Below are 55,330 nucleotides of genomic sequence, written 5' to 3'. Positions count from 1 at the left end.
CAGCAGCGCCATCCATGGTCGCAGGGGAAAGGGAGGTATGCTCATGACGTTGGCTCCGCGCAGTGGCTCTTGATGGCCTGATTGGCGGAGCGGACGTTAAATCACTTTATTTGGTTAATGCAAATCATTATCAGTGCTGTTGGGTTTTTATTCTCATTGGGTTAATCTCGTCAGTCTTGGTGCGTTGCGTTCTTACCCCTCTGAGGGCTGACGTTTGTCCCTGCCACTCGCTACGCCAGGCCGTGATCCTGAAGGAATAGCATGATGTCCGATCCTCTTTCCGCTCGTGCTCCGAGCCCCTTGTACTTGAGCTGGCAAGTGCTGCGCGGCGAGCAGCCGCACCTGCGTGCCCGCGATGCCGCAGCGCAGTTGGGCGTCAGTGAGGCCGAGCTGACCGCCAGCCGTCTGGGCGTGGACGCTGTGCGCCTGCGTCCGGAGTGGGCGGCGCTATTACCGGCGCTCGGCGAGCTCGGGGATGTCATGGCCCTGACCCGCAACGAGTCCTGCGTGCACGAGCGCAAGGGCGTTTACCGCGATGTGACGGTGACCGCCAATGGCCAGATGGGCCTGGTGGTCTCGGCGGATATCGACCTGCGTCTGTTTCTCGGTGGCTGGGCCAGCGTGTTCGCTGTCGAGGAGCAGAGCCCGCGTGGGGTGATGCGTAGCTTCCAGGTTTTCGACTTTCAGGGTGTGGCGGTGCACAAGGTGTACCTCACCGAGCAGAGCGAGCTGGCGGCCTGGGAACCCTTGGTTGCACGCTTCCGTGACGCGCAGCAGAGCGCTGAGCTGGAGCTGAAACCCCAGCCGCAGCCGGCGGTGCAGCGTGCGGACGAACAGATCGATGCCAGCGCCCTGCGCGTTGGTTGGTCGACGCTCAAGGACACCCACCATTTCTTCGCCTTGCTGAAGACCCACGGTGCAACCCGCACCCAGGCGCTGCGCCTGGCAGGCAGCGAGTGGGCCGAGGCGCTGGCGCCCGGCGCCTTGCCTGGGCTGTTCGAGCGCGTTGCAACTGCCGAGGTGCCGATCATGGTGTTCGTTGGCAACCGGCACTGCATCCAGATCCACACCGGCCCGGTAAGCAACCTGCGCTGGATGGATACCTGGTTCAACGTACTGGATCCGCAGTTCAACCTGCACCTCAAGGCCAACGACATCCATGAGCTGTGGCGGGTGCGCAAGCCGAGCAGCGACGGTGTGATCACCAGTTGGGAAGCCTTCGATGTCCAGGGCGAGCTGATCCTGCAGCTGTTCGGTGCGCGCAAGCCTGGTGTGCCTGAACGCGAGGACTGGCGTCGCCTGGCAGAGGAAACTCCGGTTCTGCAAGCCTGAAAGCACGTGCAACCGCCTTGTCTGCGGCTACACTGCCAGCCCTGGCCACTGATGCCTTGTGGTGGCCCTGATACGAATCCCGTTTTTCTGGAGCCTGATCCATGACCCGCCCCATCGCCGTATTCGCCCTGTTCGCCAGCCTGCTGTCGCCGCTGGTGGCGAGTGCCGAAAACCTTCCCCAGCGTTGGGTCAGCGCCGGCGGCTCGCTCAGCGAGTGGGTCGTGGAACTGGGTGGTGAAGGCAAGCTGGTCGGCGTCGACACCACCAGCCTGCACCCGTCGTCCCTGCAGAAATTGCCGAGCGTGGGCTACCAGCGCCAGTTGGCCGCCGAGGGCATCCTTGCCCTGCGTCCCGAGGTGCTGCTCGGCACCGAGGAGATGGGCCCACCGCCCGTACTGGCGCAACTGGCGGCGGCAGGCGTGAAGGTCGAAGCCCTGTCGGCTGATGCCGATCTGCAGGTATTGCACGGCAATCTGCAGCGTATCGGTGCACTGCTGGGCGACGAGGCGCGTGCCGAAAGCGTATTCGCCGCATACCAGGCACGGCTGAGCGAGCAGGCCGACTGGGTCGCCAAGGCGCAGGCCGATACCCAGGCGCCGACCGTGTTGCTGCTGCTCGGTCACGCCGGCAGCAGTCCCATGGCGGGCGGGCAGGACACTGCCGCAGCCTGGGTCATCGAGCACGCTGGCGGCAAGAACCTGACTACCCACAATGGCTACAAGGCGCTGTCCACCGAGGCCTTGCTGGCGCTGGATCCCGAGGTGGTGATTTTCGCCGACCGCCGCCTGAGTGGCGACGAGGCCAGGCAGGCGTTGCTCAAGCAGAACCCGGCGCTGGCCTCGACCAAGGCCGGTCGGGCAGGGCACCTGGTGGCAATCGACCCGACCTTGCTGGTCGGCGGTCTCGGCCCGCGCATTCCCGCTGGCCTCGCCGAGCTTTCAGCGGCCTTCTATCCGGGCCGTACACCGCTCACCCCCGCGACCCCATGAGGCCGGTGATCAGCCCGCGCTCACTGTTTATCGCACTGGGCCTGCTGCTCGCGCTTGCGTTGTGGCTATCCCTGGCGCTGGGGCCCGTCAGCCTGGCGTTGGGCGACACGCTACGGGCCGCGTTACGCCTGGCGGGTTTGCCACTGGACAGTGAAGGTCTGCAGCAGGCCGAGCTGATTCTCGGCCAGATCCGCATGCCGCGCACGTTGCTGGGCCTTGCCGTTGGAGCGGTGCTGGCGCTGTGTGGTGTGGCGATGCAGGGGCTGTTTCGCAATCCGTTGGCTGATCCCGGCCTGATCGGGGTGTCCAGCGGTGCGGCGCTCGGCGCGGCTATCGCCATCGTCGGTGGCGCGGCGTTGGGCGGTATTCCCGAGCTGTTCGCGCCCTATCTGCTGTCGCTGTGCGCCTTTCTTGGCGGGCTGGTGGTCACCGCGCTGGTCTACCGCCTGGGTCGGCGCAATGGCCAGACCAGCGTGACCACCATGTTGCTCGCCGGGATCGCCCTCAATGCCCTGGCGTTCGCCTGCATCGGCCTGTTCACCTACCTGGCCGACGATGCCACCTTGCGCACCCTGACCTTCTGGAACCTCGGCAGCCTCAACGGTGCCAGCTACGCGCGGCTGTGGCCCCTGCTGCTGGTGACCCTCGCCGTGGCACTGTGGTTGCCGCGCCGAGCCCAGGCGCTGAATGCCTTGCTGCTGGGGGAGTCCGAGGCGCGCCATCTGGGCTTCGCGGTCGAGCGGCTGAAGCGCGAACTGGTGTTCTGCACGGCGCTGGGCGTCGGCGCGGCCGTGGCGGCGGCCGGGATGATCGGTTTCATCGGTCTGGTGGTGCCGCATCTGGTACGTCTGTTGGTCGGCCCTGATCACCGCGTGCTGCTACCAGCCTCGGCGTTGGCCGGTGCCAGCCTGTTGCTCCTGGCGGATCTGTTCGCCCGGCTGATTCTGTCGCCGGCCGAGCTGCCCATCGGCATCGTCACCGCATTGATCGGCGCACCGTTCTTTCTTTATCTGCTGCTGCGGGGGCGCACCTGATGCTCAGTGCACACGAGCTGTCGATCCTGCGCGGCGACAAGCAGGTGCTGGCCGATATCGATCTGCAGTTGCAGCCCGGCGAGGTGCTGGGTGTGCTCGGCCCGAACGGTGCCGGCAAGAGCACCCTGCTCGGTGCCCTGTGCGGCGAGTTGGCGGCAGCAGCGGGCGAGGTATCGCTTGGCAATCGTCCACTGAGTGAATGGCATGGCGTGGAACGCGCCCGGCGCCTGGCGGTGCTGCCACAGAGTTCGTCGCTGAGCTTCGGCTTTGCGGTTCGCGATGTGGTGGTCATGGGGCGCATGCCACACGACACCGGTCGGGATCGTGATGCGCAGATCGTCCGCGAGGCGCTGCAGGCCGCCGACGCCGAGCACCTGGCCGAACGCAGCTACCTGGAGTTGTCCGGCGGCGAGCGCCAGCGCGTGCATCTGGCGCGGGTGCTGGCGCAGTTGTGGCCGGGCGGCGCCGAGCAGACGCTGCTGCTCGACGAACCGACCTCCATGCTCGACCCCCTGCATCAACACACCACGCTGCAGGCCGTGCGCCGCTTTGCCGAACAAGGCGCGGCGGTGATGGTGATCCTCCATGACCTGAACCTGGCCGCGCGTTATTGCGACCGCCTGCTGTTACTCAACGACGGGCGAACCCATGCCATCGGCCTGCCCGCCGAAGTGCTGCGTGCCGAGCCGCTACAGGCCGTGTTCGGCCTCGAGGTGCTGGTGCAACGGCATCCAGAACGCGGGCATCCGCTTATCGTCGCCCGTTAAGGAGCCAGCATGCGTACCCTTCTGTTGTTTGCCGTGCTGGTGCTTTCCGCCTGTCAAGGTCAGCCTGTGCTGGCACCGCTGCCAGAGTGGCAAAGCCCGCAGGGGCGCGAGCATGCCGAGTTGGGGCAGATCCGGGATTTGCATAGTGGCGAGCGGCTGACACCCGAGCAATTGGTGGCACGCCTGGCTGTGATGCCCCATGTTCTGGTCGGTGAGCAGCACGACAACCCGGATCATCACGCGCTGCAGCTGTGGTTGTTGCGCGCTCTTGAGCAACGTCGTAAGCAGGGGGGCTTGCTGCTGGAGATGCTCGCGTCCGGCCAACAGCCGTTAGCCGATAACGTGGCGCAGCAGATGAGAGAAGGCCGACAGATCGATGATCTGCCCAAGGCGCTGGAGTGGAGCAATGGCTGGCCCTGGACGTTGTATGGGCCGATCGTGCGCCACGGGCTGGCTCAGGATCATGGGCTGAGAGCGGCGAATCTCGACCGCGCCGAGATCATGGCCATCTACCGTGAGCAGCCTGTTCTGCAGGGCCGTGCGTCGACCGCCGCAACGGTGCGTGAGCCGCTGCTGGCGCAGATTCGCGAGTCTCACTGCGACAAGCTGCCGGTCAGCCAGTTACCCGCGATGCTGGCGGTGCAGCAGCAACGTGACCGGCGCATGGCCGAACGCCTGCTGGCCGCGCCGCAGCCAGCGATGCTGTTCGCCGGCGCCTTCCACGTGCGGCGTGACCTGGGTGTGCCGCTGCACCTCAGCGATTTGGGCGCATCCGCTACCGCCCAGGTACTGATCCTCGCCGAGGTGGGCAAGCCGGTGACGGCAGAGCAGGCGGACTATGTGTGGTACACCGCCGCCCTGCCGGCCGAGGATCACTGCGCGCGATTTCAGTAGCCGCGAGCTCTTCGTAGGGTGGACATAAAGATCGCGCGATTGTCGCCGCGCCGTAACCCACCATCGGCGTCACAGCGGATATCGCCTGGTGGATTACGCGACGCGCCACGATGCTTGGCGTCGCTAACCCCCCTAACGTTCGTTGGCTAACCCGGATTTCAGAACCCTTCCAACACGATCTTGCCTTTTGCCTTGCCGCTTTCCAGCAGGGCGTGGGCGCGGCGCAGGTTGTCGGCGTTGATGGTGCCGAAGTGTTCGCCCAGGGTGGTTTTCAGGGTGCCGGCGTCGACCAGATCGGCTACGCGGTCGAGCAGGCGATGCTGTTCGATCATGTCGGCGGTTTCGAACAGCGAGCGGGTGAACATCAGTTCCCAGTGCAGGGAGATGCTCTTGCGCTTGAGTTTCATCACGTCCAGCGGTTGCAGCGGATCATCGATCAGCGCCAGGCGGCCTTGCGGGGCCAGTGCTTCGACCAGGGCGTCGTAGTGCAGGTCGGTCTGGGTCAGGCTGGCCACATGGCTGACCTGGGGGATGCCGATACGAACCAGTTCCTCGTTCAGTGGCTTGCTGTGGTCGATCACGTGATGAGCGCCCAGCTCGCGTACCCAGGCCTGGGTTTCTGGCCGTGAAGCAGTGCCGATCACGGTCAGCCCGGTGAGTTGGCGGGCCAGTTGCACCAGCATCGAGCCGACGCCACCCGCCGCGCCGACGATCAGCAGGCTCTGGCCCTGGTCGGCGGTGCCGTCGGCGACCTGCAGACGATCGAACAGCAGCTCCCAGGCGGTGATCGCAGTGAGCGGCATGGCCGCGGCTTCGGCGAAGGGCAGGCTGCGCGGTTTACGGCCGACGATGCGTTCATCGACCAGATGCAGCTCGCTGTTGGCACCCGCGCGATTGATGGCGCCGGCATAGGAAACCTCGTCGCCGACCTTGAACAGGGTTACGTCGCTGCCGACTGCCTTGACCACGCCGGCGGCGTCCCAGCCCAACACCTTGGGCTGACCTCCTTCCGGTGCCACGTTGCGGCGGATCTTGGTGTCCACCGGGTTCACGGAGATGGCCCTGACCTCGACGAGGAGATCCCGTGGCCCTGGCGTTGGTACATCCAGTTGCACGTCCTGCAAGGCTTGCGGGTCATCGATGGGTAGCGACTGGTGATAGGCGACGGCTTTCATGTGAGTGTCCTGTCTGGTGACTGAGATGAACGCAGCTTGCGCCAATCCATTGCCAGGAAAAACCGGATGAAGGTAGAGTCTCTTTCAATATTTTTTTGAAGATCGACGCCATGCTGCGTTTTGACGACCTGCAACTGTTCGTGCGTATCGCCCAGGAAGGCAGCCTGTCTGCCGCAGCGCGCCTGCTCGATATCTCGCCAGCGGTGGCCAGCGCCGGGCTCAAACGGCTGGAGCAGCAGTTGCAGGCGCGGCTATTCGCCCGCTCGACTCGCAGCCTGCGCCTGACCGGCGAGGGCGAAGCCTTTCTGGTGCATGCCCGGCAGGCATTGCAGAGCCTGGAGGCCGGGCGCCAGCAGTTGGCCGGGAGCAAATCCGCCATCAGCGGGCCGCTGCAGCTCTCGGTGCCGTCCGATTTCGGTCGCAATACCTTGCTGCCATGGCTCGATACGTTCATGCAGGCGCATCCGCAGGTACAACTGCGGTTGCTGCTTGGCGACCGGGTCACCGATCTGTTTCGCGAGCCCGTGGATATCGCCCTGCGCTACGGCGCGCCGGAAGACTCGAGCCTGGTGGCGCTGCCTGTGGCACCCGGCAATCGCCGGGTGCTGTGCGCGGCGCCGGCTTATCTGCAGCGGCATGGCGAGCCGCAGCAGATCAGTGATCTGCGCGAGCACAACTGCCTCATCTACATGCTCGGTGGCCGTGCCTACGAGCGTTGGCGCTTTCACGATGCCGACGGCGAGCACAGCCTGCAGGTCGCTGGCGACCGGCTCAGTGACGATGCCGACGTGGTGCGCCGCTGGGCGGTCGCAGGGGCGGGTGTGGTGTACAAGTCCTGGCTCGACGTGGCGGGTGATGTGCACGCCGGGCGCTTGAAGATCCTCTTGCCGCAGGTGCTGGGCGAGCCGACACCGCTCAATCTGATCTGCACCCATCGTGAGCAACTGAGCAAACCGGTGAATCTATTGCGCGAGTTCGTCCAGGCGCGCTGCGCCGAGTTGCTGGCGCAGGCTCCGTGGGGTCGCTAAGCTCTGCGGCAATCCACCGCAGCACCTGATACGCCACAAGCCCTAAAATCGCCGCCCATGAACCTGTCCCGCTCTGATCGCTCGTTGCTCGCCTGGGTGCTGTATTTCAGCGTCCTGTTCAGCGCGTTCGCCTGTGCCATCGGTCACGGACAGATGACCGGCCTGCAACTCAGCGGGATGGACGGCGGCTACTGCGCCCTCGATGCAAGTGGCAGCGGTGCCATGGACATGGGCGGCGTCGATTCCGGCATGCCGATGCCCTCGACGGGATCCGGTTGCCCGTTGTGTTCCACCTTCGTTGCCCTGGCGCTCGCTGCCTTTTTCGGCCTGCTTGGCCTGTTGCCACGCCTGCGCCCGGCAAACCCGCGCCCCAACGCCGAACCCGGCGGGGCCGTGCGCTATCTCTGGCCCTCGGCCAACCCTCGCGCTTCTCCGCTGATCGCCTGACCTCGTTTGGTTGTCGTTGCCTGCTGCGTGTTTTGGCGTTGTGGGCAATTCGCTTACGCACAAGATCGGGTTCCACATGAGAAACGCGACACCCTCGTTCTATAACCTGGCCTGGCGCTGGCATTTCTATGCCGGCCTGTTCGTCATTCCCTTCATGATCATGTTGTCGTTGACCGGCATCATCTACCTGTTCAAGCCACAGCTCGATCAACTGATGTACGCCGATCTGCTGCAAGTGGAGGCCAGCGGCCAATCACTGACAGCCGATGAAATGCTTGGCCGGGTACAGGCGGTCTACCCCCAGGGCAGCGTCAGCCAATACCTGCCGCCGGTGGATGCCGACCATAGCGCGCAGTTCATCGCCGCTGTTGGCGAGCGCACCCGCAATGTATTCGTCGACCCCTACAGCGGCGCCATCCTCGGTACCCAGGATGCCCACGACAATCTGCAGGCGCTGGCCCGTGCGCTGCACGCCGACCTGCTGATCGGCACGCCGGGTGATCGTCTGATCGAACTGGCTGCCGGCTGGGGTGTGGTGCTGGTGGTCTCCGGCCTGTATCTCTGGTGGCCTCGGGGCAACAACAAGGCTGGCGTGCTGTGGCCGCGGCTGTCAGCCCGTGGCCGGCTGTTCTGGCGCGACCTGCATGCCGTCACCGGTTTCTGGGGGGCCTTGTTGCTGCTGTTCATGCTGCTCACCGGCATGACCTGGACGGGGTTCTGGGGCAAGCAGTTCGCCGGAGCCTGGAATCACTTTCCCGCGGCCATGTGGGACGAGGTGCCGACCTCGGATCGCCAGGTCGGTGTACTCAACCAGAGCCACAGGCAGATCGTGCCCTGGGCGCTGGAAAACACACCGATGCCGGTGTCCGATCCCCACGCCGCGCACAACGGCGGTGCCAGGCCGGTCTCCACGGCGACACCGACGGTAAGCTTGCAGGCGGTGGTGGATATCGCCAGCGAGCGAGGCGTGCATCCGGGCTACAGCATCACCTTCCCGACCACCCCGGAGGGCGTCTACACCATCGCGGTGTTCGCCGATGATCCACGTAACGACGCCACGCTGCACATCGACCAGTACAGCGCCGCCGTACTGGCCGATGTACGCTGGCGCGATTACGGCCTGGCGGCCCGCACCGTGGAAAGTGGCGTGATGCTGCACATGGGCAAGCTCTACGGTCTGCCGCATCAGTTGTTCATCTTCGTCGTGTGCCTGCTGATTCTGCTCAGCTCGATCAGCGGCCTGATCATGTGGTGGCGCCGACGGCCCAGCGGCAGCCTCGGCGTGCCGCCGCTGCGCCATGACCTGCCGCGCTGGAAGGTCGGCGTGGCGATCATGATCGGCCTCGGCGTGCTGTTCCCACTCGTGGGTGCTTCCTTGCTGCTGATCTGGGCCCTGGATTTTCTGCTGCTGTCGCGTCTTGCGACACGCCGGCTGGCTTGACCTTTCGTTGCCATGCCCGCGGGTACGGCCTTGTATTCCATTCGATCCACGGAGAATCACCATGTCATTGAAGAAAATCGCGCTGACCACCGCGCTGCTCGCCGCCAGCCTGCTGGCCACTGCTCACGAGTACGACGCTGGCGAGCTGCATATCGACCATCCCTGGTCGCGGGAAATGCCGCCGGTGGCGCCAACCGCCGCGGCCTATTTCGTGGTGCACAACAAGGGTGACCAGGATGATCGCCTGTTGGCCATTGAGACACCGGTGGCTGGCAAGGCGGAGATTCACGAGCATGCCCATGTCGGCGGCATGATGAAGATGCAGCAGGTACCGAATGTGGTGATTCCCGCTGGCGGCGAAGTGAAATTCGCCCCCATGGGCTACCACGTGATGCTGTTCGACCTGAAGCAACAGGCCAGGGATGGGGATCGTTTCCCGCTGACCCTGACCTTCGAAAAGGCCGGGCAGGTGCAGGTCGAGGTGGCGGTGCAGAAGGATGAACCGGCCGCGGCCGAGCATCACCAGCACTGATCGCCGGGCGAGCGCCAGGGTCGCCCTGGCGCCTGCCAGCCGGTATCCTCGGCGTTTACCCAGCCGCGGAGTCGGGTCATGAACAGCTCACGTGATCCCTTCCCTCTGCCCGAGGATTTGCGGGTCTTTCTCACCGTCATGCGCAAGCAGGGCTTCGCCGCCGCGGCGGAGGAGCTCGGCGTGTCTCCCGCCTATGTCAGCAAGCGCATCCAGATACTGGAAGCGACCCTGAAAACCCGCCTGTTGCACCGCACCACACGGCGTGTCGCACTGACCGAGGATGGTGAGCGTACCCTGCGCTGGGCACTGCGCATTCTCGATGATATGGACGCCTTGTTCGACGAGTTGTCCGTCGCTCGGCAGACGCCCCGAGGGTTGCTGCGCATCAGCAGTAGCCTTGGCTTTGGCCGGACGCACCTGGCTCCGGCCATCGCCCGACTGGTGGAGCAGTACCCGGATCTCGACGTGCGCCTGGAGGTATTCGACCGTGTGGTGGATATCGTCGGTGAAGGCTTCGACCTGGAGATTCGCGTGGGCGACGACCTGCCGGGGCAATGCATCGGCCGACGCCTGGCCAGCAACAGCCGGGTGTTGTGCGCCTCGCCCGGGTATCTGCAGCGACGCGGCGTGCCTGCCAGCCTGGAGGCGTTGCAGGAGCATGATTGCCTGGTGATCAAGGAGCGCGACTATCCCTTCGGTATCTGGAATCTGCAGCGTGATGGCGAGACGCACAGCCTGCGCGTCAATGGCCCGCTGTCCTCCAACAGCGGGGAAATCGTCCTGGCCTGGGCATTGGCCGGGCGCGGCATCATGTTGCGCTCGCAGTGGGAGGTGCAACCGCTGCTGCAGAGCGGGGAACTGGTGCAGCTGTTACCCGAGTGCAGCCAGAGCGCCAATGTCTGGGCGGTGTATCCCACGCGCCTGGCCCATTCAGCCAAGTTGCGCGTCTGCGTGGAGTTTCTCGAGCATTACCTGTCGACGCTGCCGGCCTTTGGCCACGCTTCATGAATGGCCACACCACGTTTTGTGCCTTAGTCCCGCGTCCCGGGCAGCCGAGAATGGCGGCAGACCATCTCATAAGGAGACTCAACGATGTTTGCCTCGTTCGAACAGGGCCGCTGCCAGGTCAACGGCATCACCATCCATTACCGCAAGGGCGGCAGTGGCCATGGCTTGCTACTGCTGCACGGGCACCCGCAAACCCACGTGATGTGGCACAAGGTGGCCGACCGGCTGGCTGAGCACTTCACCGTGGTGGCCGCCGACCTGCGTGGTTATGGCGATAGCGACAAGCCGGAGGGTGACGCGCAGCATCTCGCCTATTCCAAGCGGCAGATGGCCCTGGACGGCCTCGAGCTGATGCGTGCGCTGGGTTTCGCCCGGTTCGACGTGCTGGCCCACGACCGAGGCGCGCGGGTCGCCCACCGCCTGGCGCTGGATCATCCCCAGGCGGTGAAGCATCTGATAACCCTGGATATCGCGCCGACCCTGGCGATGTACGCGCAAACCAGCGAGGCGTTCGCCAAGGCCTACTGGCATTGGTTCTTCCTGATTCGTCCGGCGCCATTGCCGGAAACCCTGATCGAAGCCGACCCACAGCTGTATCTACGCAGCGTTATGGGCGCGCGTAGCGCGGGCATGCGGCCTTTTACCGAGCAGGCCTTCGCCGAGTACCTGCGCTGCATGCAGTTGCCCGGAGCCGCCCATGGCGTCTGCGAGGACTACCGCGCCAGCGCCGGCATCGACCTGGAGCATGATCGCGCCGATCTGCAGGCCGGGCGCAGGCTGAGCATGCCGCTGTTGGCCCTGTGGGGTGCCGATGGCACCGTGGGGCATTGCTTCGATCCGCTGCGCGAGTGGCGCCAGGTGGCCGATGACGTGCGTGGCAAGGCCCTGCCGAGCGGCCATTACATCGCTGAAGAAGTCCCGCAGCTGTTGCTCGACGAGGTACTGGCGTTTCTCGGCCCCACCATGGCCGGATAAGCCAACGGGGTATCGTGTGTGGCCCGCCATCCCTGGCGGCCACTCTTAGGGTCGTCGCTGCGTGACCGGGAATGTTCCGTCTGCAGCTCCCTGGCAAGCGCTGGCGTCAGGCCAGCCAGGGGTTTTCCTGCAGATGGCGGCGCTCGAACTGGCGAATCTGTTCGGCGCGTCGCAGGGTGCTGCCGATGGCGTCCAGGCCGTGCAGCAGCGCCTCCTTGCGCAGCGGGTCGATGCTGAACGCCAGGCTGCGGCCGTCGCTGAGGCCGATTCTTTGCGCCGCCAGATCGACCTCGAGGCGGTTGTGCTCGGCCTGACCGACCCACTGGCCGAGCCGGCCCGCTTCGGCGTCGCTCAGGCTGATGGTGAGCACGCCGTTGCGCTGGCAGTTGTCGAAGAAGATTCCGGCGAAACTGCTGCCGATCAGTGCCCGAATACCCAACTGCTTCAAGCCCCAGACCGCGTGTTCACGGCTGGAGCCGCAACCGAAGTTGGGCCCCACCACCAGGAAGCGTGCGTCGCGCCAGGCGGGCTGGTTGAGGATGAATTCAGGGTTGAGCTGGCCGTCGGCGAGAAAGCGCAGGTCGAAGAACAGGCCGCGATCCAGACCATGGCGGTCGATGCCCTTGAGAAACTGCTTGGGCATGATCACATCGGTGTCGACGTTGGCGGCGAGAAAAGGGGCGGCTGTGCCGCTGACAGTGGTGAAGGGCTGCATGCTGGCCTCGCGAATCAGAGGGAACGAAGGTCGGTCAGGTGCCCGGCGATGGCTGCCGCGGCGACCATCGCCGGGCTCATCAGGTGGGTGCGCGCACCGGCGCCCTGACGGCCTTCGAAATTGCGGTTGGTGCTCGACGCGCAACGGTTGCCGGTCTGCAGCACGTCATCGTTCATCGCCAGGCACATCGAGCAGCCTGACTGACGCCACTCGAAACCGGCGTCGCGGAAAATCTGCGCCAGGCCCTCGGCTTCGGCCTGGTCGCGCACGGCGGTGGAGCCGGGCACGATCATGGCGCGTACATGGCTGGCGACCTTGCGCTGCCTGACAACCTCGGCGACCTGGCGCAGGTCTTCGATACGGGCATTGGTGCAGGAGCCGATAAAGGCATGGTCGATGGGGACGCCCTTGAGTGGCTGACCCGGCTCCAGGCCCATGTAGGCGAGTGCGCGCTGCAGGTCACGGCGCAGGATCAGGTCAGGCTGCTGTAGCGGATCCGGTACGCAACCGTCGATGGGCGCGGCCTGATCCGGGCTGGTGCCCCAGGTGACCATGGGCTGCAACTGGCTGGCATCGATCCGCACTTCACGGTCGAACTGCGCCTCGGGGTCGCTGCGCAAGTGCCGCCAGCGCGCTACGGCCTGTTCCCACAACGCGCCCCTGGGCGCCCGTGGCTTGTCCCGAAGGTAGGCGAACACCTTGTCGTCCGGCGCCATGAAGGCGCCCCGGGCGCCGGCTTCGACCGCCATGTTGCAGATGGTCATGCGGGCTTCGACGCTGAGCGCATCGATGCCCGGGCCGCAGAATTCGATGGCGTAGCCGGTCGCGCCGGCCGCGCCGATCCGTTCGATCAGGGCCATGATGATGTCCTTGGACGCCACCCCTGGGCCCAGCTCGCCGGTGACGGTCACGCGCATGCTTTTCAGGCGTTTGTAGACCAGGGTCTGGGAGGCCAGCAGATGCTCGATTTCCGAGGTGCCGATACCGAAGCCGAAGGCGCCCAGGGCGCCGTAGGTGGTGGTGTGGCTATCGCCAGCGGCGACCACCATACCGGGCAGGATGAAGCCCTGTTCGGGCGCGACCACGTGTTCGATGCCTTGGCGCTTGTCCAGCACATCGAACAGCTCGATGGCGAAATCGCGACAGTTCTCGGCCAGGTAGGCGACCTGGCGTGCGCCACCGGCATCCGGCATGGCGGCCACCCGGTTAGGGGCGGTGGGGTTGACGTGGTCGACCACTGCCAGGGCCGTCGCCGGGCGCCACACCGGCCGGGTGGCCTCGCGCAGGCCGCTGAAGGCCTGGGGGCTGGTGTATTCGTTGAGTACCTGGCGGTCGATGTACAGCAGCACGTGGCCGGCATCGTCCAGCGTGCACACGGTATGGGAATCTATGTGTTTGTCGTAGAGGGTCTTGGCGCGACTCATGGTCTAGGGCTCGCTTGACGTTATTCGGGGCGGAGCCACCCACCGGGCGGCTCCTGCAACGCCTGCTACGACCGCCTGCCATACGCGGGCGGCGCGCAGCGGGCGCCCGAACCCAGGATAGGGCGCCCCCGTCAGCCATCAATGAGCCAAGCGTGAAGCCTGGCAACACGATTCGTGTATCGACGCGCCGAAGCGTCGGCAGGGCCTACGCCAGCCGTGCCTCCAGGCTGTTCTGCGCCAGGCGCCGGGCCTGATCTTCGCTCATGCCCAGGCCCTGGTGCAGGGCGGCGAAGTTTTCGCTGACGTAGCCGCCGAAGTAGGCCGGGTCGTCGGAGTTGACCGTGACCTTCACGCCGCGCTCGAGCATGGCGAGGATATTGTGCTGGCCCATGTGCTCGAACACGCAGAGCTTGGTGTTGGACAGCGGGCACACGGTCAGCGGGATCTGTTCGTCGATGATGCGCTGCATCAGGCGTTCGTCTTCGCTGGCGCGCACGCCGTGGTCGATGCGTTCGATCTTGAGCAGATCCAGGGCTTCCCAGATGTATTCCGGTGGGCCTTCCTCGCCGGCGTGGGCGACGGTCAACAGGCCCTCGCTGCGGGCCTTGTCGAACACACGCTGGAACAGCCGCGGCGGAAAGCCTTGCTCGGAACTGTCCAGGCCCACGGCGATAAAGGCGTCGCGAAACGGCATGGCCTGTTCCAGGGTCTTGAATGCCTGTTCTTCGGGCAGGTGGCGGAGGAAGCTGAGGATCAGGCCGTGGCTGATGCCCAGCTGTTTCTCGCCATCGTCCAACGCCTGTTTGATGCCACGCAGCACCACCTCGAAGGGAATGCCGCGGTCGGTGTGGGTCTGTGGGTCGAAGAAGGGTTCGGTATGGATGACGTTCTGCGCCTTGCACTTGAGCAGGTAGGCCCAGGTCAGGTCGTAGAAGTCCTGCTCGGTGCGCAGCACGTCGGCGCCCTGGTAGTAGAGGTCGAGGAATTCCTGCAGGTTGTTGAAGGCATAGGCTGCGCGCAGCGCCTCGACATCGTTCCAGGGCAGGGCGATGCCATTGCGTTCGGCCAGGGCGAACAGCAGCTCGGGCTCCAGGGAGCCTTCGAGGTGCAGGTGCAGTTCGGCCTTGGGCAGGGCGTTGAGCCAGTCGTACATGGGGGCAATCTCGTTCATCGGGCTTGGCCGGGAAGTTTAACCGCATGCAACCAGGCATGCGGCATCGAGAGCCTGGGCGGTATCGCGTGGGAATTATTTACAGCATGTTGCAGTCGGAGCAGGATCGATGCGCTCCTCCATGAAAGGAATCGTCCATGTTGAACGCCATCAAGCAGGAATACTGGCTGCTACTGGCCGTGCTCGCCGCTGTCATCGCCTTGCCGATGGAACATGCGTTGCTCGGTCATGGCCAGGGTATTGCGCTGGCCGGCGCGGTGGCGCTGATCGCCGCCATCGTCTGCGCTTCGCTGCGTGTGGCCCACCACGCCGAGCAGTTGGCGGAGCGGGTCGGCGACCCATACGGCACCATGATCCTCACGCTTTCGGCGGTGCTGGTGGAGGTGGTGATCCTGGCGATCATGATGAGCAACCAGGCGTCGCCGACCCTGGTGCGCGACACCATCTACTCGGCGGTGATGCTCGATATCAACGGTATTCTCGGTCTGGCCGCGCTGATGGGTGGGCTCAAACATGGCGAGCAGTCCTATAACGACGACTCCGCGCGCAGCTACAGCGTGATGATCCTCACTGCCATGGGGATTTCGATGGTGGTGCCCGAGTTCATTCCCGAGTCGGACTGGAAGGTGTATTCGGCCTTCACCATTGTCGCCATGCTGGTGTTGTACGCCGTGTTCCTGCGCATGCAGGTTGGTCCGCACAGTTACTTCTTCAGCTACAGCTATCCGGAGAAAAAGAGCCGGGGCGGCGCTGTGCAGGCGGCCAGTGCGCCACAGGTCAACGTGGCGTGGTCAGTGGGCGTGCTGGTCTTTGGCGTCGTGGTCATCGGCGTGCTTGCCGAAGTAATGTCGCAGGCTCTGGATGTCGGCCTCGAAGGTAGCGGTGCCCCGCCAGTGCTCACGGCCATCGTGGTGGCGGGGATTTCCGCCGCACCGGAAATTCTCACTGCGTTGCGTGCGGCCCTGGCCAACCGTATGCAGTCGGTGGTCAACATCGCCCTCGGCGCGTCGCTGTCGACGGTGATCCTCACCGTGCCGGTGATGGAAGCCATGGCGCTGTACAGCGGTCAGCCGTTCCAGATGGCCATGACCCCGGTACAGACGGTGATGGTGTTCATCACCCTGATCGTCTGCGCGATCAATCTCAATGATGGCGAAACCAATGCCATCGAGGGCATGACCCATTTCGTGCTGTTCGCCACGTTCATCATGCTGGCGATGCTCGGGCTGTAACCACGACCATTCTGGTAGGAGTCGGCTTGCCGGCGATAGCAACCTGGGTGGCTGCGCTGTTTGTGGACTGACCTCGGTTACCAGGCGATAGGGTTGCCCTGGTAGTCAACAAAATGGTGACCCCCGCGCCCGGCATGGCGCTCAACCTGCTCGATCAGGCCGCGGCAGCTGTCGATCACTTCGACCGTGGCGCCATCGCCTCCCATATCGGTCTTTACCCAGCCCGGGTGCAGCGACAGCACCGTCGGGCGCGGCTCCGGCAATTCGCAGACGAAGCTGTTGGTCAGCGAGTTGAGCGCTGCCTTGCTGGCCTTGTACAGCGCCAGGTTGTTGCCTTCCGGATTCGCCACGCTGCCCAGCCCTGAACTCATGAACGCCAGCACCCCGGTATGCGGCCGCAATTGTCCGACCAGGCGTTCGGCCAGGCGAATCGGCGCCACCACGTTGGTCAGGAACAGCTGGCCCAGCTCCTCGGCAGTGGCGGCCGCAGCGGATTGGTGGGCCGGGCCGAGAATACCGGCGTTGACGAACAGCAGATCGAATGCCTGACCGCCCAGGCGTTTCACCAGATTCTGTAGTGCCGTGTTGTCGTCGATATCCAGTGACTCGATGCGCACGCCCTCCAGTGCCTGCAGATCCGTCGCACGGGTCGGGTCGCGCACGGTGGCGGTGACCTGCCAGCCATCGGCGTGTAGCTGGCGCACCAGGCCCAGGCCGATGCCGCGTGAGGCACCGATGATCAGTGCCGTTCTGTTTGATGGCATGGCAAGGCTCCAGTGCTGAGTGGGCCGACAGCTTAGCAATCCATGGCCGTTATTTCGTAGGCGAATCTTACATATTCACTGACAAAACATGGTTTGACGATGCGTTGGGTAAAGGTTGCTGAAAGGTTCGGCTTCTAGAATCCGCGCCTCTTGTCGTGCCTGCACCGACTAACACAAGAAAAAGAGGAGAAATCGGTTTGTTGACCCTGATTGGCCTGTTGACCATCGTCTGCCTGGTTGCACTGTTGCTTAGCGGGCGTATGTCGCCCGTACTGCCGTTGATCGTGGTGCCATTGCTGGGCGCGCTCTGTGCGGGTTTTGGCCCGGAAGAAATTTCCGGATTCTTCACCGATGGCGTCAGCCGGGTGATAGCCATCGCCACCATGTTCATCTTCGCCATCACCTTCTTCGGCGTGCTGCAGGACACCGGCCTGTTTCGCCCGATCATCGGGTTCATGGTCAAGCTGACCCGCGGCAACGTAATCGCCGTGGCGGTCGCCACGGCGATCATCGGTATGCTGGCCCATCTCGACGGTGCTGGCGCTACCACCTTCCTGCTGACCATTCCTGCCTTGCTACCGCTTTACAAGCAGTTGCGCATGAGCCCGTACCTGATGTTGATGCTGCTGGCCACCGGCGCCGGCATTCTCAACATGGTGCCTTGGGCAGGGCCCCTGGGCCGCTCGGCGGCGGTCACTGGGCTGGACGTGACGGAGCTGTGGCGGCCATTGCTGGCCATTCAGGGCGTCGGTGTGGTGTTGCTGGTGGCGCTGTCCGCTTTGCTTGGCTGGCGCGAGCAGCGCCGTATCGCAGCAACCGGCGGCACCGTGGTGGACGACGGTGAAGTGGATCACGTGGGCAATCCTGGCGAGATCAGTGATGAAGAGCTCGCGCTCGAACGGCCCGGGCGGATGTGGATCAACGCCGGTCTGTTCCTGCTGGTACTCGTGGCGCTGTTCACGGGCGTGTTGCCGGCTGGCTATGTGTTCATGATCGGCTTGAGCCTGGCGCTGCTGATCAACTACCCCAATGGCAAGTTGCAGATGCAGCGCATCGCGGCCCACTCGGCAGCGGCGTTGGGAATGGGCATGATCATTCTCGCCGCGGGTTCGATGCTCGGGATTCTTGCCGGCACCGGCATGCTCACGTCCATCGCTCAGGATCTGGTCAGGGTGTTGCCCGCCAGCATGGTTGGCCAGTTGCATATCATCCTGGGGATCTTCGGTTTCCCGATGGAGTTCCTGCTCAATACCGACGCCTATTACTTCGGCTTGCTGCCGGTGGTCATGGAAGTGGTCGAGAACCATGGCGTCGCGGCACCGAGCGTGGTCTATGCGCTGATGATCGGCAATATCATCGGTACTTTCATCAGCCCGTTCTCACCCGCGCTGTGGCTGGCGCTCGGTCTGGCCAGGCTGGAGATGGGCAAGCACATCCGCTATTCGTTCTGGTGGATGTGGGGCTTCTCGCTGGTGCTGTTCGGCGTTGCCTGGACGCTTGGCCTGTTCTGAGTGCACGCGACACCGGCTGTGCGTTGTCGATGCTGAGCAGGTCAGGGCCTGGGATCTGTTGACGTTTCAGCACGACCGCGCCGGAGCCCGTTTTGCCGCGAGGCAAGGCACGAGCCGCGAAGTCTGGCTGGCCAAATGAGCCGGCGAGAAACGCAGGGGAGCCCAGCCCTTCGGGTGGGGCTGCCTAGGTTGCGCGGGAGGCCGACCGGCAGCACCCAGCCAGCGGCACCGCGTTTGAGCTGGCGTTGCTGGAAGTAGTCGCTACCGACCTGCTGGACGCCGGTACAGACCACCGGCGATGGCGGACAGTGGCAGGCGCGCCATGTCGGTGTCGTGCCGATCCGGGTCTGCGACTCGCTGGAGGCGATCATCGCTGGGGGCAAGGCCGAAGCCCGAGCCGGTGTCCAGGTGGTGATCATGAGCAACGGCGGTTTCGGTGGCCTGCATGGCAAGCCGGCTGCCGCTCTGGATCTGGAGGCTTGAGCATGGCTGGCCCCGAACGCATCACTCTGGCCATGACGTCGCAGTCAAGCCCCGGCTGGGCCGCTCAATCGCGCTCCACCGCCAGCGCCACGCCCTGGCCGCCGCCGATGCACAGGGTGGCCAGGCCCTTCTTCGCATCGCGCCGGCGCATCTCGTGGAGCAGGCTGACCAGGATACGGCAGCCGGACGCGCCGATGGGATGGCCGAGGGCGATGGCGCCGCCGTTGACGTTGACCTTGCCGCTGTCCCAGCCCAGCTCGCGGCCGACCGCGATGGCCTGGGCGGCGAAGGCTTCGTTGGCCTCCACCAGGTCGAGTTGTTCCAGGCTCCAGCCGGCCTTGTCCAGGGCCTTGCAGGTGGCGAACACCGGGCCGATGCCCATGATCGCCGGATCGACCCCGGCGCTGGCCTGGGCCTTGATGCGCGCCAGTACCGGCAGGCCGAGGCTGGCGGCTTTTCCGGCACTCATCAGCAGCACGGCGGCGGCGCCGTCGTTGAGGGTCGAGGCGTTGCCGGCGGTGACGCTGCCATCGCGCTTGAACGCGGGGCGCAGCGTGGCCAGGGACGCGGCGCTGGTGTCGGGGCGCGGTTGCTCGTCCTGCTGGAAGATCACCGTCTCGCCGTAGCGCTGGGGAATCTCGACCGGGGTGATCTCATCCGTGAAGCGTCCGGCCTCGATCGCCGCGCAGGCGCGCTGCTGGGAGCGGGCGGCGAAGGCATCCTGCTCGTCGCGGCCGATGCCATATTGTTCGGCCAGGTTCTCCGCGGTGATGCCCATGTGGTAGTCGTTGAAGGCGTCCCACAGGCCGTCCTGCAGCATGCTGTCGATCGCCTTGGCGTGGCCCATGCGCAGCCCCGTGCGGGCGCCGGGCATGAGGTAGGGCGACAGGCTCATGTTCTCCTGGCCACCGGCGATCACCACCTCGGCGTCGCCGCAGGCGATGGCCTGGGCGCCCAGGTGCACGGCCTTGAGGCCGGAGCCGCAGACCTTGTTCAGGGTCAGCGCCGGCACGGTGTGCGGCAGGCCGGCCTTGAGCGCGGCCTGGCGTGCGGGGTTCTGCCCGCTGCCGGCGGTGAGCACCTGGCCGAGGATCACTTCGTCCACCTGCTCGCCGGGCAGGCCGCTGTCGGCCAGCAGCCGGCGGATCACCGCGGCGCCGAGCTCCGGCGCGGGAATGCGGCTCAGGGAGCCCTGGAAGGTGCCGATGGCGGTACGGGTGGCGGCAACTATGACGACGTCACGCATGGGGTTTCCTCGTGGGGTGCGGCGTGCGCACCGGGCGGTTCGAATAAAAAGGCGCGGCATCTCTCGGGCGGTGATGCCGCGCAAACGCTCAGAACTGTTCGGCGCTCATCCCATAGAGCGGCGCGCTGCCGGCGCGGATGCTCGCTTCCAGGCTCAGGGTGCGTGGCAGCAGGCGGGCGAAGTAGAACGCGGCGCTGGCCAGCTTGGCGCCATAGAAGGCCGGGTCGTCATCGCGCCGGGCCTCGGCCACCGCGGCCATGCGCGCCCACATGTAGGCATAGGCCACGTAGCCGAACAGGTGCAGGTAGTCCACCGAGGCGGCGCCGACCGCGTTGGGGTCGGCCTTGGCCTGTTCCAGCAGCCAGCCGCTGAGCGTTTCCAGGCGTTCCAGGGCCTGGCTCAGCTCGCTGCCATAGGCTGTGCCGGGGTGCTGGGCGAAGTGGCGGATTTCGCTGGCGAACAGGCGCAACGCGGCGCCGCCGTTGGCGATCACCTTGCGCCCGAGCAGGTCGAGGGCCTGGATGCCGTTGGTGCCTTCGTAGATCTGCGCGATGCGCACGTCGCGCACCAGCTGTTCCTGGCCCCATTCGCGGATATAGCCGTGGCCGCCGAATACCTGCTGGCCATGGATGCAGCTTTCCAGGCCGCTGTCGGTGAAGAACGCCTTGGCCACCGGGGTGAGCAGGGCGACCAGGGCGTCGGCGGCCTGTCGCTCGTCGGCATCGGCGGAGAACTTGCTCAGGTCGAGCTGCTGGCCGACGTAGCTGGCGAAGGCGCGGCCGCCTTCGCTCATGGCGCGCATGGTCAGCAGCATGCGGCGCACGTCCGGGTGCACGATGATCGGGTCGGCTACCTTGTCCTGGGCCTGCGCGCCGCTCGGCGCGCGGCTCTGCAGGCGCTCGCGGGCGTAGGCCGCGGCGCTCTGGTAGGACGCCTCGGCGCAACCGATGCCCTGGATGCCGATGGACAGGCGCTCGTAGTTCATCATCGTGAACATCGCCGCCAGGCCGCGGTTTTCCTCGCCGATCAGGTAGCCGGTGGCGCCATCGAAGTTCATCACGCAGGTGCTCGAGGCCTTGATACCCATCTTGTGCTCGATGGAGCCGCAGCTCACCGCGTTGCGCGCGCCGAGGCTGCCGTCGGCGTTGACCAGGAGCTTGGGCACCAGGAACAGCGAGATGCCTTTCGGCCCGGCCGGCGCGCCCGGCAGCTTGGCCAGCACCAGGTGGACGATGTTCTCGGTCAGGTCGTGCTCGCCGCCGGTGATGAAGATCTTGCTGCCGCTGATCGCATAGCTGCCGTCGGCCTGAGCCTCGGCGCGGGTTCTGATGATGCCCAGGTCGGTGCCGGCATGGGCTTCGGTCAGGCACATGGAGCCGGCCCAGCGGCCCTCGTACATCGGCGGCAGGTAGGTGCTCTTCAGCGCTTCGCTGGCGTGGGCGTCGATCGCCAGGCAGGCGCCGGAACTCAGCGCCGAATACAGGGCGAAGCTGGAGCCGGCGGCGTAGAGCATTTCCTCGAACTGCACGGCGAGCATCTTGGGCATGCCCATGCCGCCGTAGGCGGGGTTGCCGGACAGCCCGACCCAGCCACCGCCGATATAGGTGGCGTAGGCCTCCTTGAAGCCCTGGGGCGTGGTGACGATACCGTCTTGCCAGTGCGCGCCTTCCTCGTCGCCGCTGCGGTTGAGCGGGGCGATCAGCGTGCCGGTGACCTTGGCCGCTTCTTCGAGGATGGCGTCGGCGGTGGCGGCATCCACCGTCTCGGCCAGGGCCGGCAGGCGTGCCCACAGGCTCGGGGCGTCGAACACCTCATGCAGGACGAAACGCATGTCGCGCAGGGGGGCGTTGTAGTCGGGCATTGCTGTACCTCATGAACGAGCCAGGCGGGCTGCCTGGCGAGGATTGTACGAGGGCGGGGCAGGCCCGCCCGGCATTTCAGTGGCTGGAGGCGGCGGCCGCGCCCAGACCGGTCTGGGCGCGCACGAACTGGTCGTCGAAGGCGGCGCGCTCGCGGGCGGCGCGGGCGCTGCGATCGAGCCTGGAGACCACCACGATCACCAGGAACGCCAGCGGCATGGAGAACAGCGCCGGGTGGTCGTAGGGGTAGATCGCCTCGGCGTTGCCCAGTACCGCCACCCACACCGCCGGCGACAGGATCACCAGCACCAGGGCGGTGACCAGTCCGGCGAAGCCGCCGGCCAGGGCGCCCTGGGTGGTCAGATCCTTCCAGTACATGGCCATGATCAGCACCGGGAAGTTGGTCGAGGCGGCGATGCCGAAAGTCAGGCCGACCAGGAAGGCGACGTTCTGCTGCTCGAACAGGATGCCCAGGCCGATGGCGACGATGCCCAGGCCGACGGTGGCGATGCGGGTCACGCGCATCTCGTCCTTCTCGCTGGCCGTACCCTTCTTCCAGACGGTGGCGTAGAGGTCGTGGGAGATCGCCGAGGCGCCGGCCAGGGCCAGGCCGGCGACCACCGCGAGGATGGTGGCGAAGGCCACGGCGGAGAGGAAGCCGAGGAACAGGTTGCCGCCCACCGCCTTGGCCAGGTGCATGGCGACCATGTTGCCGCCGCCGATCAGCGCGCCGGCGGTATCGCCGCCGACGAAGAACTGCGGGTCGCTGCCGACGATGACGATGGCGGCGTAGCCCAGCACCATCACCACCAGGAAGAAGAAGCCGATGAAGCCGGTGGCGTAGAACACCGATTTGCGCGCTTCCTTGGCGTTGGGCACGGTGAAGAAGCGCATCAGGATGTGCGGCAGGCCGGCGATGCCGAACACCAGGCCGAGGGACAGCGAGGCGGCGTTGATCGGGTCGGCGAGCATCGAGCCGGGGCCCATGATGGCCCAGCCGCTGGCGTGCGCCTCGACCGCGCGGGCGGCCAGGGTCTCCAGGCTGAAACCGAACTCGGCCAGGGCCAGGAAGGCCAGGGTGGTACCGCCGGACAACAGCAGCACGGCCTTGATGATCTGCACCCAGGTGGTGGCGATCATGCCGCCGAAGATCACGTAGACCAGCATCAGCACGCCGACCACCATTACCGCGGTGCTGTAGTCGAGGCCGAACAGCAGCTTGATCAGCTGGCCGGCGCCGACCATCTGCACCACCAGGTAGCAACACACCACGGTCAGCGAGCCGAACGCGGCGAAGGTGCGGATGCGGGTCTGGTCGAGGCGGTAGGAAACGATGTCGGCGAAGGTGTAGCGGCCCAGGTTGCGCAGGCGTTCGGCCATCAGGAAGGTGATGATCGGCCAGCCGACGAAGAACGCCACGGTGTAGATGAAGCCGTCGTAGCCCCTGGCGAACACCAGGCTGGACAGGCCCAGCAGGGTCGCCGCCGACATGTAGTCGCCGGCGATCGCCAGGCCGTTCTGGAAGCCGCTGATGCCGCCGCCGGCGGTGTAGAAGTCGGAGGTGGACTTGGTCTGCCGCGCGGCCCACCAGGTGATCGCCAGGGTGCCCATGACGAACACGAAGAACATGGCGATGGCGTGCAGGTTCAGCGGCTGCTTGGCGGCCAGCGCCGGCGCGGCGCTGGCCGCCAGTGGCAGCAGGCCGAGCAGGGCGGCGCTGCCGATGAGGAGGCGGCGGTTCATTGCAGATCCTCCAGCAGTTCGGCGCCGAGCGCGTCGAAACGGGTGTTGGCGACGCGCACGTACCAGCCGGTGAGCAGCCAGGACAGCACGATGACCGCGGCGGCGGCGGGGATGCCGACGGTCAGCTGGCTGCCGCTGCCCAGCGGCGCATGCAGCCACTGCGGGGCGAACGCCACCACCAGCATGAACAGGTAGTAGCCGCCCAGCACCAGGGCGGTCAGCGACCAGGCCAGCCGCGCGCGGCTGCGCGCCAGTGCCTGGAACTTGGGGTTGGCGCGGATGCGCTCGCAACTCTGCGCGTGGGACAACTCGGGTTGGCTCATGGTACGGCTCCTTTGTTTTTGTTGTGCCTAGACTTGCGGCGGGCGACACGACATGGCCATTCGATAAAAGGCGCTGGAGGCTGGAAAGCTGAACGAAAAGCCCGGCTTGCGAGCGGCTTCGGGCCGCTCGTCGTTCAGCCTCCAGCCTTTCAGCGCTGTTTTCGGTCGTTTGCGCTGCGCCTCAGAGGGCCCTGGCCATGTCGCGCAGGACGAACTTCTGGATCTTGCCGGTGCTGGTCTTCGGCAATTGGGTGAAGACCACCGTGCGTGGCACCTTGAAGCTGGCCAGGTGCTCGCGACAGAAAGCGATGATGTCGGCTTCGCGCACGCCCTGCTGGTCGGCCTTGGCGGTGATGAAGGCGCAGGGCGTCTCGCCCCACTTCTCGTCCGGGCGCGCCACCACCGCGGCCTCCAGTACCGCCGGGTGACGGTAGAGCACGCCCTCGACCTCGATGGTGGAGATGTTCTCGCCGCCGGAGATGATAATGTCCTTGAGCCGATCCTTGATTTCCACGTAGCCGTCCGGGTGGCACACGGCCAGGTCGCCGGTGTGGAACCAGCCACCCTCGAAGGCTTCGGCGGTGGCGCTGGGGTTCTTCAGGTAGCCCTTCATCACGGTGTTGCCGCGCATGAAGATCTCGCCGATGGTCTGGCCGTCGCGTGGGGTCGGTTCGAGGGTCTTGGGGTCGGCGACCATCACCCCCTCCAGGGTCGGGTAGCGCACCCCCTGGCGGGCCTTGATCTCGGCGCGCTGCTCCAGCGGCAGCTCGTCCCACTCGGCGTGCCAGGCGCACAGGGTGACCGGGCCGTAGACCTCGGTGAGGCCATAGACGTGGGTGACCTTGATGCCCATTTCCTCCACGGCGCCGATCACCTTGGCCGGCGGCGCGGCACCGGCGACCATGGCCTGAACCGGATGGTCGATGGCCGCCTTGGCCTCGGCCGGCATGTTCACCAGGGCATTGAGCACGATGGGCGCGCCGCACAGGTGGGTGACCTGCTCGTCGCGGATCAGGGTGAGGATCTTCTGCGGGTCGACCCGGCGCAGGAACACGTGCACGCCGGCCAGCGCGGTGATGGTCCAGGGGTAGCACCAGCCGTTGCAGTGGAACATCGGCAGGGTCCACAGATACACCGGGTGGTTGCCCATGGCCCAGGTCATCTGGTTGCCCATGGCGTTGAGGAAGGCGCCGCGGTGGTGGTAGACCACGCCCTTGGGGTTGCCGGTGGTGCCGGAGGTGTAATTGAGCGAGATGGCGTCCCATTCGTCGCCCGGCCACGACCAGGCGAACTGCGGATCGCCTTCGGCCAGCAGCGCTTCGTAGTCGAGGTCGCTGACCGCCTGGCCTTCGCCGTACTCGGGATCGTCCACGTCGATCACCAGCGGCGGGTGGTCGAGCATGCCGATGGCGGCGTGGATCACGTCGAAGAACTCGCGGTCGGCGATCAGCACCTTGGCCTCGCCGTGCTGCAGCATGAAGGCGATGGCCTCGGCATCCAGGCGCACGTTGAGGGTGTTGAGCACCGCGCCGATCATCGGCACGCCGAAATGCGCCTCGAGCATGGCGGGGATGTTCGGCAGCATCACCGCCACCGTATCGCCCTTGCCGATGCCGCGCCCGGCCAGGGCCGACGCCAGGCGCCGGCAACGGACGTAGGTCTCGGCCCAGTTGCGGCGGATCGAGCCGTGGATCACGGCGGGGTAGTTCGGATAGACGCTGGCGGTACGCTCGATGAAGCTGAGCGGAGACAGGGCGATATGGTTCACGGCGGCAGGGGCGAGACCCTGTTCAAAGATCGACATGCTGGGCACCCGGTGGCTGATTGTTAGCTCTTTATGTCCGATGCTCCTCGGCTGTTCCGGGAGCTCGGTTAGGTATTCAGGGTGCTTTATATATCAAATTCGGCAATGTATGGAAGTAATACCTGAGTATTATGGTATATCTACTATATGCGATGGCGTCGTGCTGAATGTATACAGCCATCCGCGCGGCGTGGCGATATGCTGGGCTCCCTTCGAGACAGGAGCCCCGATGACTCATACCCCGGTTCGCTTGCATACCTGGTTGCGCCTGCAGCGTGAAGGCGTGCCGCTGGCGGCCCGCGCCGACGCCCTGTGCCAGGCGCTGCGCGGCTGCCCCGAGGTGCGCCAGGCGTTCTACCTGAGCTGGCAGGAAGGCGCGCGTATCTACAGCCACGAGGGCAGCGCCCAGCACCTGCCGCCGGGCCAGGGCGATCCCATGCTGGCCAGCGACCAGGCGCTGTTCGAGCGGCTGGCCGACGAGGGGCGCATCGCCCTGGATCGGCTGCGCCTGCTCGACTGCTGGCTGTCCGGCCGCCTGCGCCGCGCGGCCATCAGCCATGGCCAGGTGTTCGACCTGGCGCTGCAGCCGGGCCAGGCCGGGCTGCTGCTGGTCGAGGTGCACGAAGGCGTGAGCCTCGACTGGCTGGGCTGGGTGGCGGAGCTGCTGGGCACCCTGCTGGCCATGGCCAACGGCCTGCTGCGCGGTTCGCCGTTGCTGGGCCACGATCCGCAGCCGAGCCTGCTGCTGGACGCCCGGGCGCGCCCGCTGGAGCTGAATGCCGCGCTGCTGGCGTTGCTCGCCGAGCGGCCGTTGAGCGAGGTGGCCGGCTTCCTGCCGGTGAACCACCGCTCGCTGGTGCGCGCCTGCCTGGCGCAGCGGCGGGCCATCGAGGAGGTGGAGGCCGAGTGTGGGGAGCGCATCCTGATCTGGGTCTTCATTCCCGACCCGCAGGAGAACCGGGTGCTGGCCCGCTGCCGCGACGCCACCCGGGAGATTCGCGCCGAGCGCGAGGCGGCCAAGGCGCGGCGTCTGTACCGGCTGATCACCGAGAACACCACCGACCTGATTTCCCGGCACACCCCGGACGGGCGTTTCCTCGATGCGTCGCCAGCGTCCTGGACGCTGCTCGGCTACTGGCCGGAGTCGCTGCGCGGGCGGCCGGCCCAGGGCCTGTTCCATGCCCAGGATCTGGCGCAACTGGTGCAGCGCGCCCGGGATGCGCTGGAGCAGGACGGCTACCACACCATGACCTTCCGCATCCGCCACCGCGACGGCCACTATCTCTGGTTCGAGACCGCCAGCCGGGCCATCCGCGAAACCTATACCGGCGCGGTGGTCGAGGTGGTCAGCGTATCGCGGGACATCACCGCGCGGGTGCAGGCCGAAGAGAACAAGCGGCGCCTGGCCGAAGTGGTGGAAGCCAACACCGACCCGGTGCTGTTCCTCGACCCCGAGGGCCTGGTCACCTACCTCAATCCGGCCGCCCGGCGCATGCTCGAACTCGGCGACGGGCAGGCGATGCCGACGCTCGCCGAGCTGTTCGCCAGCGACGACCTGCTGCGCCTGCGGCATGCCGGCTGGAGCGCCGCCGAGCGAACCGGGGTGTGGAGCGACGACTGCCGCCTGCAGCCGCTGCACGGCGGCGTCTCGGTGCCGGTCTCGCTGGTGCTGCTGGCGCACCGGGCGGCGGGGGGCGAGCGCTACTACTCGCTGGTGGCGCGCGACATGACCGAGCGCGAACTGCGCGAGGCGCAGCAGCGCCGGCACCAGGACGAGCTGGCGCATACCGCGCGCCTGGTGACCCTGGGCGAGCTGGCCTCGGGCATCGCCCATGAAATCAACCAGCCGCTGGCCGCCGTGGTCAATTACGCCAGCGCCAGCCAGCGCTACCTGCAGTCCCTGGGCCGCAACCCGCAGGCCGTCGAGCGCGTGGCCCAGGGCCTGCTGCGCATCACCGAACATGCCAACCACGCCTCCGCGGTGATCAAGCGGCTGCGCGCCTTCCTGCGCAAGGGCCAGCGGCGCATGCAGGCGCTCGACGTGGCCGAAGTGGCGCGCGAGGCGGTGCGCCTGTGCGCCTGGGAGGCCGGCGCCAGCCAGGTGCTGATCCAGGAGCGCTTGCCGGCCGGCCTGCCCGCGGTGTACGCCGACCGGGTGCTGCTGGAGCAGGTGCTGCTCAACCTGCTGCGCAACGCCATCGACGCCAACCGCGAGGCGCACCCGGGGCAGGCCTCGGATATCCTGCTGGAGGCCACGGCGGCGGCCGACGGCGCCCTGCACGTCAGGGTCTGCGACCAGGGGCCGGGGCTTGGCGAGGACGAACTGCAGCGGATCTTCACCCCGTTCTACACCAGCAAGCCGGATGGCCTGGGGCTCGGGCTGTCGATGAGCCGCAGCATCGTCGAGGGCTTCGGCGGCGCGCTGGAGGCCCGGCCGTATCCGGGCGGCGGCCTGTGCCTGACCTGTCGCCTGCCGCCAGCACGCAGCGACGACGTGGATGCATGAGACAGGCCCCTGGCAGCGGCGGCCGCCTGCCAGGGATCGCGGAAAACAATAAGAGGAATAACGGATGACCCTGCAACAGCAACAACTGGTCTATGTGGTCGACGACGACCAGGGCATGCTCGACTCGACCGTCTGGCTGTTCGAGTCGGTCGGTCTCAAGGCCGTGCCCTTCACCAGCGGCCGTGCCTTTCTCGAGGCCTGCGACGCCAGCCTCAACGCCTGCGTGCTGCTCGACGTGCGCATGCCTGGCATGGGCGGGCTGAACGTGCAGGAGGAAATGCGCGCCCGCGGCCTCGACCTGCCGGTGATCTTCGTCAGCGGCCATGCCGACGTGCCGATCGTGGTGCGGGCGTTCAAGGCCGGCGCCCGCGACTTCATCGAAAAGCCCTACAACGAGCAACTGCTGCTCGACAGCGTGCAGCAGGCGCTCAGCAGCATCGACGCCAGGCGCTCCGGCAGCAGCGGCTACAGCCAGTTGCAGGAACGCCTGGCCAGCCTCACCCCGCGCGAGCGTGACGTGTTGCTGCCGCTGGTGCAGGGCTACACCAACCGCGAAATCGCCGAGCAACTGGCGATCAGCGTGAAGACCGTCGACCTGTATCGGGCGCGGGTGATGAAGCGCATGCAGGCCGAACGCCTCGCCGATCTGGTGGGCATGGCCATCGTCGCCGGGATGATCGATCCGCTCGACCCGCGCGCCCGGCTATGAAGGTCGCCCTCAGCGGCCCAGGCGGCGCAGTTCGTCCGACTCGACCACGCGCAGGCCCTGGTCTTCTTCGAGGGCCAGGCGCCACAGTGCACGGGCCAGGGCGGTCACGTCGATGGCGCGGTGCTTGCCTGGCAGCCAGCGCATGAACGGTGCTGCCAGGCGCTCGCCGAGGCGGAACTCGTTGCGCGGGCCAAGCAGCAGGGAAGGGCGAGCCAGGGTCAGTTGCGGCCAGCCCTGCGCTTTGAGGGCTTCCTCGGTTTCGCCCTTGATGCGGTTGTAGAACACCGAGGAACGCGGGTCGGCACCGATAGCGCTGACCACCAGCAGATGCCGCGCGCCCAGCTCCAGGGCGCGCTTGGCGAACGCCACCACCAGATCGTGATCGACCGCGCGGAAGGCATCTTGCGATCCCGACTGTTTGATGGTGCTGCCCAGGCAGCAGAAGGCGGTATTCACCGGGCCATTGAGCGTGGGCAACAGGTCGAGCAGTTCCCCGACCGGGTTTTCCAGATGGGGATGTTCGGCCAGCGGCCTGCGACTCGGAGCCAGCACACGCTCGACGGTGGGTTCGTTGAGCAAGCGATCCAGCAGGTGCTCGCCGGTCATGCCGGAGGCGCCTGCCAGAAGAATGTGCTGGGGTGTCAGGTACATGGTCGATCCTCGACTGCTGTTTCGATTCTTGGCTCTGTACGAAAAGTACCTGCACTCGGTGATTTTTCCTACAGACCCTGATTTAGGGAGCTGCGGCCGATTTATCGTTCACGGCCGCTTCGCTTGGTTGCTGACGCAGTGCATTCCAGTGCTTCAGTACGGCAGGCGGAGCCCATATCTGCGGCTCGGATGGCTCGAAACCATCGGTCTGTTCGCGTTCTGCGACGGCAGCGCTGGCCAGATCGAACGCGCGTTGCAGGTCGTCCGTCTGCTGCAGCGCCTCGGCGAACAGCGCCCGACCGAAATAGGTGAAGTCGGCTTCTTCGGAGCAGCCGAACGACACCCGGTCAGCGCGTGCGGCGGTCATCAGCAGGGTCTTGTCGTCCTTCAGGGCCGGGATGAAGCCTCCGGAGTAGCAGGCGGAAATCACCACCACCTTGTGCCGGTCGGCCAGCGGTTGCAACAGCGTGGCCAACTCGTCGGCGGGCAGATCGGCCAGCTGCAGGCGTGGCTGATCCAGGTTCAGTTCATGGCCGCGCGAACCGTGGCTGGTCAGGTAGATGAACACCAAGTCTTCCGGGCCGCTGCGCTCGGCGATGGCTTGCACGGCGCGGCGCAGGTTTTCCCGGGTCGCCAGCGGGCGGTCGGCCAAGTGGTCGCGATGGTTGGCCAGGGTGATGCGACCATAGGCGGAGAAACGCTCGGAGAGCAGGTTTGCGACATAGTCGGCTTCGCGCAGGAACACGCTCTGCTTGCCGTCGCCGGCCAGCGTCAGGGCATAGAGTTCGCTGCGTGGGGTGGACTGTGGCAGCGCAGCGATGGCCTGGTCGAGCAGCTCGCCCTGTTTCAGCAGGCCGATTTCGAGCGGATCCGGTAGGGCCTGGCCGTTTTCGTCACGTACCCGCAGGCCGCGCTGCCAGGTGCCCTGTTGGCGCGTGCCGTCGGCCAGTGTCAGAGTGCCTTCGCCGTGGAAGCGACCATTGGTGAAGCGGCCATCGAAGCGACTGCCATCCGCCTGTTGCAGGCGGCCTTCACCCTGGTAGCGCCAATCCCTGAATTGTCCCTGATAGCGGCTGCCGTCGCTGCCGGTGTATTCGCCCTGGCCGCTGAGGGAGCCTGCTACGAAAGTACCGCTCCAGATATCGCCCGTCACGCTCTGATAGCGGCCCTTGCCGTGGAACAGGCTGTCCTGCAATTCGCCGTCGTAGCTATCGCCTTCGCTGCTGCGGTAGTTGCCGGCGCCTTTGAGCTGGCCGCCCGCGAAATGGCCGGAGAGTTGGTTACCGAGTTCGTCCTCGCGCACGCCCTGGCCATCCGGCAGGCCTTTTACGAAGCGGCCCTGGAAACGACTGCCGTCTGCCTGCTCCAGAGTGCCCAGACCGTGGAAGCGGCCATCACGGAATTGTCCACGGTAGATCTGCCCGGCTTCCTCCAGAGTCCCTTCGCCACTGAAACGACCTTTGGCGAAACCGCCGCTGTATTGGCTGCCGTCGGCATTCTTCAGCGTGCCCTGGCCGTCGAAACTGCCCGCGCTGAATTCGCCAACATAATGTTCGCCATTGGCGCCATGCCACTCACCGGCACCATGGCGCTGGCCATCGAGGAAGTGGCCGATGAACCAACTGCCATCGGCGTAATCCAGACGCCCTTTGCCCTGCAGCAGGCCATCGACCACGTTACCGTGATAGCGCGAACCGTCAGGCAGGATGGCGTCGGGAGGCAGCAAGGGTGTGCTCTGGCCGCAGGCTGTGAGGAAAAGAATCAGGGCCAAAGGCGCGAGGCGGAACATGCGGGGCGTCCAGGTCGGATGAGCGATACAGCAGTATGCCGTAAAGCGTCTGGCGACGCCCAGGCAGGTAAAATGCGCGTGCTACTGCGTCGTGGCATGCGTTCGCACACTGTTAAGCCACCTGCGTTACCTGCCTATAATGGCCGTCTTAGTAAGGTGGTGCGTCCCGCTTGGGGTGCCTGCCCAGCGTCTGAGGGGAGTTTCCATGTTGCTTCGTGGCCTGTTCTGGCTGGTGCTGTGCCAACTGCTTGGCACGGCAATCAATGCACTGTTTCTACCGATGCTGCCAGGGCCGATTCTCGGCATGCTGCTGTTGGTGGTGTTTCTGCTCTGTCGCGGTGAGGTCGACGAGCCGATCCAGCAGGCCGCCAGCAGCCTGCTCAAGTACCTGCCGCTGCTGCTGGTGCCGCCGGCCGTGGGGGTGATGGCCTACGCCGAGGCGATCGTCGCCGATTTCTGGGCGGTGATCGGTGCGTTGGTGCTGTCGTTGATCCTGTCCCTGGTGTTCGCCGGCTGGATGATGCAGAAACTGATCGAGCGCCAGGCGCGCCGTCGGGGGGAAGGATGATGCTCGACTGGCATGCTGCCTGGATGGCCGTTACCCATCATCCGCTGTTTGGCGCGGGCATCACCCTGGGCGCCTATCAGTTGGCGATTGCCGCCTATGAGAAGACCCGCTGGGTATTCCTGCAGCCGGTGCTGGTGTCGACGATGCTGGTCATCGCCATTCTGTTGCTCTGCGGGTTGACCTTCACGGAATACAAAACCGGCGCCGAGGCGCTGACCGTTTTTCTCGGCCCGGCTACCGTCGCCCTGGCGGTGCCGCTGTACCTCAACCTCAGGCGTATCCGCCAGGTATTCTGGCCCACCGTGCTCACGTTGCTGATCGCCGGGGCGGTCGCGACCGCGCTCGGCGTCGCCCTGGCCTGGGTATTGGGCGCCGAGCACAATATGCTGATGAGCATGGCGCCCAAGTCGGTGACTTCGCCGATTGCCATGCTGGTAGCCAGCCAGATCGGCGGCCTGGCAGCGCTGGCTGCGGTGTTCGTGATGATCACTGGTGTGCTGGGGGCGATCATCGGGCCGTCACTGTTGCGCTGGTGCGGTGTGCGCCATCACGCTGCCCTGGGCATGGCCCTGGGTATGACCGCCCATGCGGTCGGCACCTCGCGGGCCATGCAGGAGAGCGAGGAGTGCGGTGCCTTCGCGGCCCTGGCCATGAGCCTGATGGGTGTGCTCACGGCCATCCTGTTGCCATTGGCTATCGTCTTTCTGAACTGAGAACCCCAATGACCCTACCTTTATTCCCGTTGCACACCGTCCTGTTTCCCGGCTGCGTGCTGGATCTGCAGATATTCGAAGCGCGCTACCTGGACATGATCAGCCGCTGCATGAAACAGGGCGAAGGCTTTGGCGTGGTGTGCATCGTCGAGGGCGCAGAGGTGGGCGAGGTCGCCGAACGCATCGCCCAGATGGGCTGCGAGGCGATCATCAGCGATTTCCAGCAGCGCCCCAACGGCCTGCTGGGTATCCGGGTGCAAGGTGGCCGACGCTTTCGCGTCAAGCAGGCGCAGGTGCTGCCGGACAAGCTGACCCTGGCCCAGGTCGAATGGCTCGAAGAAGAGCCTCAACAGCCGCTGGACGAGGAGCATGCCGATCTGCTGGCGCTGCTTGGCGCGCTGGCCGAACACCCGATGGTCGCCAGCCTGGACATGGGCGGCAGTGCCGAAAGCCAGTCCGAACTGGCCAACAAGCTCGGCTACCTGCTGCCGTTCAACGCCGAGCAGAAGATCGCCTTGCTGGCCGAGCCGGACGCCGCGCAGCGCCTGGCCATGCTGCAGGATCTGGTCGAGCAGTTACAGGGCGACGGCCCTGCTCAATAGCGGTAGATCTCCACCCCTGCCGACATCCGCCACAGTGCCAGGCTGGTCAGCAGCACTACGCAGCTCGGCACGACCACCCCCCAGACCTTCGTCGGCAGCGGAGGCAGTGATGCATAGCGTTGCATCAGCGCCAGGCTCAGTGCGCACAGGCTGCTGGCCAGCAAGGCGCCGGCGATGATATCGCTCGGCCAATGCACACCCAGGTAGACACGCGACAGGGCGATGCTGAGTGCCGGTAGACAGGCGAGCAGTATCCAGGTCAGCCGCAGACGGGCAGGTTGTCCGCGGCCGGCAAGCACGGCCGTGACCAGGAAGAACGCGAAGGCCGCCGAGCTGTGCCCGCTGGGGAAACTGTAGGTGCTCAGGGGCTCGAGCAACACATCGGGGCGCGCCCGCTCGAACAGTCCCTTGAGGGCGCCATTGGCCAGAGCGGTGCTGAGCATGGCGCCACTGGCGAACAGCAGGGCCTGCCACTTGCGGGCGAGCAGCAGCAGAACACAGAGCAGGATGGCGACCGCCAGTTGCACGTCGAAGTCACCGAAGTGGGTGATCAGTACCGCCACATGATCGAAGCGCGGATTGCGCTCCTCCTGGATCAGGGTCATCAGGCCCTGATCCAGCTGGATCAGGTGCGGCCAGCCGATGAACAGGACGAGCAGCAGAATCGCGCCCAGGCCGGCAGCGATCAGGCTGGCCTGGTGCTGTTCGCGCAGGCTGCTCTGGATGGTGAGTATCAGGAGCAGTGCCAGACCGGCCGCGACGACGGCGGCCTGGGGCCAGAAACCCGCTGGCAGAGGCAGGCGCAAGGCAGCACCGGCCGCCCAGCCAGGCAGCAGATAGGCGATTGCCCAGCCAGCGGCGGCCAGCATGCTGACGGCGATGAAGCGGCCAATCGGCATGCTCAGCATGCCCGCGACCATTGGCAGCATCGGCCGCAGTGGGCCGATGTAGCGGCCGAGCAGCAGACTGGCGACGCCATAACGTTCGAAGTAGGTTTGCGCGCCGTTGAGCCACTGGGGGTGGCTGCGCAAGCCAGGCAAGCGGCGGATGTCCTGATGGAAGTAGCGGCCCAGGGCGTAGGAAATGGCGTCGCCGAGCAGGCCGCCGAAATACGCCAGCGCCAGGGTTTCCCACAGGCTCAGGGCACCGTTGCCGGCCATCACGCCAACGGCGAACAACAGTACCGTGCCGGGAACGATGATGCCGGCGATGGCCAGGCATTCGATGCAGGCGATCAGAAAGATCGCCAGGCCCAGCCACTGCGGGTTGGCCGCGAGCCAGGTGGTGAGACTGTCGAGCCACTGGCTCATCGGTGGGCATCCTTCAGACGAGAGAACGCAGGCTTCGACCCATCCGTGTGGGAATGGGTTTCCTGTCATGTTGCGAAGCGCGGCAGATCATAGCAATTAGCTTCAAGCCAGAAGCTGGAAGAGCGCCGATTCACCTTTAACTTGAAGCTTGTGGCTTGCAGCTTGCAGCTCGAAACAACCTTCTGCCAGGCGCCGCTGTGCGCGGGGCGGCATGACCGCTATAATCAGCAACTTTTTCCAACTGCCAGACCTGAGTTGCCATGACCGAGTCCGTGCTTGACTACATGACCCGCCTGGGCCGCGCCGCCCGCCAGGCTTCGCGCGTGCTCGCGCGGGCCAGCACCGCGCAGAAGAACCAGGCCCTGCAGGCCGCCGCCGCTGCGCTCGACGCCGCGCGCGCCGAGCTGAGTGCCGCCAACGAACTGGATCTGGCCGCCGGCCGCGCCAACGGCCTGGAACCGGCCATGCTCGACCGCCTGGCGCTGACGCCCAAGGTGATCGACAGCATGATCGAAGGCCTGCGTCAGGTCGCCACGCTGCCGGATCCCATCGGCGAGATCCAGGGCATGCGTTACCTGCCTTCCGGCATCCAGGTCGGCAAGATGCGTGTACCGCTGGGCGTGATCGGCATCATCTACGAGTCGCGGCCCAACGTGACCATCGATGCGGCCAGCCTGTGCCTGAAATCGGGCAACGCCACCATTCTGCGTGGCGGCTCCGAGGCGATTCATTCCAATCAGGCCATCGCCCGCTGCATCCAGGCAGGCCTGGCCGAAGCCGGTTTGCCGGCCAGTGCGGTGCAGGTCGTGGAGACCACGGATCGTGCCGCCGTCGGAGCGCTGATCACCATGCCCGAGTTCGTCGACGTGATCGTGCCGCGTGGCGGCAAGGGCCTGATCGAGCGCATCAGCCGTGAAGCCAAGGTGCCGGTGATCAAACACCTGGACGGGGTTTGCCACGTTTATGTCGACATCGCCGCTGACCTCGACAAGGCCATCCGCGTTTGCGACAACTCCAAGACCCAGCGTTACTCGCCGTGCAACACCATGGAAACCCTGCTGGTGCATGTCGATATCGCCGCGCGCGTGTTGCCGCCGCTGGCCGCCATCTACCGTGACAAGGGCGTCGAACTGCGCGGCGATGCGCAGACCCGCGCGCTGCTGGGCAGCGACGTGCTGGAAGCCAGCGAAGACGACTGGCATGCCGAGTACAACGCGCCGATCCTGGCGATCCGCGTGGTCGACTCGCTGGAGTCTGCCATCGAGCACATCAACACCTATGGTTCGCAGCACACCGACGCGATCATTACCGAGAACTTCAGTGATGCGCGGCGCTTCCTCACCGAGGTGGATTCCAGCTCGGTGATGGTCAACGCCTCGACGCGTTTCGCCGATGGTTTCGAGTATGGCCTGGGCGCGGAGATCGGTATTTCCACCGACAAACTGCACGCCCGCGGGCCGGTTGGCCTGTTGGGGCTGACCAGCGAGAAGTACGTGGTATTCGGCGACGGTCACGTGCGCACCTGATGGCGAGCCGCAAACGCATCGGACTGTTGGGCGGTACCTTCGATCCGGTGCACATCGGCCATCTGCGCGCAGCGCTGGAGGTGGTCGAGTTCATGGGGCTGGACGAGCTGCGGCTGATCCCCAGTGCACGTCCACCGCACCGGGAAACCCCTCAGGTTGGGGCGCAGGATCGCCTGGCGATGGTCGAGCAGGCAGTGGCGGGATTGCCGCAGTTGCAGGTGGATGACCGCGAGCTGCGGCGCGACAAACCGTCCTACAGTATCGACACCCTGGAGTCGCTGCGGGGCGAACTGGCAGCGGATGATCAGTTGTTTCTGATCCTGGGCTGGGATGCCTTTTGCGGTTTGCCAGCCTGGCACCGTTGGGACGAGTTGCTGCGCCACTGCCATATTCTGGTGCTGCAGCGCCCGGATGCCGACAGCGAGGCGAGCGAGCCGCTGCGTGACCTGCTGGCGGCACGCAATATTGCCGACCCACTGGCGCTCGACGGGCCGGCGGGGCAGATTTCTTTCATCTGGCAGACACCGCTGGCGGTGTCTGCCACCCAGATCCGTTCGCTGCTGGCGAGCGGCCGATCGGTGCGCTTTCTGGTGCCCGATGCGGTACTGGCTTATATCAATGCCCATGGACTGTACCGTGGGTAAATCGAACACGAGGCAAACGAGTTAGTTATGACGAAGCAAACCATGCACAGTGAAGACCTGGTCAAAGTGGCCATCGCAGCACTGGAAGAGATCAAGGCGCAGGACATCACCACCATCGATGTGCGCGAGAAGACCAGCATCACCGATTACATGGTGATCGCCAGCGGCACCTCCAGCCGTCACGTCAAGTCGCTGGTCGACAACGTGCTGGAAAAGACCAAGGAGCAGGGCGTGCGGCCGATCGGCAGCGAAGGCCTGGACAGCGGCGAATGGGCACTGCTCGACCTGGGCGATATCGTCGTTCACGTGATGCTGCCTACCGCTCGCCAGTTCTATGACCTGGAACGTCTGTGGCAGGGCGCCGAGCAGAGCCGTGCGCAGCAAGGCATCGAGCGCGAGTAAGGGCCGGCTGTCGTGCGCATCAAACTGATTGCGGTCGGCTCGCGCATGCCGCGTTGGGTCGAAGACGGCTGGCAGGAGTATGCCAAACGCATGCCGTCCGAGCTGTCCCTGGAACTGCTGGAAATTCCCCTGACCACGCGCGGCAAGAACGCCGACGTGGTGCGGATGATCCGCCAGGAAGGCGAAGCCATGCTGGCCAAGGTGCAGCCCGGGGAACGCATCGTCACCCTGGAAGTCGAAGGGCGGCCCTGGAGTACCGAGCAATTGGCGGTCGAACTCGACAAGTGGCGCCTGGATTCGCGCACCGTCAATCTCATGGTCGGCGGCCCGGAAGGGCTGGCGCCGGAAGTCCAGGCGCGCAGCGAACAGCGCTGGTCGCTGTCGCCATTGACCTTGCCTCACCCGCTGGTACGGATACTGGTCGGCGAACAGATTTATCGTGCCTGGACGGTGTTGTCCGGTCACCCTTATCACAAGTAGTCAGCGATCCCGATGCCCCAGCCGATTCGCCTCAAAGACCACGAAAAGGACGCGCGCCTCATCCGCAGACGCACGCTGGTCGGTGGCGTGCTTTTTCTGGTGCTGACCCTGGCGCTGATCGCCCGCATGTATTACCTGCAGGTGATCCAGTACGAGTACCACTCCACGCTGGCGGAGAACAATCGCATCCACGTGCAGCCGATCCCGCCGAACCGCGGGCTCATCTACGACCGCAACGGGGTGATCATTGCCGACAACCGGCCCAGCTTCAGTCTGACCCTTACCCGCGAGCGTGCCGGTGACTGGGAGCAGGTGCTGGACGTGATCGTCGAGGTGCTGCAGCTCACCCCCGATGATCGCGAATTGTTCGAGAGGCGTGTACGCCAGGGGCGGCGGCCGTTCGAGCCGGTGCCGGTGCTGTTCGAGCTCAGTGAAGAGCAGATCGCCCGGCTGGCGGTGAACCAGTTCCGCCTGCCTGGCGTCGAGGTGGTGGCCCAGTTGGTGCGCCACTATCCGCAGCGCGAGCATTTCGCCCACTCGGTCGGTTACGTGGGACGCATCAACGAGCGCGAGCTCAAGGAGCTCGACCCGGTGGAGTACAGCGGTACTCACCATATCGGCAAGACCGGCATCGAGCGTTTCTACGAAGATCAGTTGCACGGCAAGGTCGGTTACGAAGAGGTCGAGACCAACGCCCGCGGCCGCGTGTTGCGCGTGCTCAATCGCACCGACCCGCTGCCCGGCAAGGACATCGTGCTGACCCTGGACGTGCACCTGCAGGAGGTTGCCGAGAATGCACTGGGTGGTCGGCGTGGCTCGGTGGTGGCAATCCAGCCGTCGACCGGCGAGGTGCTGGCCATGGTCAGCCAGCCCAGCTTCGACCCCAATCCGTTCGTCACCGGCATCAGCTTCAAGGCCTACGCCGACCTGCGCGATTCCATCGACCGGCCGTTGTACAACCGCGTGTTGCGCGGCCTCTACCCGCCGGGCTCGACGATCAAGCCAATGGTGGCCGTGGCGGGTCTGGATGCTGGCGTGATCACGCCGACTTCGCGCGTGTTCGACCCCGGCTTCTACCAACTGGCCAACCATAGCCACAAGTACCGCAACTGGAACCGCACTGGCGATGGCTGGGTAGATTTGAGCCTGGCCATTGCCCGCTCGAACGACACCTACTTTTACGATCTGGCGCACAAGCTCGGTATCGACCGGCTGCACGACTACATGAGCCGTTTCGGCCTCGGTCAGCGGGTATCGCTGGACATGTTCGAGGAAACCGCCGGCCTGATGCCGTCGCGCGACTGGAAGCGCGCCCGTTACCGTCAGCCCTGGTACCCCGGCGAAACGCTGATTCTGGGGATCGGTCAGGGCTACATGCAGACCACGCCGCTGCAACTGGCCCAGGCCACGGCGCTGGTGGCCAGTCGCGGCAAGTGGATTCGCCCGCACCTGGCCAAGAGCGTCGATGGCAAGATGCCTCTCGACGACAATCCGATTCCCGATATCCTGCTGCGCGATCCCAAGACCTGGGATTACGCGCGACTGGGCATGGAGCAGGTGATGCACGGCGCTCGGGGTACGGCGCGCAAGGTGGGCGACAGTGCCGCCTATCGCATCGCCGGCAAGAGCGGTACCGCCCAGGTGGTGGCGATCAAGCAGGGCGAGAAGTACGACCGCAACAAGGTGCAGGAGCGTCATCGTGACCATGCCTTGTTCGTCGCCTTCGCCCCGGCCGAGAACCCGCAGATCGTGGTGGCGGTGATGGTCGAGAACGGTGAGTCGGGCGGCGCTGTGGGCGCGCCGGTGGTCAAGCAGGTGATGGATGCCTGGCTGCTCGACGAGAACGGTCAACTCAAGGCCGAATACGCTACGCCAGGTGCCTCGGCACCGCTCAACGCAGAGGTGAAGCATCGATGAGCCTGACCGGTAGCTTCGACCGCACGCTTTCCACCGACGACGTTCTGCGTCGTCGCTCCAGCCTGCTGCAGCGCCTGCACATCGACGGCATTCTGTTGCTGCTGCTGTTGCTGCTCGCCACCGGCAGCCTGTTCATCCTTTATTCGGCCAGCGGCAAGAACGTCGATCTGCTGATGAAGCAGGCCTCCTCCTTTGGCATCGGTCTGGTGGCGATGGTGGTGATCGCCCAGTTCGAACCACGCTTCATGGCCCGCTGGGTGCCGCTGGGCTACCTGTGCGGCGTCGGCCTGCTGGTGGTGGTGGACGTCATGGGCCACAACGCCATGGGTGCCACGCGCTGGATCAACATCCCCGGGGTGATCCGCTTCCAGCCGTCGGAGTTCATGAAGATCCTGATGCCGGCGACCATGGCATGGTACCTGGCCAAGCGCAGTCTGCCGCCGAGCTTCAAGCACGTTTGCGTCAGCCTCGGGCTGATCGTCACGCCGTTCGTGCTGATCCTGCTGCAGCCGGATCTGGGCACTTCGATGTTGATTCTCGCCTCCGGCGCCTTCGTGCTGTTCATGGCCGGGCTGCAATGGCGCTGGATCGCCGGCGCCGTCGCCGCCATCGCGCCGATTGCCGTGGCGATGTGGTTTTTCGTCATGCACGACTACCAGAAACGCCGGGTGCTGACCTTCATCAATCCGGAGAGCGATCCGCTGGGCGCGGGCTGGAACATCATCCAGTCCAAGGCGGCGATCGGCTCGGGTGGCGTGTTCGGTAAAGGCTGGTTGCTTGGCACCCAGTCGCACCTGGATTTTTTGCCGGAGAGCCACACGGACTTCATCATTGCCGTTTTGGCCGAAGAATTTGGCCTGATTGGTGTCTGTCTGTTGCTGCTCTTGTACATTCTGTTGATTGCGCGCGGTCTGGTGATTACCGTGCAAGCGCAGACGCTGTTCGGTAAGCTGCTCGCCGGTGGTCTGACCATGACCTTCTTTGTCTATGTCTTCATCAATATCGGCATGGTCAGTGGTTTGTTGCCGGTAGTGGGTGTGCCGCTGCCGTTTATCAGTTATGGCGGCACGTCTTTGATTACGTTGTTGTCGGGTTTCGGAATTCTGATGTCCATCCACACGCACCGTAAGTGGATTGCTCAGGCTTGATTGGGGTTATGAATTCAATGCAGATTTTGCGTGGCTGGGCCGCACGACATGCACATTGGCTGGCGGTCGCCGGCCTGCTTGGGGCTCCACAGGCGATGGCTGCCAACGAATATGCGAATTCGCCGCAGGTCGGCGAGTTCATCACCGAGATGACTCGTGATTACGGTTTTGCCAGCGAGCAACTGAGTACGCTGTTCTCCGGTGTGGAGCGCAAACAGGCGATTCTCGACGCCATTTCGCGTCCGGCCGAGCGGGTCAAGCCGTGGAAGGAATACCGGCCGATCTTCATTACCGACGCTCGTATCAATAAGGGCGTGGCGTTCTGGAACGAACACGCCGAAGCCTTGGCGCGTGCCGAAAAAGAATACGGCGTACCTGCCGAGATCATAGTCGCCATCATCGGCGTAGAGACGTCTTACGGCGGCAACACCGGCAGCTACCGGGTCATCGATGCGCTGTCCACCCTGGCCTTCGATTACCCGCCGCGTGCGCCATTCTTTCGCAAGGAGCTGCGCGAGTTCCTCATGCTGACCCGTGAAGAGCAGGTCGATCCGGCCAGCCTGAAAGGTTCCTACGCTGGCGCCATGGGCCTGCCGCAGTTCATGCCGAGCAGTTTCCGCGCCTACGCGGTGGACTTCGACGGCGATAGCCACATCAACATCTGGAGCAACCCGGTGGATGCCATCGGCAGCGTTGCCAGCTATTTCAAGCGTCACAACTGGCAGCCGGGGCAGCCGGTGGCGAGCCTTGCCACGGTCGAGGGAGAGCAGGTCGATCAGGGCCTGAGTACCGGCCTCGATCCGGAAAAGAACGTGGCCGAACTGCGCGCTCTGGGCTGGTCGAGCAACGACGAGCTGGCCGATGATCTGCCGGTAACCGCGTTCCGCCTCGAAGGCGCAGAGGGTGCCGAATACTGGATTGGCCAACCCAACTTCTATGTCATTACCCGCTACAACCGCAGCGTGATGTATGCCATGGCGGTCAATCAGTTGTCCGAGTTGCTGGTTCAGGCCCGAGGTGCCAATCAATGACGGGGTTGCCATTCAAACTGGCCGTGTGCGGCATCGTTGCGCTGCTGCTGGCGAGCTGTTCCTCCAGCCGTGCGCCGACAGGCACCGCGCCGGTGCCATCTTCCGGTGGTTCGATTTCCGGGCCATCCGATTTCAACCGCCCGCACAAGGACGGTGCGCCCTGGTGGGATGTAGACGTCTCGAAAATCCAGGACGCCATCCCCATGCCGCATTACGGCCCGGTGAAGTCCAGCCCTTACGTGGTATTCGGCAAGCAGTACTACCCGATCGCCGATGCCCGCCGCTATACCGCGACCGGCCCGGCCTCCTGGTACGGCACCAAGTTCCACGGCCAGGCTACCGCCAACGGCGAATCCTACGACCTGTACGGCATGACCGCCGCGCACAAGACCTTGCCGCTGCCCAGCTACGTGCGAGTGACCAACCTGGAGAACGGCAAGACCGTGATCCTGCGGGTCAACGACCGTGGGCCGTTCTATTCCGATCGCATCATCGATCTGTCCTTCGCTGCCGCCAAGAAGCTCGGTTACGCCGAGAAGGGCACCGCTCAGGTTCGCGTGGAAGGTATCGACCCGACCGAGTGGTGGGCTCAGCAGGGGCGTCCGGTGCCGATGATGATGGCGCAGCCGCAGATGGCCAAGGTTCAGCCCGCCCAGGCGGCCCAGTTGCAGCTGGCCAGTGCCCCGGTAGAGCAGTACTCGCCGCCGCCGCAACAGCATGCCGCCGCCACCGTGCCGGTACAGATCGACTCAAAAAAAAACGCTTCAGCCGCAGCGTCTGGCCTGTATCTCCAAGTGGGAGCCTTCGCCAATCCCGACGCTGCGGAGCTCCTCAAGGCCAAGTTGAGCGAATCGGTGACTGCCCCGGTGTTCATCAACTCAGTGGTGCGCAACCAGCAGATATTGCACCGCGTGCGACTGGGCCCGATCAACAGCCAGGGCGAGGCTGAGCGAGTGCGTGACAGCATCCGCGTGGCCAATCTCGGGCAAGCGACTCTGGTCAAGGCGGACTGAGGGGCACAGCCCTTCGGCGTTGGCAACTTATCGGCCCGCCGCCTGACTAAGCAGTGAATCGCCGCCAGCGTGCGGCGATGACATTTCATATTTGCCCGCAAGGGCCTGTTCGACCATCAGCGATCTAGAGAGACGGATGAAAATCACCAGCTTCGCGCAACGCATCTTCCTGTCACTTATGCTGCTCGGCGCCTCCAGCGCCTGGGCCAACCAGGCGCCGTTGCCGGCTCCGCCACAACTGGCAGCCAAGTCCTATGTGCTGATGGATGGTGCCAGTGGCAACGTCCTGGTCGAGAACAATGGCGACGAGCGCCTGCCGCCTGCCAGCCTGACCAAGCTGATGACCGCCTACATCGCCACCCTGGAAATTCGCAACGGCAAGATCGGCGAACAGGACATGGTCACCATCAGTGAGCATGCCTGGCGCACGGGCGGTGCCGCTTCGGGTGGCTCCACCATGTTCCTGCCGGTGAACAGCCAGGCCACGGTCGATGACCTGTTGCACGGCATCATCATTCAGTCCGGCAACGATGCCAGCATCGCCATTGCCGAGCACATCGCCGGCAGTGAAGACGCCTTCGCCGATATGATGAACGCTACCGCCGAGCGTCTGGGCATGAAGAACAGTCATTTCATGAACTCCACCGGCCTGCCGCATCCTGAGCACTATTCCAGCGCCCACGACATGGCGATTCTGGCTCGCGCGATCATCAATGAGGATGCCGACCACTACGCCATCTACTCGCAGAAAGAATTCCTCTGGAACAACATCAAGCAGCCCAACCGCAACCTGCTGCTGTGGCGCGACCGTACTGTCGACGGTCTGAAGACCGGCCACACCAATGAAGCCGGCTTCTGTTTGGTAGCCTCGGCCGTACGCGATGGCGCGCGGATGATCACCTCGGTATTCGGTACCGACAGCGAGAGCTCCCGGGCCGCTGAAACCCAGAAGCTGCTGACCTATGGTTTCCGTTTCTTCGAAACCCGCACCTTCTATCAGAAGGGCACCGAGCTGGCTCAGGCGCCGGTCTGGAAAGGCCAGGCCTCTCAGGTCAAGGCTGGTTTGGCTCAGGATCTGACCCTGACCCTGCCGAAAGGCCAGCTGGAGAAGCTGCAGGCCAGCATGACCCTCAACCCGCAGATCATTGCCCCGATCGCTCAAGGTGACGTGATCGGCAAGGTCGAGGTGAAGATGGGTGATCAGGTGGTGCACAGTGCCGATCTGGTGGCGCTGGAAGCTGTCGAGGAAGGTGGCTTCTTCCGCAGCCTGTGGGATAGCATTCGACTGTTCTTCTACGGGTTGTTCAATTGAACCCAACCCTTACACAAGGACGCCCCGCATAGGGGCGTCTTGCATTGGACAGGCGAGACGCCTGCAGTAATTGCCATGACCGACACCGACGTTCAAGCTCCGAAAATCGAATTCCCCTGCCCGAACTACCCGATCAAGGTGATCGGCGAAGCCGGTGACGGCTTCAGTGATCTGGTGATCGAGGTCATCCAGCGCCATGCGCCGGATCTCGACGCCGATACCCTGGTGACCCGCGACAGTCGCAACGGTCGTTTCCTGTCCGTACAGGTGCTGATCACCGCCACCGGTGTCGAGCAGTTGCAGGCGATCCATGTCGACCTGCGCGCCACCGGCCGCGTGCACATGGTGCTCTAGTGGCGGCAGCCGACCTTATCGTGCGTCACCTCGGGGTGGTGGATTACTTGCCGACCCTCGAGGCGATGCGCAAGCTGACTGCCGAGCGCGACGACGCCACGCCTGACGAGATCTGGTTGCTGCAGCACCCGCAGGTGTTCACCCAGGGGCAGGCCGGCAAGCCCGAGCATCTGCTGGCGCCCGGCGACATCCCGGTAATCCAGGTAGAGCGCGGTGGCCAGGTGACTTACCACGGCCCCGGCCAGTTGGTTGCGTACCTGATGCTGGATCTGCGCCGTCTGGATCTGGGGGTGCGTGAGCTGGTCACGACCATGGAGCAGGCCCTGGTCGAGGTGTTGGCCAGCTACGGTGTCGAAGCCGCGCCGAAGGCGGATGCGCCAGGGGTGTATGTCAGTGGTGACAAGATCGCTTCGCTAGGCTTGCGGGTACGCCGAGGCTGCTCGTTCCATGGCCTGGCACTCAACGTGGATATGGACATGGCGCCCTTCCAGCGTATCAACCCGTGCGGTTATGCCGGCTTGAAGATGACGCAGCTCAAGGATCTGCTGGGCACGCCGCCGTTGTTCGATGAGGTCGCCCAGCGTCTTGAGCAGGCTCTTCGTCAGCGTTTGGGATATGGGCAGTAAGCTTCGCGCCGATATCCAGATGATCAGCCGGTAGGGTGGGGCAGGGCGGCGATCCGCTTCAGCCCACCGCCCACCGCCGGCGCCTGCCTGTTCAGGATCAGCCCAAGGCACGACCCGGAACGTCAATTGACGTTGAGGGCAGGAATCAGATTGTTGTCGGTCTGCTGGCCGGGTACCGGTACTGGCGCTGCCAGGCCCAGGTTGTTCTTCTCGAACACCTTGTCCGCCCGATAGCTGGAGCGTACCAGGGGGCCGGCCGCCACTTCCATGAAGCCCATCTGCAGGCCGATCTCGCGGAACCGGTTGAATTCGTCCGGGCTCACCCAGCGCTTTACCGGCAGGTGATTGCGGGTCGGCTGCAGGTACTGGCCAAGGGTGAGGATATCCACGCCCACGGCGCGCATATCTTCCATTGCCTCGAGAACTTCGTCGTCGGTCTCGCCCAGGCCGAGCATCAGGCTGGTTTTGGTGAGCACGTCCGGACGATGGCGCTTGGCGTGGGCCAGGACATCGAGGGTCTTCCGGTAACCGGCGCGAGGGTCGCGTACTTCGCGGGTCAGGCGATTGACTGTCTCGACATTCTGGGCGAACACTTCGAGACCGGAATCCACCACGCGCTCAATGGATGGCAGGTCGCCGTCGAAGTCGGGCGTCAACGCTTCCACTACCACCTGCGGTGTGTTGGCCTTGATCGCCCGTACGCAGGCGGCGTAGTGTGCGGCGCCGCCGTCTGGTAGGTCATCGCGATCCACCGAGGTCAGCACGATATAACGCAGCGCCATCAGCTCCACCGACTTGGCGGTGTTCTGCGGCTCTTCCTTGTCCAGCCAGCCGTTCGGGTTGCCCGTATCCACCGCGCAGAAGCGGCAGGCACGGGTGCAGACCGAACCCATCAGCATGATCGTGGCCGTGCCGTTGGACCAGCACTCGCCCATGTTCGGGCAGTGGGATTCCTGGCATACGGTGCTCAGACGGTGCTCGCCGACATTGCGCTTGACCGCTTCGAAGCGGCTGCCGCCCGGTGCCTTGACTCGCAACCAGCTCGGCTTGGGTTCGTAAACCTGGGGCTCGCTCGAGGCGCGGCGCTTCTGGCCGTCCTTGATCGCGGTAATGCCCTGAACGGTGCGGAATTTGTCGCCGCTGGCAACGGGTTTGGGCGAGGCAGTATCGGACATCGAAAATCTCGGCTCCGGTAGGGGCTGCGGGTGGCGGATGGGGAGCTTGTGGCCGCCGCGAAGTGTATCACAGAAGGTATTTGCACGAGGCTGACCGTCTGTTCCTGCGCTGCCTTTACCCTGACCGCCGCGCTGCTCCGCTCGCCGTTTCCTGCCGATCAGTGCGCCGGGGTTTGTGGCAGTTTGGCGATCACCTTGATCTCGAACTGAAAGCCATACAGCCAGGTCACGCCGACGCCAGTGAGCGTCGGGTGCGGAGCACCGCCCCAGTACTCCGGCACGATCTGCCAGATGGTTTCGAAATGCGCTTCGGGGTCGACGATGAAAACCGTCACATCGAGCACGTCATCGAAGGTGCAGCCGGCCGCGTTGAGGATGGCATTGAGGTTGTCGAAGGCGAGCCGAACCTGTGCCTGCAGATCCGGTTCGGGGGAGCCATCGGGGCGGCTGCCGACTTGTCCCGACACGAACAGCAAGCCGTCGGAGCGCACGGCAGGCGAGTAACGGTTGCGCTCATAGAGCGCCTGGCGGCCTGGTGGAAAAACGACATCGCGAGTATTCATGTTGCCTCCTTTGGGCCATGGCGACCCGTCTAGTGATGGGCTCACTCTAGGAGTGCCGGCCCGCTGGATAAACCGGCCAGTTCGATCAACACTGTTTGTGAAATCCAAATAATCACTGGTTGGGCAACATGGATCGATTCGACGCGATGAGGGCATTCGCCCGGGTAGTGGAGGCTGGCAGCTTCACCAGGGCAGCCGACACGCTGCACATGAGCAAGACCAGCGTCACGCAGTTGGTGCAGCAACTGGAGGCGCGGCTGCGTGTGCGGCTGCTGAACCGCACGACGCGCAAGGTCAACGTCACTGCCGACGGTGCGGCCTATTACGAGCGGGTGGTGCGTCTGCTGGCCGACATGGAGGATGCCGAAACCAGCCTGTCGGATGCCTCGGCCATGTTGCGCGGACGGTTGCGAGTGGATGTACCCAGCCCATTCGCGCGGATGATTCTGGTGCCGGCTCTGCCGGCCTTCCATGCGCGTTATCCGGACATTCAGCTCGATCTGGGAGTGAGCGACCGCCTCATCGATCTGGTTGGCGAGAACGTCGACTGCGTGATTCGCGGCGGCGAGATCACCGACCAGTCACTGATGGCGCGCCGCGTCGGCGATCTGCAGTCGGGTGTGTATGCGGCGCCCAGTTACCTGCAGCGTTCCGGTACCCCTGAGCACCCGTGGGAGCTCGCCGATAGCCATCACCGTATCGTCGGCTTTCAGCGAGCGCGGGCCGGCAAGCTGTTTTCGTATGTCATGCACCGCGATGGCGAGCGCGTCGACGTGGAAGGGCGCTATGTGCTGGCGGTGGACGATGGCAACGCCTACCTGGCGGCCGGGTTGGCGGGGCTGGGTGTGCTCTGGCTGCCGAATTACATGTCTCGAGAGCATCTGCTGCGTGGCGAACTGGTCGCCGTTTTCGAGGACTGGCAATTCGAGCCGATGCCGATGTACATCGCCTATCCGCCGAACCGTCACGTCAGCGCCAAGTTGCGCGTATTCATCGACTGGGTCGTCGAGCTGATGGCGCTGCACGCACCGGTCATCGATCGAAGTGGGCGCTAATCCTTTACGGTAAACTGCGCGCCTCGCTTTCCCTATGGCTCCGCCGCATGTCTCGACCTTCTCGCCCCGCGTCACGGCCCTATCGTGTGGCCAAGGCGCCACCTGCCGAACCGCGCCTGATCGTGCTGAACAAGCCTTTCGACGTGCTGACCCAGTTCAATGACGACCTGGGCCGCGCCACGCTCAAGGATTTCGTCGCGATACCGGGTGTGTATCCGGCCGGGCGGCTGGATCGTGACAGCGAAGGCCTGCTGCTGCTCACCAATGACGGCCAGTTGCAGGCGCGTATCGCCGATCCCAGGCACAAGCTGGCCAAGACTTATTGGGTGCAGGTCGAGGGCGAGCCAAGCGCCGAGCAACTGCAGCAACTACGCGACGGCGTGCAGCTCAACGATGGCCCGACCTTGCCTGCCGAAGCGCGTCTGCTCGATGAGCCCGAGTTGTGGCCACGCAACCCGCCAGTACGCTTTCGTAAAAGTGTGCCAACAGGCTGGTTGGAGCTGGTGATTCGTGAAGGCCGCAACCGCCAGGTGCGGCGCATGACCGCCGCTGTAGGCTTGCCGACCCTGCGCCTGGTGCGCGTGCGTATCGGCCCCTGGGCGCTGGAGGGCCTGCAGCCGGGCGAGTGGCGGGAAGAGCCGGCGAGATTGAAGTAGGCCAAGGCGGATCATCTGGCAGTTTCAAGGCGTAAGCGGCCGTTAGGGTGGATGACGCTCTTTTCATCCACCAGCCCGTAGGATGGGTGAAACCCATCAATTTCCGATGGGTTTCACCCATCCTACGACCGTCCGCTTGCGCCACATTGCCGCCGATCTATAGGGATACGGGTTCCTGTTTGCCAAGTGCACAAAGATCGTGAACAGGCTCTTAGGCCTCGTATCCGGCCTTGATGACGCTGATGCCTTTGATCAACACCTCGCGCCAACCCTGCAGTGTCGCTGCATCGGCCTGTTTGTCGTGTTCCATGATGGTTTTGAGCAGTGACTCCAGCCACAGATCGTAAAGCTCCGGGCGGATGTCCATGGCTGTCCGTGCATGGGTGCAGCCCAGGGCGCGAAGTTTGGTGTCCGGCATGCCACGGGCGTGCATGACGAGATTGAGGATGCCCTGGCGCAGCAGCAGCTTTTGCGCGGGCATGTCGGTATTGATGAACTTCTCGCGGATCGCTGGCGAGCTGTCGAGGAAATACCGATAGAAATCGTCGAAAAAGGCGGGGCTGGCACAGCAGCGTCCGTAACTCTGCATGACGCGATCAGTGGCGTTCATGTGTTTCTCCATGGGGTAAGCAGCAGACAGGGTGACGGCGCCATTCGCCGTCATTTTCGTTATGGGGTTTAGACGCCTTCCAGGCCCGCGATGACCAGCGTCTTGATCAGAAAGCCGAGTACGCCAAGGCCAAGGGCGAAGAACAGAATGAAGGTACCGAAGCGACCGGCTTTGGAGTTCTTCGCCAGATCCCAGACGATGAACGCCATGAACAGCACCAGTCCGCCGACCAGCAGGGTCATCATCAGCTCTTCGAAAACTTCCGGTTCCATCGCGACCTCATTGGCGATCAATGAAGCTGTGCCGCCCTGGGGCAATGACGAAGGGGCGGGTACGCGACGAGTCGTGAGAAACGCGCATCGCTGTTGTTATTGGAGGAACCGCACAAGGCACAGCAAACGTGTGGATATTACACGCTGGCAGGCCTGAGTGCGTAGCTCCCTATTGGTCGTATGGTCTTTAACTGCGCAAGTGTTGGAGGGGTAGCTGCGTGCTGGAGAGAATCTGCTGCAGCACGAAGCTCGAACGCACGCTGGAAACGCCGTCGATGCGGGTCAGGGTGCCGAGCAGCAGTTTCTGGTAGTGATCCATGTCCGGTACCACCACTTTGAGCTGGTAGTCGGCGTCCATCCCGGTGACCAGGCAGCACTCCAATACTTCGGGGCATTTGCGGATCTCTTCCTGAAAGTGCTCGAAGCGCTCCGGCGTGTGGCGATCCATGCCGATCAGCACATAGGCGGTCAGACTCAGGCCGAGTTTCTTGCGATCCAGCAGGGCGACCTGCTGCACGATGTAGCCGTCATCCTCCAGCTGTTTGACCCGCCGCGAGCAGGGCGAGGGGGAGAGGCCGATGCGCTCGGCCAGATCCTGGTTGGACAGGGTCGCGTCGCGCTGCAATTCGGCGAGAATGTTCAGGTCGTAGCGGTCGAGTTTGTTCATGGCCAGGCTTATTTGTTGTTCGCTTGCGCTGAATAGTGCCGGATTAAATTAAAATTGCGCAAGTGGCGTATCGATCAGCAATTTTTGCAATTTCTGGTCGCGTCGTCGGGCGTAAGCTTTATCTCAGTTTCACGGCCCGGACGACACGTCCACCCGGCTCGCCCAATCAGGTGAGCTGGCGCCGCCGACCCAACCGGGTCGTCACGGCACCCGGGTTCGCACTGCCCAACCAGGCGGGCGAGGAAAGCGGCGACAGAATTGCCAGCACAGGACATCTACGAAAGGGGAGGCCGAGAGGTCTCCCCTTTCTTCTTTGCGCATCTCAATGACCGCCGCAGCACTTCTCCCAGTGCTTCTTCTTCGAGGTGTGGCCGATGCCCGGATTGAAGGCGTTGGTCGGATCCAGCTCGCGGTAGAAACCGGCCAGCGCCGGTTTGGCGATATACAGGTGACCGACGTTGTGCTCGGCCGGGTATTCGGCGCGGCGCTCGTCGAGCAGCGTCCACATGGCATGCTCCATGGCTATCGGGTCGACGCCCTTCTTGACGATGTAATCCTGATGGAACACGTGGCAGAAGAAGTGTCCGTAGTAGAGCTTGTGGATGATCTGTTCTTGCATCTCCGCCGGCAGCGTCTCGACCCAGTCTCGGTCGTTACGACGGAGGGCGATGTCCAGGGCGAGGATGTCCTCGACGCTGCTGCGGTGCGCCTCACGGTAGCGGATCGCCGCACCGGCGATGGCGAAGCGGTGCAGGAAGGCCTTGCGCCCCTCGTCGGCATCGCACTCGAAAAACGCGCCGCTGGTGCGCTTGCCGAAGTAATCATTCAGAAAGGTGCGGGTCTGTTCCAGGCTGTCGTTGGCCACTCGCACCAGCAGGTGATGTTCGTAGCGGTTGCGGTATTTGCGCATGCGTGGCGGCAGGTGGCTGGGCAGCAGATTCATCAGCAGCTGAATCGCCCGATCACTGACCCCGCGCAGGCCGAAGCGCTCGAAGAAGCCATCGACGCGGCTCTTCAGCGCGAAGGCGGCAGGTACTTTGGCGGTGCCGAACTTGTCGATCAGCAGAAAGGTGTCCTTGCCGTATTTCTCGCCGATATCGAAGGCGGTGCGGTGAATGTATTCACCGGCAATGGGCAGGCTCGGCAGTTGGCTGAGCAGGTGGCGGCGCACTTCGGTGAAATCGTGCGGATCGTTACTGCCGATATAGAAAACGGTGCTCGGTTCCTTGGGGAAGGTATCCAGGCGTACGGCGAACAGGCACAACTTGCCGGCCGAGCCGGAGGCTTCGAACAGCCGCGACGGGTCGGCATTGAAGCGCGCTGGAGTATCGGCATCCACATCCCGCACGTGCTCGCCATAGCGCCCGTCCGAAGCCTTGCCGGTGCCGTCGTTACTGACCTGAAGGGGACTGTAGTCGCCGCGCTGCAGGCGGGTGAGGATTTCCTCGGGGCTGTTGCCCAGGTCGATTCCCAGGTGGTTGACCAGTTCCAGGGTGCCGTCTTCCTTCACTTGCGCATACAGCGCCAGTTCGGTGTAGGCCGGGCCTCGGCGTACCAGCGAACCGCCTGAGTTGTTGCACACGCCGCCGAGCACCGAGGCACCGATGCACGAGGAACCGATCACCGAATGGGGCTCGCGACCGAGCGGCGCCAATGCCTGTTCCAGGCGATCGAGCGTGGCGCCGGGCAGGCACACCACCTGTTCGCCATCGTTGATCAGTTGCACGCCGGTGATACGCAGGGTGCTGATCAGCACGATTTCGCGGTCGTAGTCGTTGCCATCCGGGGTCGAGCCGCCGGTCAGGCCGGTATTGGCCGCCTGCATGATGACGATGCGGTCGGCGGCGACCGCTGCTTGCAGTACTCGCCATTGTTCCAGGAGTGTGCCGGGACGCACTACGGCCAGTACGCCGCCGTCGCCGGTACGATGACCCTTGCGGAAGCGCCGGGTGCTCTGTTCGTCGGTGAGCACATGGTCGCTGCCCACGGCTTCGCGCAGGGTCGTCAGCAGGACGTCACGGCTGATCGAGGTCATGGTTCAGAGCTCCCGAACCAGCGACTCGGCGCTGATCTCTGCAATGGATTTGGCACCGGTCAGCACCATGGCCACACGCATTTCCTTCTCGATCAGGCTCAACAGATTGCTCACGCCGGCGCCGCCAGCAGCAGCCAGGGCGTAGACGAAGGCGCGGCCGAGCATCACGGTGTCGGCGCCCAGAGCGATCATGCGCACCACGTCCAGGCCGCTGCGGATGCCCGAGTCGGCGAGAATCTTCAGGTCGCCTTTCACCGCATCGGCGATGGCCGGCAGGGCACGGGCACTGGACAGCACGCCATCGAGCTGACGGCCCCCGTGGTTGGACACGACGATGCCGTCGGCGCCAAACCTGACCGCGTCGCGGGCATCTTCGGGATCGAGGATGCCCTTGATCACCATCGGGCCGTCCCAGAATTCGCGAATCCACTCCAGATCCTTCCAGGAAATCGACGGGTCGAAGTTGGCGCCCAGCCAGCCGATATAGTCGGCCAGGCCAGTGGGATGGCCGCGATAGGTGGAAATATTGCCCAGATCATGGGGCTTGCCCAGCAGGCCCACGTCCAGGGCCCAGGCCGGGTGAGTGAACGCTTGCAGCATGCGGCGCATGGCGGCATTGGCACCGCTCATGCCGGAGTGGGCATCGCGGTAGCGGGCGCCCGGCGTCGGCATGTCGACGGTGAACACCAGCGTGGTCACACCGGCTGCCTTGGCGCGCTCCAGGGCATTTTTCATGAAACCGCGGTCTTTCAGCACATACAGCTGGAACCACATGGGACGGCTGATCGCCGGTGCCACCTCCTCGATCGGGCAGACCGAAACGGTGGACAGGGTAAAGGGAATGCCCTTTTCCGCTGCCGCCTTGGCCGCCTGTACTTCACCGCGGCGCGCATACATGCCGGTCAGCCCTACGGGGGCCAGGGCCACCGGCATCGCCAGTGTCTCGTTGAACAGCGTGGTCTCCAGGCTCAGCTCGGACATGTTCTTCAGTACGCGCTGGCGCAGGGCGATGCTGGCGAGATCCTCGACGTTGCGCTTGAGCGTGTACTCGGCATAGGCGCCGCCGTCGATGTAGTGGAACAGGAACGGCGGAAGGCGGCGTTGCGCGGCGGCGCGGTAATCGGTGGAGGCAGAAATGATCATGAACTCATCCTGTTGCTGAAAGGGGCCAAGACGGGTAAGCGTAGCCTGACGGCAGACGCCCCGGCATGGCCGGGGCGCGTGAAGGGGCTGCTATCAGTTGGCGACCAGAGGATCGCTGACACCCAGTACATAGATCGCCAGCATCGCGATGATGCCGGTGAACAGCAGGTAATACAGCGTTGGCCAGATGGTCTTGCGCAGCGTGCTGCCTTCGCGGCCGAGCAGGCCGACGGTGGCCGAGGCGGCGACCACGTTGTGGATCGCCACCATGTTGCCGGCGGCTGCACCAATGGCCTGCACGGAGACGATCAGCGCGCTGGATATCCCCAGGCTGCTGGCCACGCCGAACTGGAACTGGCTGAACATCATGTTGCTGACCGTGTTGGAGCCGGCGATGAAGGCACCCAGTGCGCCGATGCTTGGTGCCAGCAGCGGGTAGATGCCGCCAACGCTCTCGGCCACCCAGCCGGCCATGAGAATGGGCATGCTGGCCAGCTCGGCGCCATTGACCCCGGAGTTGATCAGGATGCGCACCATGGGCACGGTGAACAGCAGCACGAAGCCGGCGCTGAGCAGCACGCTGGAGGATTCCTTCACCGCGACGGTCAGTTCGCGAACCTTCATGCCGTGCAGGAAGAAGGTGGCGATAACCACGGTGACCAGGATACCGCCAGGCAGGTAGAGCGGCTGGAAGTTGGCGCTGACGCCGGCCTCGCCCATCAGGTCGGGGAAATTGACCACCACTGCCTTGAGCGCGTTACCGACTTCCGGGAAGACGCGGCTGATTACCAGCAGCGCACCGACCATGACATAGGGCAGCCAGGCTTTCAGGGCGCTCATCGGCTTGGCGGTCAGTTCTTCCAACTTCATCTCCACACTACCCAGCCACTCGCTCGGCCATTTGTCAGCCGGGGCGAAATCCCAGGTGGTCTTGGGCATCAGGAAGCCGGCGCGAGCGGCGCTGGTGACGACGGCCAGGCCGATCAGGCCACCGGCCAGCGAGGGGAACTCGGGGCCGAGGAACACCCCGGTGGCGACGTAGGGCAGGGTGAAGGCCAGGCCGGCGAAGATTGCGAAGGGCAGCACTTCGAAGCCGGCTTTCCAGCTTTTCTCCTGGCCGAAGAAGCGCGTCAGCATCATCACCATGATCAGCGGCATCACGGTGCCGACGATGGCGTGGATGATTGCCACCTGGCTGGTGATCAACTGCAGGAACTGCGCCCAGGACGAGCCTTGCTCCAGTAGTTGGGCGCCGATGGTGGCGGTGTCCAGGCCAGTATTGATCCCTACGATGATCGGTGTACCCACGGCGCCGAAGGATACCGGCGTACTCTGCACCAGCATGCCCAACAGCACTGCTGCCATGGCTGGAAAGCCGATGGCGACCAACAGTGGCGCGGCGATGGCGGCTGGAGTGCCGAAGCCCGAGGCGCCCTCGATGAAGCAACCGAACAGCCAGGCGATAATGATGGCCTGGATGCGCCGGTCAGGACTGATGGTGGCGAAGCCGGCGCGAATGGCAGTGATGCCGCCGGAATGCTTGAGGGTGTTCAGCAGCAAGATGGCGCCGAAGATGATCCACAACAGGCCGATGGTGATCAGCAGGCCCTGCAGGGTGGAAGCCAGTACGCGATTGAAAGTCATATCCCAGGCGAACAGGCCGACCGCAGCAGTCACCAGGTATACCAGCGGCATGGCGTGCTTGGCCGGCCAGCGCAGACCGATCAGCAGAATGGCAGCCAGCAGGATGGGCGAGAATGCCAGCAGGGCGAGGATTCCATTGGACATGGGGTTACTCCGCGGCTAGGCGCACGCGGCGCAGTAGAGGTGATGCGGTATCGGTTAGGTGTGCGGCGCTATAGGGTTTCATGGCGTGACCTCGACGACTCGTTATTTTTATTGGTTCGGATAATTGGTAATACCAATTTACAGAGATGCGGGCTCAGATTAAGAGGC

The 55,330-nt window shown here is 64.7% G+C and carries 52 protein-coding genes and 1 pseudogene; 32 read left to right on the top strand and 21 right to left on the bottom strand.

Going from position 1 to position 55,330, the window contains the following annotated elements; translation table 11 throughout:
- The first annotated feature begins 261 nt into the window (after positions 1 to 261).
- The 5 genes from DNK10_RS02445 to DNK10_RS02425 all read left to right on the top strand — a co-directional run bounded on the left by DNK10_RS02445 (position 262) and on the right by DNK10_RS02425 (position 5,016).
- Positions 262 to 1,332, top strand: coding sequence for a hemin-degrading factor (locus DNK10_RS02445; protein WP_131190459.1), 1,071 nt, complete (start codon positions 262 to 264; stop codon positions 1,330 to 1,332).
- Between the two features lie 101 nt (positions 1,333 to 1,433).
- On the top strand, positions 1,434 to 2,321 hold the full coding sequence (locus tag DNK10_RS02440; protein ID WP_131190458.1) for a heme/hemin ABC transporter substrate-binding protein: 888 nt from the start codon (positions 1,434 to 1,436) through the stop codon (positions 2,319 to 2,321).
- Complete coding sequence (locus tag DNK10_RS02435; RefSeq protein ID WP_131190457.1) at positions 2,318 to 3,355, top strand: FecCD family ABC transporter permease; 1,038 nt, start codon at positions 2,318 to 2,320, stop codon at positions 3,353 to 3,355. The genes DNK10_RS02440 and DNK10_RS02435 overlap by 4 nt, the downstream gene beginning before the upstream one ends.
- Complete coding sequence (locus DNK10_RS02430) at positions 3,355 to 4,122, top strand: heme ABC transporter ATP-binding protein (protein ID WP_131190456.1); 768 nt, start codon at positions 3,355 to 3,357, stop codon at positions 4,120 to 4,122. The genes DNK10_RS02435 and DNK10_RS02430 overlap by 1 nt, the downstream gene beginning before the upstream one ends.
- 9 nt (positions 4,123 to 4,131) lie before the next feature.
- The gene (locus tag DNK10_RS02425) at positions 4,132 to 5,016 is read left to right on the top strand and encodes a ChaN family lipoprotein (protein WP_131178747.1); all 885 of its coding nucleotides are present in this window, start codon (positions 4,132 to 4,134) and stop codon (positions 5,014 to 5,016) included.
- A 158-nt stretch (positions 5,017 to 5,174) separates the two neighbouring features.
- On the opposite strand, the gene DNK10_RS02420 is transcribed toward DNK10_RS02425, so the two are convergent.
- Positions 5,175 to 6,191, bottom strand: coding sequence for a zinc-binding alcohol dehydrogenase family protein (locus DNK10_RS02420; RefSeq protein ID WP_131178748.1), 1,017 nt, complete (start codon positions 6,189 to 6,191; stop codon positions 5,175 to 5,177).
- 110 nt (positions 6,192 to 6,301) lie between these two features.
- Here DNK10_RS02420 and DNK10_RS02415 point away from each other — a divergent pair, with 110 nt between their 5' ends.
- The 6 genes from DNK10_RS02415 to DNK10_RS02390 all read left to right on the top strand — a co-directional run bounded on the left by DNK10_RS02415 (position 6,302) and on the right by DNK10_RS02390 (position 11,622).
- Positions 6,302 to 7,219, top strand: coding sequence for a LysR family transcriptional regulator (locus tag DNK10_RS02415; RefSeq protein WP_131178749.1), 918 nt, complete (start codon positions 6,302 to 6,304; stop codon positions 7,217 to 7,219).
- 57 nt (positions 7,220 to 7,276) lie between these two features.
- Positions 7,277 to 7,666 (top strand): DUF2946 domain-containing protein, encoded by a 390-nt coding sequence (locus DNK10_RS02410; RefSeq protein WP_131178750.1) that lies wholly within the window; start codon positions 7,277 to 7,279, stop codon positions 7,664 to 7,666.
- Positions 7,667 to 7,742: 76 nt separating this feature from the next.
- Positions 7,743 to 9,107: a PepSY-associated TM helix domain-containing protein gene (locus tag DNK10_RS02405; protein WP_131178751.1), complete on the top strand. Its 1,365-nt coding sequence runs from the start codon at positions 7,743 to 7,745 to the stop codon at positions 9,105 to 9,107.
- Between the two features lie 61 nt (positions 9,108 to 9,168).
- On the top strand, positions 9,169 to 9,639 hold the full coding sequence (locus tag DNK10_RS02400; RefSeq protein ID WP_131178752.1) for a copper chaperone PCu(A)C: 471 nt from the start codon (positions 9,169 to 9,171) through the stop codon (positions 9,637 to 9,639).
- A 78-nt stretch (positions 9,640 to 9,717) separates the two neighbouring features.
- Complete coding sequence (locus DNK10_RS02395; protein WP_131178753.1) at positions 9,718 to 10,647, top strand: LysR substrate-binding domain-containing protein; 930 nt, start codon at positions 9,718 to 9,720, stop codon at positions 10,645 to 10,647.
- An 84-nt stretch (positions 10,648 to 10,731) separates the two neighbouring features.
- Complete coding sequence (locus tag DNK10_RS02390; protein WP_131178754.1) at positions 10,732 to 11,622, top strand: alpha/beta fold hydrolase; 891 nt, start codon at positions 10,732 to 10,734, stop codon at positions 11,620 to 11,622.
- Positions 11,623 to 11,728: 106 nt separating this feature from the next.
- On the opposite strand, the gene leuD is transcribed toward DNK10_RS02390, so the two are convergent.
- The 3 genes from leuD to DNK10_RS02375 form a co-directional block, all read right to left on the bottom strand.
- Complete coding sequence (leuD, locus tag DNK10_RS02385) at positions 11,729 to 12,337, bottom strand: 3-isopropylmalate dehydratase small subunit (RefSeq protein ID WP_131190455.1); 609 nt, start codon at positions 12,335 to 12,337, stop codon at positions 11,729 to 11,731.
- Between the two features lie 14 nt (positions 12,338 to 12,351).
- Positions 12,352 to 13,761: a 3-isopropylmalate dehydratase large subunit gene (gene leuC / locus DNK10_RS02380; protein ID WP_131178756.1), complete on the bottom strand. Its 1,410-nt coding sequence runs from the start codon at positions 13,759 to 13,761 to the stop codon at positions 12,352 to 12,354.
- Positions 13,762 to 13,966: 205 nt separating this feature from the next.
- Positions 13,967 to 14,914, bottom strand: coding sequence for an adenosine deaminase (locus tag DNK10_RS02375; RefSeq protein WP_131178757.1), 948 nt, complete (start codon positions 14,912 to 14,914; stop codon positions 13,967 to 13,969).
- A gap of 155 nt (positions 14,915 to 15,069) precedes the next feature.
- Here DNK10_RS02375 and DNK10_RS02370 point away from each other — a divergent pair, with 155 nt between their 5' ends.
- Positions 15,070 to 16,164 carry a calcium:cation antiporter gene (locus tag DNK10_RS02370; RefSeq protein ID WP_131178758.1) on the top strand — a complete coding sequence of 365 codons (1,095 nt, stop codon included), beginning with the start codon at positions 15,070 to 15,072 and terminating at the stop codon, positions 16,162 to 16,164.
- Between the two features lie 77 nt (positions 16,165 to 16,241).
- Here DNK10_RS02370 and DNK10_RS02365 read toward each other — a convergent pair whose 3' ends face one another.
- Positions 16,242 to 16,928 (bottom strand): SDR family oxidoreductase, encoded by a 687-nt coding sequence (locus tag DNK10_RS02365; RefSeq protein WP_131178759.1) that lies wholly within the window; start codon positions 16,926 to 16,928, stop codon positions 16,242 to 16,244.
- Between the two features lie 197 nt (positions 16,929 to 17,125).
- Between DNK10_RS02365 and DNK10_RS02360 the strand changes: the two genes are divergently transcribed.
- Positions 17,126 to 18,439 carry a CitMHS family transporter gene (locus tag DNK10_RS02360; protein WP_131178760.1) on the top strand — a complete coding sequence of 438 codons (1,314 nt, stop codon included), beginning with the start codon at positions 17,126 to 17,128 and terminating at the stop codon, positions 18,437 to 18,439.
- A 327-nt stretch (positions 18,440 to 18,766) separates the two neighbouring features.
- Positions 18,767 to 18,922 (top strand): annotated as a pseudogene (locus DNK10_RS02350) (UDP-N-acetylmuramate:L-alanyl-gamma-D-glutamyl-meso-diaminopimelate ligase); the annotation flags it as partial.
- Positions 18,923 to 18,986: 64 nt separating this feature from the next.
- Here DNK10_RS02350 and DNK10_RS02345 read toward each other — a convergent pair.
- From DNK10_RS02345 to DNK10_RS02325, 5 genes are all read right to left on the bottom strand, one after another.
- Positions 18,987 to 20,168, bottom strand: a complete 1,182-nt coding sequence (locus tag DNK10_RS02345) for an acetyl-CoA C-acetyltransferase (protein WP_131174940.1) — start codon at positions 20,166 to 20,168, stop codon at positions 18,987 to 18,989.
- Positions 20,169 to 20,256: 88 nt separating this feature from the next.
- Positions 20,257 to 22,029: an acyl-CoA dehydrogenase C-terminal domain-containing protein gene (locus DNK10_RS02340; RefSeq protein WP_131190454.1), complete on the bottom strand. Its 1,773-nt coding sequence runs from the start codon at positions 22,027 to 22,029 to the stop codon at positions 20,257 to 20,259.
- A gap of 76 nt (positions 22,030 to 22,105) precedes the next feature.
- Positions 22,106 to 23,770: a cation acetate symporter gene (locus DNK10_RS02335; protein WP_131190453.1), complete on the bottom strand. Its 1,665-nt coding sequence runs from the start codon at positions 23,768 to 23,770 to the stop codon at positions 22,106 to 22,108.
- Positions 23,767 to 24,093, bottom strand: a complete 327-nt coding sequence (locus DNK10_RS02330) for a DUF485 domain-containing protein (protein ID WP_131174937.1) — start codon at positions 24,091 to 24,093, stop codon at positions 23,767 to 23,769. Before DNK10_RS02330 ends, DNK10_RS02335 begins: the two co-directional genes overlap by 4 nt.
- A 181-nt stretch (positions 24,094 to 24,274) precedes the next feature.
- The gene (locus DNK10_RS02325; RefSeq protein ID WP_131178765.1) at positions 24,275 to 25,897 is read right to left on the bottom strand and encodes an acyl-CoA synthetase; all 1,623 of its coding nucleotides are present in this window, start codon (positions 25,895 to 25,897) and stop codon (positions 24,275 to 24,277) included.
- A 229-nt stretch (positions 25,898 to 26,126) separates the two neighbouring features.
- Between DNK10_RS02325 and DNK10_RS02320 the strand changes: the two genes are divergently transcribed.
- Both DNK10_RS02320 and DNK10_RS02315 read left to right on the top strand, forming a co-directional pair.
- Positions 26,127 to 28,403, top strand: coding sequence for a PAS domain-containing sensor histidine kinase (locus DNK10_RS02320; RefSeq protein ID WP_131190452.1), 2,277 nt, complete (start codon positions 26,127 to 26,129; stop codon positions 28,401 to 28,403).
- A 64-nt stretch (positions 28,404 to 28,467) separates the two neighbouring features.
- Entirely contained in the window at positions 28,468 to 29,112 is a 645-nt protein-coding gene (locus DNK10_RS02315) for a response regulator transcription factor (RefSeq protein WP_131178766.1), read from the top strand.
- Positions 29,113 to 29,121: 9 nt separating this feature from the next.
- On the opposite strand, the gene DNK10_RS02310 is transcribed toward DNK10_RS02315, so the two are convergent.
- A complete protein-coding gene (locus tag DNK10_RS02310; RefSeq protein WP_131178767.1) occupies positions 29,122 to 29,763 on the bottom strand; it encodes an oxidoreductase in 642 nt (213 codons plus the stop codon).
- Between the two features lie 82 nt (positions 29,764 to 29,845).
- Positions 29,846 to 31,552 carry a C13 family peptidase gene (locus DNK10_RS02305; RefSeq protein WP_131190451.1) on the bottom strand — a complete coding sequence of 569 codons (1,707 nt, stop codon included), beginning with the start codon at positions 31,550 to 31,552 and terminating at the stop codon, positions 29,846 to 29,848.
- A 205-nt stretch (positions 31,553 to 31,757) separates the two neighbouring features.
- Between DNK10_RS02305 and DNK10_RS02300 the strand changes: the two genes are divergently transcribed.
- From DNK10_RS02300 to DNK10_RS02290, 3 genes are read left to right on the top strand one after another with little or no spacing between them, the layout of a single operon-like run.
- Positions 31,758 to 32,120: a CidA/LrgA family protein gene (locus tag DNK10_RS02300; RefSeq protein ID WP_131178769.1), complete on the top strand. Its 363-nt coding sequence runs from the start codon at positions 31,758 to 31,760 to the stop codon at positions 32,118 to 32,120.
- Entirely contained in the window at positions 32,117 to 32,833 is a 717-nt protein-coding gene (locus DNK10_RS02295) for an LrgB family protein (protein WP_131178770.1), read from the top strand. The genes DNK10_RS02300 and DNK10_RS02295 overlap by 4 nt, the downstream gene beginning before the upstream one ends.
- 8 nt (positions 32,834 to 32,841) lie before the next feature.
- Entirely contained in the window at positions 32,842 to 33,435 is a 594-nt protein-coding gene (locus DNK10_RS02290; protein ID WP_131190450.1) for an LON peptidase substrate-binding domain-containing protein, read from the top strand.
- On the opposite strand, the gene DNK10_RS02285 is transcribed toward DNK10_RS02290, so the two are convergent.
- Positions 33,429 to 34,745, bottom strand: a complete 1,317-nt coding sequence (locus DNK10_RS02285) for a bifunctional DedA family/phosphatase PAP2 family protein (protein ID WP_131190449.1) — start codon at positions 34,743 to 34,745, stop codon at positions 33,429 to 33,431. The genes DNK10_RS02290 and DNK10_RS02285 overlap by 7 nt on opposite strands.
- Before the next feature lie 260 nt (positions 34,746 to 35,005).
- Between DNK10_RS02285 and DNK10_RS02280 the strand changes: the two genes are divergently transcribed.
- The 11 genes from DNK10_RS02280 to lipB all read left to right on the top strand — a co-directional run bounded on the left by DNK10_RS02280 (position 35,006) and on the right by lipB (position 45,198).
- On the top strand, positions 35,006 to 36,271 hold the full coding sequence (locus DNK10_RS02280) for a glutamate-5-semialdehyde dehydrogenase (protein ID WP_131190448.1): 1,266 nt from the start codon (positions 35,006 to 35,008) through the stop codon (positions 36,269 to 36,271).
- Positions 36,271 to 36,915 carry a nicotinate-nucleotide adenylyltransferase gene (gene nadD / locus DNK10_RS02275; RefSeq protein ID WP_131190447.1) on the top strand — a complete coding sequence of 215 codons (645 nt, stop codon included), beginning with the start codon at positions 36,271 to 36,273 and terminating at the stop codon, positions 36,913 to 36,915. The genes DNK10_RS02280 and nadD overlap by 1 nt, the downstream gene beginning before the upstream one ends.
- 42 nt (positions 36,916 to 36,957) lie before the next feature.
- Positions 36,958 to 37,317 (top strand): ribosome silencing factor, encoded by a 360-nt coding sequence (gene rsfS, locus DNK10_RS02270; RefSeq protein WP_131178960.1) that lies wholly within the window; start codon positions 36,958 to 36,960, stop codon positions 37,315 to 37,317.
- Positions 37,318 to 37,329: 12 nt separating this feature from the next.
- Positions 37,330 to 37,797 (top strand): 23S rRNA (pseudouridine(1915)-N(3))-methyltransferase RlmH, encoded by a 468-nt coding sequence (rlmH, locus tag DNK10_RS02265; protein ID WP_131178776.1) that lies wholly within the window; start codon positions 37,330 to 37,332, stop codon positions 37,795 to 37,797.
- A gap of 12 nt (positions 37,798 to 37,809) precedes the next feature.
- Positions 37,810 to 39,714 (top strand): penicillin-binding protein 2, encoded by a 1,905-nt coding sequence (gene mrdA / locus DNK10_RS02260; RefSeq protein WP_131178777.1) that lies wholly within the window; start codon positions 37,810 to 37,812, stop codon positions 39,712 to 39,714.
- A 2-nt stretch (positions 39,715 to 39,716) separates the two neighbouring features.
- A complete protein-coding gene (gene rodA, locus DNK10_RS02255; protein WP_131178961.1) occupies positions 39,717 to 40,862 on the top strand; it encodes a rod shape-determining protein RodA in 1,146 nt (381 codons plus the stop codon).
- Positions 40,863 to 40,879: 17 nt separating this feature from the next.
- Positions 40,880 to 41,893 carry a lytic murein transglycosylase B gene (mltB, locus tag DNK10_RS02250; protein ID WP_131190446.1) on the top strand — a complete coding sequence of 338 codons (1,014 nt, stop codon included), beginning with the start codon at positions 40,880 to 40,882 and terminating at the stop codon, positions 41,891 to 41,893.
- Entirely contained in the window at positions 41,890 to 42,906 is a 1,017-nt protein-coding gene (locus DNK10_RS02245; RefSeq protein ID WP_131190445.1) for a septal ring lytic transglycosylase RlpA family protein, read from the top strand. Before mltB ends, DNK10_RS02245 begins: the two co-directional genes overlap by 4 nt.
- A gap of 136 nt (positions 42,907 to 43,042) precedes the next feature.
- The gene (locus DNK10_RS02240) at positions 43,043 to 44,218 is read left to right on the top strand and encodes a D-alanyl-D-alanine carboxypeptidase family protein (RefSeq protein WP_131190444.1); all 1,176 of its coding nucleotides are present in this window, start codon (positions 43,043 to 43,045) and stop codon (positions 44,216 to 44,218) included.
- 75 nt (positions 44,219 to 44,293) lie between these two features.
- Complete coding sequence (locus tag DNK10_RS02235) at positions 44,294 to 44,572, top strand: DUF493 domain-containing protein (protein WP_131178781.1); 279 nt, start codon at positions 44,294 to 44,296, stop codon at positions 44,570 to 44,572.
- Positions 44,572 to 45,198 carry a lipoyl(octanoyl) transferase LipB gene (gene lipB, locus DNK10_RS02230; RefSeq protein ID WP_131190443.1) on the top strand — a complete coding sequence of 209 codons (627 nt, stop codon included), beginning with the start codon at positions 44,572 to 44,574 and terminating at the stop codon, positions 45,196 to 45,198. The genes DNK10_RS02235 and lipB overlap by 1 nt, the downstream gene beginning before the upstream one ends.
- Before the next feature lie 122 nt (positions 45,199 to 45,320).
- On the opposite strand, the gene lipA is transcribed toward lipB, so the two are convergent.
- On the bottom strand, positions 45,321 to 46,373 hold the full coding sequence (gene lipA, locus DNK10_RS02225) for a lipoyl synthase (protein ID WP_131190442.1): 1,053 nt from the start codon (positions 46,371 to 46,373) through the stop codon (positions 45,321 to 45,323).
- Positions 46,374 to 46,531: 158 nt separating this feature from the next.
- Complete coding sequence (locus tag DNK10_RS02220; RefSeq protein WP_131190441.1) at positions 46,532 to 46,936, bottom strand: RidA family protein; 405 nt, start codon at positions 46,934 to 46,936, stop codon at positions 46,532 to 46,534.
- 128 nt (positions 46,937 to 47,064) lie between these two features.
- Here DNK10_RS02220 and DNK10_RS02215 point away from each other — a divergent pair, with 128 nt between their 5' ends.
- Positions 47,065 to 47,991 (top strand): LysR family transcriptional regulator, encoded by a 927-nt coding sequence (locus DNK10_RS02215; RefSeq protein ID WP_131190440.1) that lies wholly within the window; start codon positions 47,065 to 47,067, stop codon positions 47,989 to 47,991.
- 47 nt (positions 47,992 to 48,038) lie between these two features.
- Entirely contained in the window at positions 48,039 to 48,647 is a 609-nt protein-coding gene (locus DNK10_RS02210) for a pseudouridine synthase (protein WP_131190439.1), read from the top strand.
- A 211-nt stretch (positions 48,648 to 48,858) separates the two neighbouring features.
- On the opposite strand, the gene DNK10_RS02205 is transcribed toward DNK10_RS02210, so the two are convergent.
- The 6 genes from DNK10_RS02205 to DNK10_RS02180 all read right to left on the bottom strand — a co-directional run bounded on the left by DNK10_RS02205 (position 48,859) and on the right by DNK10_RS02180 (position 55,162).
- Entirely contained in the window at positions 48,859 to 49,257 is a 399-nt protein-coding gene (locus DNK10_RS02205; protein ID WP_131190438.1) for a globin, read from the bottom strand.
- A gap of 68 nt (positions 49,258 to 49,325) precedes the next feature.
- Positions 49,326 to 49,529: a DUF2788 domain-containing protein gene (locus DNK10_RS02200; protein ID WP_131178790.1), complete on the bottom strand. Its 204-nt coding sequence runs from the start codon at positions 49,527 to 49,529 to the stop codon at positions 49,326 to 49,328.
- A 187-nt stretch (positions 49,530 to 49,716) separates the two neighbouring features.
- Positions 49,717 to 50,196 (bottom strand): Lrp/AsnC family transcriptional regulator, encoded by a 480-nt coding sequence (locus tag DNK10_RS02195; protein WP_042554872.1) that lies wholly within the window; start codon positions 50,194 to 50,196, stop codon positions 49,717 to 49,719.
- A 322-nt stretch (positions 50,197 to 50,518) separates the two neighbouring features.
- Complete coding sequence (dld, locus tag DNK10_RS02190) at positions 50,519 to 52,231, bottom strand: D-lactate dehydrogenase (RefSeq protein WP_131190437.1); 1,713 nt, start codon at positions 52,229 to 52,231, stop codon at positions 50,519 to 50,521.
- Between the two features lie 3 nt (positions 52,232 to 52,234).
- The gene (gene lldD / locus DNK10_RS02185) at positions 52,235 to 53,374 is read right to left on the bottom strand and encodes an FMN-dependent L-lactate dehydrogenase LldD (RefSeq protein ID WP_131178792.1); all 1,140 of its coding nucleotides are present in this window, start codon (positions 53,372 to 53,374) and stop codon (positions 52,235 to 52,237) included.
- Positions 53,375 to 53,467: 93 nt separating this feature from the next.
- On the bottom strand, positions 53,468 to 55,162 hold the full coding sequence (locus DNK10_RS02180; protein WP_131190436.1) for an L-lactate permease: 1,695 nt from the start codon (positions 55,160 to 55,162) through the stop codon (positions 53,468 to 53,470).
- Between the last annotated feature and the right edge of the window lie 168 nt (positions 55,163 to 55,330).

Source organism: Phytopseudomonas daroniae (assembly GCF_004327275.1).
Taxonomy (GTDB): Bacteria; Pseudomonadota; Gammaproteobacteria; order Pseudomonadales; family Pseudomonadaceae; genus Aquipseudomonas; species Aquipseudomonas daroniae.
Note: the sequence above shows the minus strand (reverse complement) of the source record. Positions and strands in the feature narration are given on the sequence as shown.

What these genes read in the sequence shown, in the direction of transcription:
- DNK10_RS02285 (WP_131190449.1), bottom strand. Translation starts at nt 34,745, where the DNA reads ATGAGCCAGTGGCTCGACAGTCTCACCACCTGGCTCGCGGCCAACCCG.
- lldD (WP_131178792.1), bottom strand. Translation starts at nt 53,374, where the DNA reads ATGATCATTTCTGCCTCCACCGATTACCGCGCCGCCGCGCAACGCCGC.
- DNK10_RS02335 (WP_131190453.1), bottom strand. Translation starts at nt 23,770, where the DNA reads ATGAACCGCCGCCTCCTCATCGGCAGCGCCGCCCTGCTCGGCCTGCTG.
- DNK10_RS02325 (WP_131178765.1), bottom strand. Translation starts at nt 25,897, where the DNA reads ATGTCGATCTTTGAACAGGGTCTCGCCCCTGCCGCCGTGAACCATATC.
- nadD (WP_131190447.1), top strand. Translation starts at nt 36,271, where the DNA reads ATGGCGAGCCGCAAACGCATCGGACTGTTGGGCGGTACCTTCGATCCG.
- leuC (WP_131178756.1), bottom strand. Translation starts at nt 13,761, where the DNA reads ATGAGTCGCGCCAAGACCCTCTACGACAAACACATAGATTCCCATACC.
- DNK10_RS02445 (WP_131190459.1), top strand. Translation starts at nt 262, where the DNA reads ATGATGTCCGATCCTCTTTCCGCTCGTGCTCCGAGCCCCTTGTACTTG.
- DNK10_RS02345 (WP_131174940.1), bottom strand. Translation starts at nt 20,168, where the DNA reads ATGCGTGACGTCGTCATAGTTGCCGCCACCCGTACCGCCATCGGCACC.
- DNK10_RS02315 (WP_131178766.1), top strand. Translation starts at nt 28,468, where the DNA reads ATGACCCTGCAACAGCAACAACTGGTCTATGTGGTCGACGACGACCAG.
- DNK10_RS02305 (WP_131190451.1), bottom strand. Translation starts at nt 31,552, where the DNA reads ATGTTCCGCCTCGCGCCTTTGGCCCTGATTCTTTTCCTCACAGCCTGC.
- DNK10_RS02340 (WP_131190454.1), bottom strand. Translation starts at nt 22,029, where the DNA reads ATGCCCGACTACAACGCCCCCCTGCGCGACATGCGTTTCGTCCTGCAT.
- DNK10_RS02180 (WP_131190436.1), bottom strand. Translation starts at nt 55,162, where the DNA reads ATGTCCAATGGAATCCTCGCCCTGCTGGCATTCTCGCCCATCCTGCTG.
- DNK10_RS02310 (WP_131178767.1), bottom strand. Translation starts at nt 29,763, where the DNA reads ATGTACCTGACACCCCAGCACATTCTTCTGGCAGGCGCCTCCGGCATG.
- DNK10_RS02440 (WP_131190458.1), top strand. Translation starts at nt 1,434, where the DNA reads ATGACCCGCCCCATCGCCGTATTCGCCCTGTTCGCCAGCCTGCTGTCG.
- DNK10_RS02240 (WP_131190444.1), top strand. Translation starts at nt 43,043, where the DNA reads ATGAAAATCACCAGCTTCGCGCAACGCATCTTCCTGTCACTTATGCTG.
- DNK10_RS02235 (WP_131178781.1), top strand. Translation starts at nt 44,294, where the DNA reads ATGACCGACACCGACGTTCAAGCTCCGAAAATCGAATTCCCCTGCCCG.
- DNK10_RS02430 (WP_131190456.1), top strand. Translation starts at nt 3,355, where the DNA reads ATGCTCAGTGCACACGAGCTGTCGATCCTGCGCGGCGACAAGCAGGTG.
- DNK10_RS02400 (WP_131178752.1), top strand. Translation starts at nt 9,169, where the DNA reads ATGTCATTGAAGAAAATCGCGCTGACCACCGCGCTGCTCGCCGCCAGC.
- DNK10_RS02295 (WP_131178770.1), top strand. Translation starts at nt 32,117, where the DNA reads ATGATGCTCGACTGGCATGCTGCCTGGATGGCCGTTACCCATCATCCG.
- DNK10_RS02205 (WP_131190438.1), bottom strand. Translation starts at nt 49,257, where the DNA reads ATGAACGCCACTGATCGCGTCATGCAGAGTTACGGACGCTGCTGTGCC.
- DNK10_RS02290 (WP_131190450.1), top strand. Translation starts at nt 32,842, where the DNA reads ATGACCCTACCTTTATTCCCGTTGCACACCGTCCTGTTTCCCGGCTGC.
- mrdA (WP_131178777.1), top strand. Translation starts at nt 37,810, where the DNA reads ATGCCCCAGCCGATTCGCCTCAAAGACCACGAAAAGGACGCGCGCCTC.
- DNK10_RS02330 (WP_131174937.1), bottom strand. Translation starts at nt 24,093, where the DNA reads ATGAGCCAACCCGAGTTGTCCCACGCGCAGAGTTGCGAGCGCATCCGC.
- DNK10_RS02425 (WP_131178747.1), top strand. Translation starts at nt 4,132, where the DNA reads ATGCGTACCCTTCTGTTGTTTGCCGTGCTGGTGCTTTCCGCCTGTCAA.
- rsfS (WP_131178960.1), top strand. Translation starts at nt 36,958, where the DNA reads ATGCACAGTGAAGACCTGGTCAAAGTGGCCATCGCAGCACTGGAAGAG.
- DNK10_RS02200 (WP_131178790.1), bottom strand. Translation starts at nt 49,529, where the DNA reads ATGGAACCGGAAGTTTTCGAAGAGCTGATGATGACCCTGCTGGTCGGC.
- DNK10_RS02420 (WP_131178748.1), bottom strand. Translation starts at nt 6,191, where the DNA reads ATGAAAGCCGTCGCCTATCACCAGTCGCTACCCATCGATGACCCGCAA.
- DNK10_RS02195 (WP_042554872.1), bottom strand. Translation starts at nt 50,196, where the DNA reads ATGAACAAACTCGACCGCTACGACCTGAACATTCTCGCCGAATTGCAG.
- lipA (WP_131190442.1), bottom strand. Translation starts at nt 46,373, where the DNA reads ATGTCCGATACTGCCTCGCCCAAACCCGTTGCCAGCGGCGACAAATTC.
- DNK10_RS02300 (WP_131178769.1), top strand. Translation starts at nt 31,758, where the DNA reads ATGTTGCTTCGTGGCCTGTTCTGGCTGGTGCTGTGCCAACTGCTTGGC.
- DNK10_RS02210 (WP_131190439.1), top strand. Translation starts at nt 48,039, where the DNA reads ATGTCTCGACCTTCTCGCCCCGCGTCACGGCCCTATCGTGTGGCCAAG.
- DNK10_RS02405 (WP_131178751.1), top strand. Translation starts at nt 7,743, where the DNA reads ATGAGAAACGCGACACCCTCGTTCTATAACCTGGCCTGGCGCTGGCAT.
- DNK10_RS02365 (WP_131178759.1), bottom strand. Translation starts at nt 16,928, where the DNA reads ATGCCATCAAACAGAACGGCACTGATCATCGGTGCCTCACGCGGCATC.
- DNK10_RS02395 (WP_131178753.1), top strand. Translation starts at nt 9,718, where the DNA reads ATGAACAGCTCACGTGATCCCTTCCCTCTGCCCGAGGATTTGCGGGTC.
- DNK10_RS02220 (WP_131190441.1), bottom strand. Translation starts at nt 46,936, where the DNA reads ATGAATACTCGCGATGTCGTTTTTCCACCAGGCCGCCAGGCGCTCTAT.
- DNK10_RS02410 (WP_131178750.1), top strand. Translation starts at nt 7,277, where the DNA reads ATGAACCTGTCCCGCTCTGATCGCTCGTTGCTCGCCTGGGTGCTGTAT.
- DNK10_RS02415 (WP_131178749.1), top strand. Translation starts at nt 6,302, where the DNA reads ATGCTGCGTTTTGACGACCTGCAACTGTTCGTGCGTATCGCCCAGGAA.
- leuD (WP_131190455.1), bottom strand. Translation starts at nt 12,337, where the DNA reads ATGCAGCCCTTCACCACTGTCAGCGGCACAGCCGCCCCTTTTCTCGCC.
- DNK10_RS02245 (WP_131190445.1), top strand. Translation starts at nt 41,890, where the DNA reads ATGACGGGGTTGCCATTCAAACTGGCCGTGTGCGGCATCGTTGCGCTG.
- DNK10_RS02390 (WP_131178754.1), top strand. Translation starts at nt 10,732, where the DNA reads ATGTTTGCCTCGTTCGAACAGGGCCGCTGCCAGGTCAACGGCATCACC.
- DNK10_RS02215 (WP_131190440.1), top strand. Translation starts at nt 47,065, where the DNA reads ATGGATCGATTCGACGCGATGAGGGCATTCGCCCGGGTAGTGGAGGCT.
- DNK10_RS02370 (WP_131178758.1), top strand. Translation starts at nt 15,070, where the DNA reads ATGTTGAACGCCATCAAGCAGGAATACTGGCTGCTACTGGCCGTGCTC.
- mltB (WP_131190446.1), top strand. Translation starts at nt 40,880, where the DNA reads ATGCAGATTTTGCGTGGCTGGGCCGCACGACATGCACATTGGCTGGCG.
- dld (WP_131190437.1), bottom strand. Translation starts at nt 52,231, where the DNA reads ATGACCTCGATCAGCCGTGACGTCCTGCTGACGACCCTGCGCGAAGCC.
- DNK10_RS02280 (WP_131190448.1), top strand. Translation starts at nt 35,006, where the DNA reads ATGACCGAGTCCGTGCTTGACTACATGACCCGCCTGGGCCGCGCCGCC.
- DNK10_RS02320 (WP_131190452.1), top strand. Translation starts at nt 26,127, where the DNA reads ATGACTCATACCCCGGTTCGCTTGCATACCTGGTTGCGCCTGCAGCGT.
- DNK10_RS02375 (WP_131178757.1), bottom strand. Translation starts at nt 14,914, where the DNA reads ATGTACGACTGGCTCAACGCCCTGCCCAAGGCCGAACTGCACCTGCAC.
- DNK10_RS02435 (WP_131190457.1), top strand. Translation starts at nt 2,318, where the DNA reads ATGAGGCCGGTGATCAGCCCGCGCTCACTGTTTATCGCACTGGGCCTG.